Origin of the sequence: uncultured Maricaulis sp., assembly GCF_963975345.1 — a bacterium.
Classification (GTDB): Bacteria; Pseudomonadota; Alphaproteobacteria; order Caulobacterales; family Maricaulaceae; genus Maricaulis.
Genome location: NZ_CAXBGE010000005.1, coordinates 168,843 through 224,191, shown reverse-complemented (window position 1 = coordinate 224,191; position 55,349 = coordinate 168,843). Strand labels below are relative to the sequence as shown.

General features: G+C 61.9%; 58 protein-coding genes (2 of these 58 cut by a window edge). 21 read left to right on the top strand and 37 right to left on the bottom strand.

Features of this window, described 5'->3' with window-relative positions; translation table 11 throughout:
• The 4 genes in view from AAC029_RS07480 to AAC029_RS07465 are tightly spaced (at most 20 nt apart) and all read right to left on the bottom strand, a layout consistent with a single transcriptional unit that may run on beyond the window.
• On the bottom strand, positions 1–1,409 hold the 5' portion of the coding sequence (locus AAC029_RS07480; protein ID WP_339745837.1) for a Ppx/GppA family phosphatase. 115 nt of this gene lie to the left of the window's left edge; the window shows 1,409 of its 1,524 coding nt (coding positions 1–1,409); it begins with the start codon at positions 1,407–1,409; the stop codon falls past the left edge of the window.
• Between the two features lie 5 nt (positions 1,410–1,414).
• The gene (locus tag AAC029_RS07475) at positions 1,415–3,592 is read right to left on the bottom strand and encodes an RNA degradosome polyphosphate kinase (RefSeq protein ID WP_339745835.1); all 2,178 of its coding nucleotides are present in this window, start codon (positions 3,590–3,592) and stop codon (positions 1,415–1,417) included.
• A complete protein-coding gene (locus AAC029_RS07470) occupies positions 3,589–4,269 on the bottom strand; it encodes a hypothetical protein (RefSeq protein ID WP_339745833.1) in 681 nt (226 codons plus the stop codon). The genes AAC029_RS07475 and AAC029_RS07470 overlap by 4 nt, the downstream gene beginning before the upstream one ends.
• Positions 4,270–4,289: 20 nt before the next feature.
• On the bottom strand, positions 4,290–5,369 hold the full coding sequence (locus AAC029_RS07465; protein ID WP_339745831.1) for a DUF2066 domain-containing protein: 1,080 nt from the start codon (positions 5,367–5,369) through the stop codon (positions 4,290–4,292).
• A gap of 130 nt (positions 5,370–5,499) precedes the next feature.
• Between AAC029_RS07465 and purM the strand changes: the two genes are divergently transcribed.
• From purM to arfB, 3 genes are read left to right on the top strand one after another with little or no spacing between them, the layout of a single operon-like run.
• A complete protein-coding gene (purM, locus tag AAC029_RS07460) occupies positions 5,500–6,540 on the top strand; it encodes a phosphoribosylformylglycinamidine cyclo-ligase (protein WP_339745829.1) in 1,041 nt (346 codons plus the stop codon).
• Between the two features lie 28 nt (positions 6,541–6,568).
• Positions 6,569–7,219, top strand: a complete 651-nt coding sequence (gene purN / locus AAC029_RS07455) for a phosphoribosylglycinamide formyltransferase (RefSeq protein WP_339745827.1) — start codon at positions 6,569–6,571, stop codon at positions 7,217–7,219.
• A 20-nt stretch (positions 7,220–7,239) separates the two neighbouring features.
• Positions 7,240–7,659: an alternative ribosome rescue aminoacyl-tRNA hydrolase ArfB gene (arfB, locus tag AAC029_RS07450; RefSeq protein ID WP_339745825.1), complete on the top strand. Its 420-nt coding sequence runs from the start codon at positions 7,240–7,242 to the stop codon at positions 7,657–7,659.
• Here the strand turns inward: arfB and dmeF are convergent.
• The 5 genes from dmeF to AAC029_RS07425 all read right to left on the bottom strand — a co-directional run bounded on the left by dmeF (position 7,656) and on the right by AAC029_RS07425 (position 13,124).
• On the bottom strand, positions 7,656–8,645 hold the full coding sequence (gene dmeF, locus AAC029_RS07445; RefSeq protein ID WP_339745822.1) for a CDF family Co(II)/Ni(II) efflux transporter DmeF: 990 nt from the start codon (positions 8,643–8,645) through the stop codon (positions 7,656–7,658). The genes arfB and dmeF overlap by 4 nt on opposite strands.
• Before the next feature lie 11 nt (positions 8,646–8,656).
• Positions 8,657–8,923 carry a metal-sensing transcriptional repressor gene (locus AAC029_RS07440; protein WP_339745820.1) on the bottom strand — a complete coding sequence of 89 codons (267 nt, stop codon included), beginning with the start codon at positions 8,921–8,923 and terminating at the stop codon, positions 8,657–8,659.
• A 92-nt stretch (positions 8,924–9,015) separates the two neighbouring features.
• Positions 9,016–10,491 carry a pentapeptide repeat-containing protein gene (locus tag AAC029_RS07435; RefSeq protein ID WP_339745818.1) on the bottom strand — a complete coding sequence of 492 codons (1,476 nt, stop codon included), beginning with the start codon at positions 10,489–10,491 and terminating at the stop codon, positions 9,016–9,018.
• 253 nt (positions 10,492–10,744) lie between these two features.
• Positions 10,745–11,770, bottom strand: coding sequence for an adenosine deaminase (locus tag AAC029_RS07430; protein ID WP_339745816.1), 1,026 nt, complete (start codon positions 11,768–11,770; stop codon positions 10,745–10,747).
• Positions 11,771–11,879: 109 nt separating this feature from the next.
• A complete protein-coding gene (locus AAC029_RS07425) occupies positions 11,880–13,124 on the bottom strand; it encodes a tetratricopeptide repeat protein (protein WP_339745814.1) in 1,245 nt (414 codons plus the stop codon).
• A gap of 147 nt (positions 13,125–13,271) precedes the next feature.
• On the opposite strand from AAC029_RS07425, the gene AAC029_RS07420 reads away from it, so the two are divergent.
• Positions 13,272–14,744, top strand: coding sequence for a S41 family peptidase (locus AAC029_RS07420; RefSeq protein WP_339745812.1), 1,473 nt, complete (start codon positions 13,272–13,274; stop codon positions 14,742–14,744).
• Between the two features lie 54 nt (positions 14,745–14,798).
• On the opposite strand, the gene AAC029_RS07415 is transcribed toward AAC029_RS07420, so the two are convergent.
• The 4 genes from AAC029_RS07415 to ndk all read right to left on the bottom strand — a co-directional run bounded on the left by AAC029_RS07415 (position 14,799) and on the right by ndk (position 17,588).
• Positions 14,799–15,407: a LysE family translocator gene (locus tag AAC029_RS07415; protein WP_339745810.1), complete on the bottom strand. Its 609-nt coding sequence runs from the start codon at positions 15,405–15,407 to the stop codon at positions 14,799–14,801.
• 120 nt (positions 15,408–15,527) lie between these two features.
• Positions 15,528–16,124 carry a demethoxyubiquinone hydroxylase family protein gene (locus tag AAC029_RS07410; protein WP_339745807.1) on the bottom strand — a complete coding sequence of 199 codons (597 nt, stop codon included), beginning with the start codon at positions 16,122–16,124 and terminating at the stop codon, positions 15,528–15,530.
• 201 nt (positions 16,125–16,325) lie between these two features.
• Complete coding sequence (locus tag AAC029_RS07405; RefSeq protein WP_339745805.1) at positions 16,326–17,000, bottom strand: type 1 glutamine amidotransferase domain-containing protein; 675 nt, start codon at positions 16,998–17,000, stop codon at positions 16,326–16,328.
• A 165-nt stretch (positions 17,001–17,165) separates the two neighbouring features.
• Positions 17,166–17,588 (bottom strand): nucleoside-diphosphate kinase, encoded by a 423-nt coding sequence (ndk, locus tag AAC029_RS07400; protein WP_339745803.1) that lies wholly within the window; start codon positions 17,586–17,588, stop codon positions 17,166–17,168.
• A 116-nt stretch (positions 17,589–17,704) separates the two neighbouring features.
• Between ndk and AAC029_RS07395 the strand changes: the two genes are divergently transcribed.
• Together AAC029_RS07395 and AAC029_RS07390 are read left to right on the top strand one after the other, a co-directional pair.
• A complete protein-coding gene (locus AAC029_RS07395) occupies positions 17,705–19,588 on the top strand; it encodes an ABC-F family ATP-binding cassette domain-containing protein (RefSeq protein ID WP_339745801.1) in 1,884 nt (627 codons plus the stop codon).
• Positions 19,589–19,703: 115 nt separating this feature from the next.
• Positions 19,704–20,240, top strand: a complete 537-nt coding sequence (locus tag AAC029_RS07390) for a nuclear transport factor 2 family protein (RefSeq protein ID WP_339745799.1) — start codon at positions 19,704–19,706, stop codon at positions 20,238–20,240.
• A gap of 541 nt (positions 20,241–20,781) precedes the next feature.
• Here the strand turns inward: AAC029_RS07390 and AAC029_RS07385 are convergent.
• Genes AAC029_RS07385 through AAC029_RS07370 form a run of 4 tightly spaced genes read right to left on the bottom strand, consistent with a single transcriptional unit; the run spans position 20,782 to position 23,467 of the window.
• On the bottom strand, positions 20,782–21,171 hold the full coding sequence (locus AAC029_RS07385) for an I78 family peptidase inhibitor (RefSeq protein ID WP_339745797.1): 390 nt from the start codon (positions 21,169–21,171) through the stop codon (positions 20,782–20,784).
• Positions 21,172–21,189: 18 nt separating this feature from the next.
• Positions 21,190–21,492, bottom strand: a complete 303-nt coding sequence (locus AAC029_RS07380) for an I78 family peptidase inhibitor (RefSeq protein ID WP_339745795.1) — start codon at positions 21,490–21,492, stop codon at positions 21,190–21,192.
• Positions 21,489–21,941 carry a DNA polymerase III subunit chi gene (locus tag AAC029_RS07375; protein WP_339745793.1) on the bottom strand — a complete coding sequence of 151 codons (453 nt, stop codon included), beginning with the start codon at positions 21,939–21,941 and terminating at the stop codon, positions 21,489–21,491. Before AAC029_RS07375 ends, AAC029_RS07380 begins: the two co-directional genes overlap by 4 nt.
• A gap of 47 nt (positions 21,942–21,988) precedes the next feature.
• Complete coding sequence (locus AAC029_RS07370) at positions 21,989–23,467, bottom strand: leucyl aminopeptidase (protein ID WP_339745791.1); 1,479 nt, start codon at positions 23,465–23,467, stop codon at positions 21,989–21,991.
• Between the two features lie 123 nt (positions 23,468–23,590).
• Here AAC029_RS07370 and AAC029_RS07365 point away from each other — a divergent pair, with 123 nt between their 5' ends.
• From AAC029_RS07365 to rsmA, 6 genes are all read left to right on the top strand, one after another.
• Positions 23,591–24,706 carry an LptF/LptG family permease gene (locus AAC029_RS07365; RefSeq protein ID WP_339745788.1) on the top strand — a complete coding sequence of 372 codons (1,116 nt, stop codon included), beginning with the start codon at positions 23,591–23,593 and terminating at the stop codon, positions 24,704–24,706.
• Positions 24,707–24,710: 4 nt separating this feature from the next.
• A complete protein-coding gene (locus AAC029_RS07360; RefSeq protein ID WP_339745785.1) occupies positions 24,711–25,808 on the top strand; it encodes an LptF/LptG family permease in 1,098 nt (365 codons plus the stop codon).
• Positions 25,809–25,887: 79 nt separating this feature from the next.
• Entirely contained in the window at positions 25,888–28,071 is a 2,184-nt protein-coding gene (gene lptD / locus AAC029_RS07355; protein ID WP_339745783.1) for an LPS assembly protein LptD, read from the top strand.
• 73 nt (positions 28,072–28,144) lie between these two features.
• Entirely contained in the window at positions 28,145–29,413 is a 1,269-nt protein-coding gene (locus tag AAC029_RS07350; RefSeq protein ID WP_339745780.1) for a peptidylprolyl isomerase, read from the top strand.
• Positions 29,413–30,429, top strand: coding sequence for a 4-hydroxythreonine-4-phosphate dehydrogenase PdxA (pdxA, locus tag AAC029_RS07345; RefSeq protein ID WP_339745777.1), 1,017 nt, complete (start codon positions 29,413–29,415; stop codon positions 30,427–30,429). The genes AAC029_RS07350 and pdxA overlap by 1 nt, the downstream gene beginning before the upstream one ends.
• On the top strand, positions 30,426–31,286 hold the full coding sequence (gene rsmA / locus AAC029_RS07340; RefSeq protein WP_339745775.1) for a 16S rRNA (adenine(1518)-N(6)/adenine(1519)-N(6))-dimethyltransferase RsmA: 861 nt from the start codon (positions 30,426–30,428) through the stop codon (positions 31,284–31,286). The genes pdxA and rsmA overlap by 4 nt, the downstream gene beginning before the upstream one ends.
• Here rsmA and gmk read toward each other — a convergent pair.
• The 7 genes from gmk to fabD form a co-directional block, all read right to left on the bottom strand.
• Entirely contained in the window at positions 31,273–31,926 is a 654-nt protein-coding gene (gene gmk, locus AAC029_RS07335) for a guanylate kinase (protein WP_339745773.1), read from the bottom strand. The two genes, rsmA and gmk, sit on opposite strands and share 14 nt — an antisense overlap.
• Positions 31,916–32,797: a YicC/YloC family endoribonuclease gene (locus AAC029_RS07330; protein WP_339745771.1), complete on the bottom strand. Its 882-nt coding sequence runs from the start codon at positions 32,795–32,797 to the stop codon at positions 31,916–31,918. Before AAC029_RS07330 ends, gmk begins: the two co-directional genes overlap by 11 nt.
• A gap of 1 nt (position 32,798) precedes the next feature.
• Positions 32,799–33,863 carry an endolytic transglycosylase MltG gene (gene mltG / locus AAC029_RS07325; RefSeq protein WP_339745768.1) on the bottom strand — a complete coding sequence of 355 codons (1,065 nt, stop codon included), beginning with the start codon at positions 33,861–33,863 and terminating at the stop codon, positions 32,799–32,801.
• 25 nt (positions 33,864–33,888) lie between these two features.
• Positions 33,889–35,166 carry a beta-ketoacyl-ACP synthase II gene (gene fabF, locus AAC029_RS07320; RefSeq protein WP_339745765.1) on the bottom strand — a complete coding sequence of 426 codons (1,278 nt, stop codon included), beginning with the start codon at positions 35,164–35,166 and terminating at the stop codon, positions 33,889–33,891.
• Between the two features lie 10 nt (positions 35,167–35,176).
• Positions 35,177–35,413 (bottom strand): acyl carrier protein, encoded by a 237-nt coding sequence (locus AAC029_RS07315; protein WP_091770144.1) that lies wholly within the window; start codon positions 35,411–35,413, stop codon positions 35,177–35,179.
• Positions 35,414–35,575: 162 nt separating this feature from the next.
• Positions 35,576–36,313, bottom strand: a complete 738-nt coding sequence (fabG, locus tag AAC029_RS07310) for a 3-oxoacyl-[acyl-carrier-protein] reductase (protein ID WP_339745762.1) — start codon at positions 36,311–36,313, stop codon at positions 35,576–35,578.
• A gap of 2 nt (positions 36,314–36,315) precedes the next feature.
• Entirely contained in the window at positions 36,316–37,269 is a 954-nt protein-coding gene (gene fabD, locus AAC029_RS07305) for an ACP S-malonyltransferase (RefSeq protein WP_339745758.1), read from the bottom strand.
• Between the two features lie 236 nt (positions 37,270–37,505).
• Between fabD and rpsF the strand changes: the two genes are divergently transcribed.
• The 9 genes from rpsF to AAC029_RS07260 all read left to right on the top strand — a co-directional run bounded on the left by rpsF (position 37,506) and on the right by AAC029_RS07260 (position 45,826).
• Positions 37,506–37,862, top strand: a complete 357-nt coding sequence (gene rpsF / locus AAC029_RS07300; protein WP_091770150.1) for a 30S ribosomal protein S6 — start codon at positions 37,506–37,508, stop codon at positions 37,860–37,862.
• A gap of 12 nt (positions 37,863–37,874) precedes the next feature.
• Positions 37,875–38,129: a 30S ribosomal protein S18 gene (gene rpsR / locus AAC029_RS07295; protein WP_233342419.1), complete on the top strand. Its 255-nt coding sequence runs from the start codon at positions 37,875–37,877 to the stop codon at positions 38,127–38,129.
• Between the two features lie 12 nt (positions 38,130–38,141).
• Positions 38,142–38,768, top strand: coding sequence for a 50S ribosomal protein L9 (gene rplI, locus AAC029_RS07290; protein WP_339745755.1), 627 nt, complete (start codon positions 38,142–38,144; stop codon positions 38,766–38,768).
• A 175-nt stretch (positions 38,769–38,943) separates the two neighbouring features.
• Positions 38,944–40,419, top strand: a complete 1,476-nt coding sequence (locus AAC029_RS07285) for a replicative DNA helicase (RefSeq protein ID WP_339745752.1) — start codon at positions 38,944–38,946, stop codon at positions 40,417–40,419.
• Positions 40,397–41,515, top strand: a complete 1,119-nt coding sequence (gene alr, locus AAC029_RS07280) for an alanine racemase (protein ID WP_339745750.1) — start codon at positions 40,397–40,399, stop codon at positions 41,513–41,515. The genes AAC029_RS07285 and alr overlap by 23 nt, the downstream gene beginning before the upstream one ends.
• 60 nt (positions 41,516–41,575) lie before the next feature.
• A complete protein-coding gene (radA, locus tag AAC029_RS07275; protein WP_339745747.1) occupies positions 41,576–42,952 on the top strand; it encodes a DNA repair protein RadA in 1,377 nt (458 codons plus the stop codon).
• An 11-nt stretch (positions 42,953–42,963) separates the two neighbouring features.
• Entirely contained in the window at positions 42,964–43,620 is a 657-nt protein-coding gene (locus tag AAC029_RS07270; RefSeq protein WP_339745744.1) for a CvpA family protein, read from the top strand.
• Positions 43,617–45,098 carry an amidophosphoribosyltransferase gene (purF, locus tag AAC029_RS07265; RefSeq protein WP_339745742.1) on the top strand — a complete coding sequence of 494 codons (1,482 nt, stop codon included), beginning with the start codon at positions 43,617–43,619 and terminating at the stop codon, positions 45,096–45,098. Before AAC029_RS07270 ends, purF begins: the two co-directional genes overlap by 4 nt.
• Positions 45,095–45,826 (top strand): SDR family NAD(P)-dependent oxidoreductase, encoded by a 732-nt coding sequence (locus tag AAC029_RS07260; protein ID WP_339745739.1) that lies wholly within the window; start codon positions 45,095–45,097, stop codon positions 45,824–45,826. The genes purF and AAC029_RS07260 overlap by 4 nt, the downstream gene beginning before the upstream one ends.
• A gap of 30 nt (positions 45,827–45,856) precedes the next feature.
• On the opposite strand, the gene der is transcribed toward AAC029_RS07260, so the two are convergent.
• The 13 genes from der to AAC029_RS07195 form a co-directional block, all read right to left on the bottom strand.
• Positions 45,857–47,254 (bottom strand): ribosome biogenesis GTPase Der, encoded by a 1,398-nt coding sequence (der, locus tag AAC029_RS07255; protein ID WP_339745736.1) that lies wholly within the window; start codon positions 47,252–47,254, stop codon positions 45,857–45,859.
• A gap of 12 nt (positions 47,255–47,266) precedes the next feature.
• Complete coding sequence (locus AAC029_RS07250) at positions 47,267–48,625, bottom strand: PQQ-binding-like beta-propeller repeat protein (RefSeq protein WP_339745733.1); 1,359 nt, start codon at positions 48,623–48,625, stop codon at positions 47,267–47,269.
• The gene (locus tag AAC029_RS07245; protein WP_339745730.1) at positions 48,618–49,352 is read right to left on the bottom strand and encodes a tetratricopeptide repeat protein; all 735 of its coding nucleotides are present in this window, start codon (positions 49,350–49,352) and stop codon (positions 48,618–48,620) included. Before AAC029_RS07245 ends, AAC029_RS07250 begins: the two co-directional genes overlap by 8 nt.
• Before the next feature lie 73 nt (positions 49,353–49,425).
• Positions 49,426–50,253, bottom strand: a complete 828-nt coding sequence (gene panB, locus AAC029_RS07240) for a 3-methyl-2-oxobutanoate hydroxymethyltransferase (protein ID WP_339745727.1) — start codon at positions 50,251–50,253, stop codon at positions 49,426–49,428.
• A gap of 221 nt (positions 50,254–50,474) precedes the next feature.
• Positions 50,475–50,816, bottom strand: coding sequence for a hypothetical protein (locus AAC029_RS07235; RefSeq protein ID WP_339745724.1), 342 nt, complete (start codon positions 50,814–50,816; stop codon positions 50,475–50,477).
• On the bottom strand, positions 50,813–51,355 hold the full coding sequence (locus tag AAC029_RS07230) for a sigma-70 family RNA polymerase sigma factor (protein WP_339745721.1): 543 nt from the start codon (positions 51,353–51,355) through the stop codon (positions 50,813–50,815). The genes AAC029_RS07235 and AAC029_RS07230 overlap by 4 nt, the downstream gene beginning before the upstream one ends.
• An 11-nt stretch (positions 51,356–51,366) precedes the next feature.
• Positions 51,367–51,750, bottom strand: coding sequence for a DUF6249 domain-containing protein (locus tag AAC029_RS07225; protein WP_339745718.1), 384 nt, complete (start codon positions 51,748–51,750; stop codon positions 51,367–51,369).
• Positions 51,751–51,830: 80 nt separating this feature from the next.
• Entirely contained in the window at positions 51,831–52,388 is a 558-nt protein-coding gene (locus AAC029_RS07220) for an NnrU family protein (RefSeq protein WP_339745715.1), read from the bottom strand.
• 79 nt (positions 52,389–52,467) lie between these two features.
• Positions 52,468–52,791 carry a hypothetical protein gene (locus AAC029_RS07215; protein WP_339745712.1) on the bottom strand — a complete coding sequence of 108 codons (324 nt, stop codon included), beginning with the start codon at positions 52,789–52,791 and terminating at the stop codon, positions 52,468–52,470.
• On the bottom strand, positions 52,778–53,317 hold the full coding sequence (locus tag AAC029_RS07210; protein ID WP_339745710.1) for an RNA polymerase sigma factor: 540 nt from the start codon (positions 53,315–53,317) through the stop codon (positions 52,778–52,780). The genes AAC029_RS07215 and AAC029_RS07210 overlap by 14 nt, the downstream gene beginning before the upstream one ends.
• Entirely contained in the window at positions 53,317–53,733 is a 417-nt protein-coding gene (locus tag AAC029_RS07205; RefSeq protein ID WP_339745707.1) for a hypothetical protein, read from the bottom strand. Before AAC029_RS07205 ends, AAC029_RS07210 begins: the two co-directional genes overlap by 1 nt.
• 115 nt (positions 53,734–53,848) lie before the next feature.
• Positions 53,849–54,697, bottom strand: coding sequence for a redoxin domain-containing protein (locus AAC029_RS07200; protein WP_339745704.1), 849 nt, complete (start codon positions 54,695–54,697; stop codon positions 53,849–53,851).
• Between the two features lie 67 nt (positions 54,698–54,764).
• A protein-coding gene (locus AAC029_RS07195; protein WP_339745702.1) for an alpha/beta fold hydrolase crosses the window boundary here: on the bottom strand, positions 54,765–55,349 show its final stretch. 897 nt of this gene lie beyond the right edge of the window; the window shows 585 of its 1,482 coding nt (coding positions 898–1,482); the start codon falls outside the window, past its right edge — the gene reads right to left on this strand; its stop codon occupies positions 54,765–54,767.

Here is a 55,349-nt window from a genome sequence, read left to right as displayed (position 1 = left end):
AGTCCGGGCTCGACGCGCAGGGTGAAGCGGTCGAGCAGGCTGGCAGAGCGCCCCGACAGCTTGGCACCGAGGCGCAAGGTGCAGCCGAGCATCTGGGCGACATCATGTTGGGCTTCATCGATCAGATGGAAGACCGGCAGATCGTCGAGCGCGCCGCGCCGGCCACCATAGCGGTGATGCATCACAGCCGCGAGAAACACCCGCTCGGCGTGATTGATGCCGGCAAAGGGTGCGTAGAGCACGCTGTCGCGCGTCAGTTCAAGGCGGTGATCGGGATGGCGCCGCGCGCCCAGATCAGCCAACCGGGCGGCGGCCTCCTGCAGCACACGGTCGCGGCGCGGTGTGAAGACGGTGTCGACATTGGCCATCGCCGGCGCGATCCAATTGGCCAGCGAGCGGCCAAAATCCGGGGTCGGCGAGACCGGCCGTGCCAGCGCTTCGGCGCCGGCGATCAAAGGATCGATCGCTCGCACATCCGCCGGCAGATCCTGCATCAACACCCCTTCGCGCAGGCCGTAGGCGGAAAACACCACATGCGAAAACCGCCCCATCTCGACAATCCGGCTCAGCAGCAGCGCGGCATAGGGGATGGTCGGTGCACGGCGCGATGAAATGCCGGGAATGCCGGCCAGCGACGCGGTGCTGAGCCGGCTCGCCATCCGGGTCAACTCCGCGACCCGTTTGGCATCAATGCGGAATTGGTGCGCAACTCGCAAGGGATAGTCGGACCGCGCGAAAGCCAGTTGCGCCAGAGATCGCCAGGCTCCGCCAATGGTATAGAATTCGCCGCCCTGTCCGTGCAGGAGCCCCGCCTCGCGCAAACGCTCATCGATCACCGCGCGGACCGCATCGGCATCCCACGGCCCCGGCGGGATCGCTTCCTGGGGGCCGAGGCCGAAAGTCTGCCCCTCGCCGAGCGTGCCATGATCGAGTGGGGTCAACTCAAGGCTGGAACCGCCCAGATCACCCATCAGGCCGTGGGCGCCCGGAATGCCGGTAACCAGTCCCAGCGCTGACAGCCCGCCCTCCTCGGCGCCAGACAGGACACGCAACTGAAAGCCGGTCTCGGCCGCAACCCGGCGCACGAAGTCTGGCCCGTCGCTCGCATTGCGCACGGCAGCGGTGGCGACGGCATAGCGTTCAGTGACACCTTTGGCGTCGAGCAGCCGAGCGAAGCGCTTCAGGGCGCGCAGGGCGATGTCGATATTGTCAGGATGCAGCGTGCCGCGCTGGCGCAGGCCGCGGCCCAAGCCGGCCATCACCTTCTCGTTGAAGACCGGCCAGATCGCCCGGCCCTCGAGACGGAAATGCACCAGGCGAACCGTGTTCGAGCCGACATCGATGACCGCGATATCGCGCTCCACCGAGTTCTGGGCAAAGGCTGGATGGGTGAGGCTTGTCGGGTCCAACAGACCTAACCATCCCCCGTGAGGACGGGCGGCTGGTCATTCTTGAGCGCATGACCGCGGCCAGACAGGCTCGGATTGGTCATAAAATAGGCATGAGCGCTGAACACCTTCTTCATGCCGGAGGTATCGACGCGGCGATACTCGCCCTGCCCGTCCATATACCAGCTCTGGGCGGTGTCATTGAGATTGGCGACCATGATCTGGTCGAGCACCTGACGATGCACGGTCGGGTTCTGGATCGGGCAGAGCAGCTCGACCCGGCGGTCGAGATTGCGCGGCATCCAGTCAGCCGACGAGATGAAGACTTTCGCCGCCGGCGACGGCATCTCGCTGCCATTGGCAAAACAGACGATGCGGGAATGCTCGAGAAAACGCCCGACCAGGCTTTTGACCCGGATATTGTCCGACAGGCCGGCGATGCCCGGACGCAGACAGCAGACACCGCGCACGATCAGCTCGATGCGCACGCCGGCTTGGCTGGCGCGGTAGAGGCCGTCGATGATCTCCGGATGCACGAGTGCATTCAGCTTGGCCCAGATTGCTGCCGGCTTGCCCGCTTGGGCGTTGGCGATCTCAATCTCCATATGGGCCAACAAATCATCCTTCAGCCGCAGCGGAGAGACCGAGAGCCGTTCGAGGTTTTCCGGACGCGCATAGCCGGTGACGAAATTGAATATCCGCCCGGCATCGCGGCCATAGGCCGGGTCGGCGGTGAAGAGCGACAGATCGGTATAGATGCGCGCCGTGATCGGATGGTAATTGCCGGTGCCGAAATGGGCATAGGTGCGCAGAACCGCGCCCTCGCGCCGCACCACCAGCGATATCTTGGCGTGGGTCTTGTACTCGACAAAGCCATAGACGACCTGGACACCGGCGCGTTCCAGATCGCGGGCCCATTTCAGATTGGCTTCCTCGTCAAAGCGCGCCTTGAGCTCGACCAGGGCGGTGACATTCTTGCCCGCTTCGGCCGCTTCGATCAGGGCAGCGACAATCGGTGAGTTTTTCGAGGTGCGATAGAGGGTCTGCTTGATGGTGACGACATCGGGATCGGCGGCCGCCTGCCGCAGAAACTGAACCACGACATCAAAGCTCTCATAGGGATGGTGGACGATGATATCCTTCTCCCGGATCGCCTCGAAACAATCACCGCCATGATCGCGAATGCGTTCCGGATAGCGCGGCTCATAGGGCGGGAAGACCAGATCGGCGCGGTCGTCGGGGATTAATTGATCGATTTGGGCCAGACCCAGCAGGCCCGGCACCGGCACCACGTCCTGGGCCTCGGCATGCATGTGGGCGACGATGAAATCGCGCAGAGCCGGCGGCATGTCGGCATCTAGCGTCAGGCGCACAATCACGCCGCGACGGCGCTGCTTGACCAAGCGTTCGAATTCCAGGACGAGATCTTCGGATTCTTCCTCGATCTCGATATCGCTGTCACGGATGACCCGGAAGGCGCCGCGTCCGAGCATTTCATAGCCCGGGAAGAGCTCGTCGACATACATCGACAACACCGTTTCCAGCGTCACGAAACGGCGATCCGGGCGGCCGCGTTCGCCGTGTGAGCGCGCCGGCAGTTCGACGAAACGCTTGACGCCCGATGGCATCGGGATCAGCGCATTCATCATCTTGGCGGTGCGGTTATTGCGTAATTGCAGCGCCAGCGCAAAGCCGAGATTGGGAATAAACGGAAAGGGATGCGCCGGATCGATCGCCAGCGGCGTGATCACCGGCAGGGTATGGGACAGGAATTCGCCGCGCAGCCAAGCGATATCGGCGCGCGACAGATCAGCCTCGGCGAGAACCCGTATGCCGAGTGCCGCGATTTCCTCGTGCAAACTGCACCAAAGGGCCTGTTGCTTGCCCATTAGCTCGCTGGCCAGAACATGGATCTGCTCGACCTGTTCGGCCGGCGTTAGCCCGTCGAGGCTGGCAGCGGTGACGCCATTGCGGATTTGGGCCCGCAGGCCGGCGACGCGCACCATATAGAACTCATCGAGATTGCTCGCCGATATCGACAGGAAACGCAGCCGTTCCAAGGCCGGGTGATTGGGGTTTTCGGCCTCGCCGATCACGCGCCGGTTAAAGCGCAGCCACGACAATTCCCGGTTCAGGAAACGCTCCGACGATGCCATCAGCGCCGCAATATCCGGCGTAGCGGTCGTGACGACGGGCAAGGTCATTCGCTGTCTCCATCCTCAACCAGGTCTTCGAGCACGGCCCGAGCGACGTTCCGGGTCACAGGGGTCTGCCGGGCCAGAGCCAGTTTATCCATCTGATCAACCAGCTGACGGGCCGCCGCAACGGATCGGTCCATGCGCGGCAAGAGATAGTCTATCACGCCGGGCCGCAGCGGTGCGCCACGATCATGGAATTGTTTCAGCAGAACGCGGGTCAGCAGCTCGTCATCGGGCTCGTGCAGCTCGACATGCGGCAGGGCCCGCAAGCGCGACACCAAATCTGGCAGGTTGGCCGGCCACAATACGGTCGGTTTGCGCCCGGTCAGCAAGAGGCCGGGAATCTCGCCCTCTGCAGCCCGGTTTATGGCATGGAACAGCGCCGCTTCAGGCACACCGCGATCAACGTCTTCAACCAGCACACAATGGCCCGAGGGCAACGAGGCCAGACCGGTTTCCAGCTCTGCAGCGGCGATGGTCTTCGCTTTGACGTCGCGGGCCCAGATCGCGGCTAGATGCGATTTTCCCGCTCCGGCAGGGCCGACCAGGGCCAGCGCGGCGCGTGGCCAGTCACGCCAGCGCGCCAGCGCAGCGACAGCCTCCGCATTGGCGCGGCCCTCAACGAATGTGTCGACGCTGAAATCCACTCTCACCGGCAGATTGAGCGCCATTTGCCCGGTCATGCGTACGGTCCGTTTCTGGCTTAAAAGGCGCTGCGAACAACCCAGCCCAGGCCGGGATGTTCTTCCAGCACCGCGCCGCGCGCAGCCAGCTCGGTCGTCAGCTGTTCAAGCGCACCGCGATAACTCACCGTCATCAGCGCCCCGTCACGCGAAACCGCGTCAAGCCGCGCATTGGTCACCAGCGAAGTTCCCGTCAACGCGCCCTGCAGCGATTGCCATTCCGGCAGGCCGCCATAAATCACCGTGACACGCATTTCCTCGGTGGACGTGTTGCGCACGATGGCGACGCGCTTCCAAGCGTTCTCGCGCCCGATCACGAAGCTCAAGGCACCGTCGCGCCAAGTGCCGCTCACGGTTTCAGGCCCCCAGGTATCAACGACCATCTCGGCGCCATCATCGAAGCTCACCAGAAAGCCGCCAATCCGGCGCACCCCATCGCGCTCCTGGGCCCGCAGGATGGCTATCCGGCTGACGCCATAGCGCGAGGCAAGTTCGCGCAGCCCTGGCTCGTCGAGCGCCAGCGCATCGCGGGCCGACAGAACCGCACGGCCATTATCTGCAGTCGGCACCGTCATCGGTGCCAGCGCGTTGGCATAGGAACGGCTGGTCCATGCCGCCATCCAGGGATTATCGTCCCAGAGGTAGAACTGACCATTCGCATCATAGATTGGCAGAACCAGCGTTGGGCGCGCTTGGGATTCGACGAAGGGCACACCATAGCTGGTGAGCAGGCGCACCACCGCACGTCGATTGAAATTGACCGACAGCTCGCCGAGATATCGCGTCGCGCTGCGTTGTTCATTGTCGATCTGCAGACCAGAAATGAGTTCGGCGATCGCGGAAGTGTCGAAGATGGAATCAATCGCGCCGGCCGATCCGAAATCAAGCGGCGTACCGATGCGGTCCTCCGGCAGGGTCATCCGTTCGATCAGGCGTTGGGCTGCCATCGCTTGGCCGCGCCGCATGGCGATGGTCTGGGCATCGAGCGCATTGCTGCCGGTCGCGTCGATGGAGACGCTGAGAATCGTATAGGGATCATCCGCGCTCGCGAGGGCGGGAATGGCGAAGAACAGGCAGATCGCGGCAAATATCGGTCGCACGGGCACGACTCCTTGGTATCGATTGGTCTTTAGTATAGCCAGACACAGTCGCGCGTGAAGCCCGTGACTTGCTTCTCAGGCAGGTTTCGACTGTACTCCGCCGCGTTTCAGACAGGGCTTGGAAACCAGCATGACCGTCAGCGATGATAAAAAACGCCCCAACGGGCTGACCTATGCCGGCAGCGGCGTCGATATCGATGCCGGCGATGCGCTGGTCGACCGCATCAAACCACTGGCCAAATCGACCCGTCGCCCCGGCGCTGCCGCCGATCTGGGCGGGTTTGGCGGCGCCTTCGATCTGAAGGCGGCCGGCTATAGCGATCCGATCCTGATTTCCGGCACTGACGGGGTTGGCACCAAGCTGCGCCTCGCCATCGATACCGGTAAGCTGGACACCGTCGGCATCGATCTGGTCGCGATGTGCGTCAATGACGTGCTGGCCCAGGGCGCCGAGCCTTTATATTTCCTCGATTATCTCGCGACCTCCCGGCTCGACCCGGTGCGCGGCGAAGCGATTATTGCCGGCATTGCCGCCGGTTGCCGCGAGAGCGGCTGCGCCCTGATAGGCGGCGAAACCGCTGAAATGCCGGGCATGTATGAGGGCGAGGATTTCGATCTGGCCGGCTTCGTCGTCGGCGCGGCCGAACGCGGCGCCCTGCTGCCCGACCATGAGCACATGGCCGCCGGCGATGCGCTGATCGGCCTCGCCTCCTCGGGCGTGCATTCCAATGGTTTCTCGCTGGTTCGCAAAGTGGTCGAGCTTTCCGGCCTTGCCTGGTCGGACCCGGCGCCCTTCGCGCCCGGCCTGACGCTGGGCGAAGCGCTGCTGGTTCCAACCCGACTTTATGTCAAAACCTGCCTGCCGCTGATCAAGGCCGGGCTGGTCAATGGGCTCGCCCATATTACCGGCGGCGGTCTGGTCGAGAACCCACCGCGCATGACCCCGGAGCATCTGGTGCCCGTGATTGATTACGACGCGTTTGAACTGCCGCCCGTCTTTGCCTGGCTGGCGAAAACCGGTGGCATCTCGACGCATGAAATGCACCGCACCTTCAATTGCGGCATCGGCATGCTACTCTGTGTTGCGCCCAAGGATGTCGATGCGACGATCAGCGCGCTTGCACAAGCCGGCGAGACCGCCATGATTATCGGCGAACTCAAACCAGCCTGACCTCAAACCAAAGCCAAGGATGCACAAGATGGCGAAAACCAAGATCGCTGTGCTCATTTCCGGGCGCGGTTCCAATATGCAGGCCATCATCGAGGCCGCGAAGTCCGAGAGCTATCCCGCTGAAATCGTGGTGGTCGTCTCCAATAACCCCGATGCCGCCGGCCTGGAATATGCCCGCGCCGCCGGGATTGAGACTGAAATCGTCGACCATCGCGAGTTCGAAACCCGCGAAGAGTTCGAACAGGCGCTCGACGCTGTGCTGAAGCTGTATGAAACCCGCATCGTCTGCCTGGCCGGCTTCATGCGCCTTCTCACGCCCTGGTTTACCGAACGCTGGCGCGATCTTCTGCTCAACATCCACCCCTCACTCCTGCCAGCTTTCAAAGGCCTGCACACCCATGAGCGGGCGCTGGAAACCGGCGTGCGCATCCATGGCTGTACGGTGCATTATGTGCGCCCGGAAATGGATGACGGACCGATCATCGGCCAAGCCGCCGTCCCCGTCCTGCCCGAGGATACGCCTGAGACGCTGGCGGCCCGTGTGGTGACCGCCGAACACAAGCTCTACCGCCAGTGCATCGCTTTGGCCTGTTCCGGCAAGGCGCGGGTCGCCGGCGAGCGGGTGCGTCTGCAGGTGCGTGAATTCGGTGCCGAATTGCTGATGAACCCGCACGACTGAGGCGGTTGGGGGTTCTCGCGATGCAGATCAACGACAGCCTCGAGATCGACGAAGCCGAGCTGGAAGAGCGCTATACCCGCGCTTCCGGACCTGGCGGTCAGCACGTCAACAAGACCGAGAGCGCGGTCCAGCTGCGCTTCAATCTCGCTGCCTCGACCTCCCTGCCGCCGGCCGTCAAGGCGCGTCTGGTACGCCTCGCCGCCAGCCGTCTGACCAAGGATGGCGTGCTGGTGATCCGCGCCGAGGAAACCCGCTCCCAGGAACGCAATCGCGCCGCCGCCCGCGAACGGCTCAAGGCCCTGGTGATCGAAGCCCTCACCCCGCCAAAGCCACGCATCAAATCGCGGCCCTCGCTGTCCTCGATCAAGAAGGTCAAGGCGGCCAAGGCGATCCGTGGGACACAAAAATCGCTGCGACAGAAGCCGGCGGCTGAGGATTAAGCAGTAGCGTCCCGGCCATGCACTTCGATGGTGATGTGCGATAGCCGCGCGATCACCGAGAGCGATTGCTTGTAGTGCTCAACCGGTTGCGGTGCGTGAGAAACCAGTGAGACGACCAGCGCCATATGGCCGGGACCAACGCGCCAGAGGTGCAGATCGCTGACGGCATCGCCCTCGCGCTCCAGAATTTCCTTCACACGCGAGGACATCGCCTCATCCGGCGTTGCATCAAGCAGCACCGCGCCGGCGCCGCGCATCAGCCCGACCGACCAACGCATGATGACGATGGCCCCGACAATGCCCATCAGCGGATCCATCCAGACCCAGCCATAGAAACGCCCGGCGAGCAGGCCGGCGATGGCCAGGACAGAGGTCAGCGCGTCGGTGAGGACGTGGAGATAGGCAGCGCGCAGATTATGATCCTCATGGTGATCGCCATGATCATGATCATGATCATGATCGTGATGGTCGTGATCATGGTGGGCGTGATCGTGGGCGTGGCCGTGCTCATGACCCGGATGCGCGTGCTCGCCCTGGTGCAGAAGCCAGGCGCTGGCGAGATTGACGATCAGGCCGAGCACGGCGACGGCAATCGCCTCGTCGAAGCGGATCGTGATCGGCGAGGCCAGCCGCATCACCGACTCATATCCGATCAGCAGCGCGACAATCGCCAGGATGATGGCGCTGGAAAATCCGGCCAGTTCGCCCAGCTTGCCGGTGCCGAAGGTGTAGCGCGGATCATGAGCGTGGCGGCGGGCAAACCAATAGGCCAAAGCGGCAATCGCCAGCGCGCCGGCATGGGTGGCCATGTGGAAGCCATCGGCCAGCAGCGCCATTGAGCCATAGATCGTGCCGGCAATGATTTCGCCGACCATCATTGCCGCGGTCAGGGCGATCACGATCCACGTGCGGCGCGCATTGCGGTCATGGTTTTCACCAAGGAAAACATGATCGTGACTCAAGGTCTTGAGAGATTCGGTGTGCATTGGAAATCCGTTCAAAGATATTTACTGATCTCGCGAAACTCGGCCAGCCGGTCGCGAACATCGGGCGGCAGGTCCTCGCTGGCCTCGACAAGGTGGTGATCGATATGGTCGAGGATCAGCACCTGCTTGGTCTTCTCCAGCGCCTTGATCACCGCCTGCATCTGCTGGGCGATGGCCAGCGCATCACGCCCCTCCTCGACCATGGTGACGACGGAGGTCAGATGGCCGCGCGCCCGGGCGAGGCGTTTGAGTATGTCGGAGTTATTGGCGTGGGACATGAGCAAGCACTATCCCCCCCGGGGGGATAGTGCAAGCCCCGATCCATCAGACGTGGACGGTCACAGAAACGAGCGCGTAAAGCGGCCCGCCCTTACTTCCCCACCGGCTGAGTTCCCGGACAACTGGTACTGTTCTCTGAGCCGTCGAACATGCGTGTGCGGCAAATAACCGTAGTGGGCCCCATGACGGCAGCCAGCAGATTCTCGCCGCGAGAGAGGTTGGCTTCGGTCAGGTCTGCCCCGGTCAATACAGCTGTCCTGAGCTGGGCACCGATGAGCCAGGCCTGGTTCAGGCGCGCATTGGTCAGATTGGCCCGCGTAAGATCGGCGCCGATCATCCAGGCCCCGGTGAGGTTGGCGCGGGTCAGGATGGCGCCGGTGAAATTGACGCCGACCAGGACGGCGCCCGTCAGATTGGCGCCGGTCAGGTCTGCCCCGGACAGATCGGACCCGCTGAGGTCGGCATGGGACAAATTAGCCCCGACCAACGTGCTGCGCCGCAGATCCGAATGCCTTAACGCCATGCCATTCATCTGGACGGAGGTGAAATTGGCGCCGCTCAAATTCGCCTCATAGCCTTGCGCCTCTGAAAGCGTCACCGAACGGAAATCCAGATTGGCGAATTGGACTCGCGACCAACCGGCCTGGGTCAGATTGGCACGGGTCAACTTCGCCCCCAGGAGTACGGTGTTCGCGTTCATGTGGGCTCCGGTCAGATTGGCGTCTTCAAAGTCAGCTCCACCCAGATCCGCGTGGCCAAAATCGACGTAGGACAGATTGGCGCCAGAGAAATCCATGTCACGCAGATTGCGCCCGGATAGATCGACGGCGGTCAGGTTCGCTCCATGAAAGTCGGCGTTGGAAAAATTCGTCGTCGCCAACAAACGGTGGGACGACAGGTCGACACGCGACAAGTCCGCATTGGACAAATCGGTGCGCGTCAACTCCGCGCCGGTCAGATTGGCGCCGCTCAAATTCTGATATGAAAGACGCGAACCGGTCAGCAAGGCCCGCGACAAATTCTCCCCGATCAATGAGCTGGCGGTAGAACTGAGTCCGCGCAAGTCGCAATCCGAACAGTCCTCGCCCCGGCTCAGGCGCCCCAGCGCAGTCGCATCAGGCGCCACCACCCCCAAAGGAGCGACCGCCAGCTCACTGCAGTCCCGATGCAGCACCGTACGGGCGTTGAGGCGAGTATTGCACAGTCTCGCGTGGTGGAAGCCGGTGCCCAGTTCCCGCACATTGCTCAAATCCGCCCCTGTGAGAATCGTCCCGTGGAGAGCCGTTTCCAGCATCAAGGCACCGCGCAGATTGGCACCGGTCAGATTGGTTCGCGACAGGTCCGCTCCGGTCAAATTCGCGTTCGACAGATTGGCACCCGACAGGTCCACCGAGCTCAAGGACGCGCCGGTGAGTTCGGCGCCGTGAAGGTCAGCGCCGCGCATACTCTGCCCGACCGCGCGGCTATCAATTTGGACATAGTTGGCATCCTGTGCCGCCGATACCCCCGCGAGGGCGAGCACGCCCAAGCTTGCCGCCAAGCCTGCCACTGCGATAAAATTGCGCATGCTACGTTCCCCCGAAAACAAATTTTCCATCAATGCTTTATGCGATTGAATGACACATTAGGCGCTCAGGGAATGATCACCTAATTCGGGGCAGGCGCAGCCGATCAGGGATGGTCCTGGCGCAGGCGCGCCGGCCCGGATTGGCTGGAGACGCCAGCCTTTGGCCGAGGCTCGCATTGCTGGGCCGCCCGGAGCCCGCCAGCATGACGTTGAGGGATCACCCTGCCCGCCGGCAACCAGGCCTCGCCGAGCCTCAGCCCGCGACGACAGTCTCACCGATCACCGCATCGATAGCCGCCAGATGGGCCTCGATCTCATCCGGCTCAAGGAAACTGCCGCGGAAGGAGTTCCGCGCCAGCTCGATGATCTCCTCGACCGTCAGACCAATCGCATCAGCCGTGCGGCGGTAATTCTCGTTGATATAGCCGCCGAAATAGGCCGGATCGTCGGAATTGATCGTCGCGCGCAAGCCCAGTGACAGCATGGTCTTGAGCGGGTGATCCTCGAGCCGGTCGATGACGCACAGGCGCAGGTTGGAGAGCGGGCAGACCGTCATCGTCATCTGTTCGCGGCCGAGACGAGCGACCAGTGTGCCGTCTTCCAGGGCGCGATTGCCGTGGTCGAGCCGGTCGATCTCCAGCATGTCGAGGGCCTCGTGGATGTAGGCGGGCGGCCCCTCTTCGCCAGCATGGGCGACGCGCAGCAGGCCGAGCGTCCCAGCGGCGGCAAAGACTTGGCGGAATTTCGATGGTGGGTGGCCGAGTTCGGAGGAATCCAGCCCGACGCCGTCAATGCGGTCGAGATGTTCGGCGGCCATTTCCAGCGTCTCGAAAGCGGCTTCTTCGGAGAGATGTCGCAGAAAGCACAGGATGAGTTTCGAGGTTATGCCCCACTTGGCCTCGCCCGCATCAAGGGCGGAGGTGATGCCATTAACGACGGTGGCGAAGGCAATGCCGCGATCCGTATGGCCCTGAGGATCGAAGAAAACCTCGACATGACGGACATTGTCTTCATGGACGCGGGCGAGATAGGCCATCGTCAAATCGTGGAAATCAGCTTCCGTGATCAACACATTCATGCCGACATAATAGATGTCGAGAAAGTCCTGCAGATTGCTGAAATCATAGGCCTTGCGGATATCTTCAACCGAGGCGAAGGGAATTTCGATCCCGTTGCGCCTGGCCAGCTCAAACATCAATTCCGGCTCGAGCGAGCCTTCCAGGTGCAGGTGAAGTTCGGCCTTGGGCAGGCGCTCGATCAGGGCGTGAAGGGAAGACATGCCGGGCCTCGCAGGTGCTGGGAAATGAGTCGGCGACAAGGTGACCGCGCTCGCGCCAGTCGGCAAGGCCCACAACGACAATATTCCCGGCGCTGGCCAGGCTGGGCCGTCAGCCCTCGCAGCGGGCCTCGGTTCGGCTGGCGAGCTCGGCACACAAGGCATTGGCACCAATCGCGTCACCGCCGGCCAGCAACAGCCCGGCCAATTCACGCAATGCCGCTACATTATAGGGGTCCCAATAGAGGATGCGGCGATACCAGAGTTCCGCCGCTGCCGCATCGCCGCTTTCGCCATGGCGCCTAGCGATCAACAGGCCGGTCTCGCTATACCAGGGCCGGATCAGCACGGCTTGGACATCATAGACCCGGCTCATCGCCTCATAGGCCTGTTCCATATGCATCAGGGAGAGATCGGCCTCGCCGCGGATATCATACAGATCGCCGAGATTCATATGGGCCTCCCAGGCGTCCGGGTCGAGCACCAGCGCCCGGTCATAGGCGTCGATCGCGCTATCGAGATCCCCTTGGGCGGAGACCGCCAGGCCGAGCGCGCGCCAACCCAGCGCCCAAGATGGGTCGGCGGCAGTGGCGCGGCGGGCCAACGCCTCGGCCTGTGCCAGTTGATGCAGGTCCGTCGGGTCAACCACCCCGCCGGCGCGCAACACGGCCGCCAGACGCGATCCGGACGCCGCCGCCTCGGACATGCCCGGCGCAAAACGAACCACGCGCTGGGTCAGCGTATTGGCGAGGCCGGCCAATGCCGGGGCGTAATCAGAGTCGAGATTAAGCGCCTGCTGGTACAGCCGCCGCGCCGCCTCGTTATCGCTCTCCGCAAACTGGTAGTAAAAATCATCCCCGCGCCGGACCAGCTGGTCCAGTTGACTGTCCGACGCCACCGGCTTGGCGCCCATCACACTGGTCAGGGACAACGCCGCGAACAGGGTCACTGCCAGTGCCGCCAAAATGACAGTGCGGCGCCGGCGGAGCCAAGGCCGGTGTTCGGAAGCGCCGGCGGGCGCACCCGCGGCGCCGGGCAAGGCCACAGGTGTGAGCGTGAGCCGGTAGCCGCGCTTGGGTACTGTTTCGACATAGCGGCGGGTGCGGCCGGTGTCGCCGAGCGCCTGGCGCAGTTTCCAGACACAGCGTGCCATCGCATCGTCATTGACGATAACGCCCGGCCAGATCGCAGCGGCAATCTCCTCGCGCGCCAACACCTGATCCGGCTTGCCGGCCAGCAAGACCAGCAGGTCCATCACCTTCGGCTCGATATCACACACCGCATCCGGCCCGGTCAAACGGTTGGCGCGCGGCTCGACGCGCCAATCTCCGAGCTGGAAGGTTCCAGATAAATCCATTTCGAACGAACACCTCACCTCTGGTCAGAAAAAGGTCGGCCAAGCAGGAAGTCCCGGTCATGGCCTTCCTGTCCGGAGTCCCGCTTCGTCGCTGCGAGCAAATCGGGGCCCTGTCGGTGCCCAACGTGAAAGGCTAAGGAGTAACTCATGTTTCGCCAACTCATTCTGTCCATCGCCGTCAGCTGTCTGACATCCCCCCTCGCCTGCGCCCAGAACGAGGCCGTGCCCGAGCCTGATCGGGCAACACTCTACCCGGCGCAAGCCGTGCAAGCCGATTTTGACCAGCTCTATGCCGGGCTGCGCGAAGGCGATTACAATCTGTTCGCCGTGACACCGCAGGCGGTCTTCGACCAGCGCTTCGCGGAAATGCGGGCCGACTTTGACCATCCTATGGCCCGGTTTGAGGTCCAGCGCGACTTTCAGCTGTTTGCCGCCCTCGCCCGACACGGCCATACGCGGCTGGAATTTCCGATGGATGCGTTTGACGCCTATCGCGTCGCCGGCGGCGTCGCCTTTCCGGTTTCGATCCGGGTGCAACAGCACGGCGTTTTCGTGGAGTCGGATGCGACCGGATTGCCGGATATCAAGCCGGGCGATGAAATTCTCGGCTTTAACGGCCTGCCCAATTCGATCTGGATGCAGCGCCTCACCCGGCATATCTCGGCGGAAACCCCGATCCTCGCCCACACCTTGCTGGAATATTATCTGCCGGGCCTAATCTGGATCGAGTGGCCGGAGCTGACATCGGCAACACTTCAGGTGCGTCATGCCGATGGCAGCGAGAGCGATCTGGTCATCCCCTTCATTGATCGCGAAACCCGCGCAGCGCGTACCGAGCGCTCGGTTGAGAGTTTCAGCTTGGACGGTCATGACGCTCACATGATCACGCCGCAAATCGCCTATCTGCGCCCCGGCCCTTTCTACAACGACACTCCCGGCGGCCATGCGTGGGACACGTCGGATTTCACCAGCTTTGTCGACGCCGCCTTCGAACAGTTCCTCGCCGCCGGCGCCGAGCGCCTTATCCTTGACCTGCGCGATAATCCGGGCGGCGACAATTCCTTCTCCGACCCGATGATCGCCTGGTTCGCCGACCGCGATTTCGTGTTCGCCTCTGACTTCTCAATTCGTGTCAGCCCGGAAAGCGTCGCCTCCAACCAGGCGCGGATTGATGCCGCACCGGCGGGTCAGGCCGGGCCGTCAGAACAGCTTGCAGCGCTCTATGCCGGCACCCCGATTGGCGAGACCGTCTCGTTCGAGCTGCCAATGGCCAGCCCGCGCCAGGGCGCCCGTTTTGACGGCGAGGTCTGGGTCTTGGTCAACCGCTATTCCTTCTCCAACGCGGTCAATGTCGCAGCGCTGGTTCAGGATTACGGCTTCGGGCACGTCGCCGGCGAGACCACGGCCGACATGTCGACCACCTATGGCGCGATGGAGCATTTCACGCTGGACCAGACCGGCCTGCAGGTCGGCTATCCCAAGGCCCACATCATCCGCCCTAATGGCGAAACCCGCTCCCACCCGGTCACGCCGGACCTCATCCTGGACTTCCCGGCCATTCGCGGACCACGCGATGTTGTGTTGGAACAGCTGATGGCGCGGCTTAGCGAGGACGATTGACCGAGCACGATCATCGCCGTCGTCCCCACAAGGATGGCGGCGATGCCACACGGTTCAGCCCGCCGTCCAGATCATCGCGACCGTCGCGATGAAGACCGCACCGATAGAGAAGTTCAAAATGCGGGCATGATGATGATTGCCCATCACGCGCCGCAGCATGCCGCCAGCCAGCACATAGAGCAGGCCGCAAGGCGTGCCGAACAGGGCAAAGATGCCGACCATGATCAACGCGCGCTCGCCCGATGTTGCCGCCAGCGCCGAATAGCCGCCGACGATCGACATCGCCAGCAGCAGGCCCTTTGGATTGACCCATTGGAACAGCATTGCCTCATGCACCCGCATCGGACGGGCGCCAGGCTTTGCCGTCTCGGCCGGATCCGTGACGCCGCCGCGGATCCCGGCCCGGATATAGGTCCAACCCATCCATCCCAGCCAGATCGCACCACCGATCCGCACGGCAAACGCGGTCCAGGCGAAGCGTTCGAACAACTCGCCCAGCCCGAACACCATCGCCACCAGCAGCACCGCGAAACCGAGATTGGCGCCGATCCAGTGCGGCACGGCGGCGCGCGATCCATAAAGCGCGCTCGATGTCAGCAGGATCAGATTATTCGGCCCCGGCGTGCCCCACATGGCGAGGATCAAGCCGGCCAGACTGACCATCAATGCGATATCCAGAACTACTCTCCGCTGGTTGGCATCAGCCCCCTGAACAGGCCCGCCCTCAACCAGTTCAGCCCGGCCAAGGCAAGTGGCGAGTTCTTCAGCGACAAGCCAGCCAGGTCAACCATGTGCGGTCATGTCCGGGTATTCGGCGCGCAGTCGAGATGAATCGCCAAACGTCGCAATCCAGATCAGGGCCTCTGTCACGCTGGATACGACGCCGGTGAAGATGCGGGCAACGCGGCACGTGGGATCATATCCTTCCAAGCCATGCTCCAGGTGCTCTTCTTCCTCCACTCTGACGGACTCAATCACCGCAGCCAGCTTGGGGTCGCGTTCTTGTAGGAACCGAATCTGCTCATGCAGATGACCGTGAACGGTGGTTTCGATCGCTGCCGTGCACGCCATGATTCCGCGTTCACCGCCCAGCAAGCTGACAAGTCCGAGCAGCCACCCGCCCGAAACCCACAACACTGTTCCCGGGCACGGCGATAGCCCCCGCTCGTTCATTGCGAGCAAAAAGCGCTTGTGGTGATCCACTTCATGCACGCGTGCTGCTCGCAGGAATGTCCGTGTCTGCGAGCGCATAAGCGCAGCCGCCAAGAGTTGAGCGCTATAGATCGCGATCGCGCCCGCCTCTCCCGCTGCATTGACCCGCAATATCCGCCCGCGCGTCCGCTCAAGTGGAAATTGTGCATCAATGTCCGAGTTCGTCATAGCGAGCCTATCGATGCAATCTGCGAGAGATCAATCAGTAGATTGCTCGCGTCGCCAATCAAGCCATAATCACAAGAAGACTCGGCGCTTCCGTCGAGCCTTCTTGTATCCACCGACTTCAACCCTAGCCGACCCGTTCGGGACCGGAAAAGAAATAGGCGAATTATTCAGCGGCCGCTTCGGCGGCGTCCAGGTATCCTGTCAGATCAGCGCCAAAAGCTGGCGCGCAGCCTCTTCGGACGAGGCGGGATTCTGGCCGGTCACCAGCTTGCCATCGACGCGCACGAAACTGGCCCAGTCCTCGCCCTTCTCATACAGGCCGCCCTTGCTCGCCAGCATGTCCTCGACCAGGAAGGGCACAATATCGGTCAGGCCGGCAGCGGCCTCTTCGCTATTGGTGAAGCCGGTGACGTGCTTGCCGCTGACCAGGGGTTTACCATCGCTGCCCAGCGTATGGCGGAACACCGCCGGTGCGTGGCAGACCGCGCCGACCGGGCGGTCCTGGGCGGTAAAAGCCTCGATCAGGCGTCGACTGTCGGCGTCCTCGGCGAGATCCCAGAGCGGGCCATGGCCGCCGGGATAGAAGATGGCGTCAAAACCGTCCGCCTTGATGCCGGCGAGTTTGTGCGTGGCCGCGAGTGCTGCCTGGGCCGGTTTGTCGGACTTGAAACGACGGGTCGCCTCGGTCTGGGAGTCCTCGGCGTCGCTTTTGGGATCGAGCGGCGGCTGGCCGCCGGCCGGCGATGCCAGAACAATCTCGGCCCCGGCATCCTTGAAGACGTAGAAGGGCGCAGCGAACTCCTCCAGCCAGAAACCGGTCTTCTCGCCGGTTTCGCCGAGTTTGTCGTGCGAGGTCAGGACCATGAGTATCTTCATTTGATCGTCTCCAATGAGTGTGTCGGCGATAATTATTGCCCGGAGCGGTCATCAGCATGTGGGCCTGCGGTGGGGGGCATTCAAGGCGCCGCACCCTCGCAATCCCACAACGAAAAAGGCCCGACGTTTCCGCCGGGCCCCTGTCCGCAGATCGGATGATCAGCCTTAGCCGACCAGTTCGGTACCGGCGAAGAAATAGGCGATCTCTTCAGCGGCGGTCTCGGCGGCGTCGGAACCGTGCACCGAATTGGCTTCGATCGACTCGGCGAACTCCTTGCGGATTGTGCCAGCGTCGGCCTGTTCCGGATTGGTGGCGCCCATGACGTCGCGATACTTGGCAATGCCGTTCTCGCCTTCAAGCACCTGGACCACGACCGGGCCGGAAATCATGAAGGAGACAAGGTCGTTGAAGAATGGGCGGGCCTTGTGAACGCCGTAGAAAGTCTCGGCCTGGGCCTTGCTCAGCTGGATGCGCTTTTGCGCGATGATGCGCAGGCCAGCGGCTTCAATCTTGGCATTGATGGCGCCGGTCAGATTGCGGGCAGTGGCGTCAGGTTTGATGATCGAGAAGGTGCGTTGCAGCGCCATGTCAGAATTTCCTTGGATTGGGGAGATGGGATTGACCGGCTTGGCCGGGGTGGAGATGTTGCGCGGGCTTATAGCGGCGCTTGCGCAATCTGTGAAGCCGGGGTACGCGCCTGCCCATGCTACACATCAATGATCTGACATATCGTATCGAAGGCCGAATGCTGTTCGACCAAGCGACCTTTTCCCTGCCGCCAAAATGCAAGATGGGACTGGTTGGGCGCAATGGCACCGGCAAGTCGACCCTGTTCCGGCTGATCCGCGGCGAAGTCTCGCCGGAGAGCGGGGATACCACGCTGCGCAAGGGTGCCCGCGTCGGCTGGGTCGCCCAGGAAGCACCCGGCGGCGATGAAAGTCTGATCTCCGTCGTGCTCGATGCCGATCTGGAACGCGCCGCCCTCTTGACCGAGGCCGAGACCGCGACCGATCCGCACCGGATTGCCGAAATCCAGATTCGATTGGCTGATATCGATGCCCACACCGCCGAAGCGCGTGCCGGTTCCATTCTCTCCGGTCTGGGTTTCACAGCTGAAGAGCAGTTGCGGTCCTGCCGTGAATTCTCCGGTGGTTGGCGGATGCGTGTCGCCCTCGCCGCGACCCTGTTTGCCGAGCCCGATGTACTGCTGCTCGATGAGCCGACCAATTATCTCGACCTTGAAGGCGTGATGTGGCTGCAGACCTATCTCAAATCCTTCCCCGGCGCCGTGTTGGTGATCTCGCACGACCGGGATCTATTGAACGGTTCGATGCAACGCATCGCGCATTTGAAGGACGGCAAGGTCAATATTTTCGAAGGCGGCTATGACGACTTCGAAAAAGCCCTGGCCGAGCGTCAGCGGCTGCAGGTCAAGATGGCCGACAAACAGGATGCCGAGCGGCGCCACTTGCAGGCCTTCGTCGACCGCTTCAAGGCCAAGGCCTCGAAAGCCAAACAGGCCCAGTCGCGCGTCAAGCGGTTGGAGAAAATGCAGCCGGTTGCCACCATGGTCGCAGACCCCGTCGCACCCTTCCTGTTTCCGGCACCGAAAAAGGCGATGGCCCCGCCGATCGTACGGCTGGAAGAAGTCGATGCCGGCTATGCGCCCGGCAAGCCGGTGCTGCGCAATATCAATCTGCGCATTGATCCCGATGACCGTATCGGCATTCTCGGCCGCAACGGTGCCGGCAAATCGACCCTGGCGAAGTTACTGTGCGACAAACTGCTGCCGCTGTCGGGCCATATGCGCCATCACAAGAAGCTGCAGATCGCCTATTTCGCCCAGCACCAGATTGACGGTCTGCACGCCGACACGTCTGCCTATCAGCACGTGATCGATCTTATGCCCGACGGTACCGAAGCCCAGCGCCGCGGCCGTCTGGCCCGTTTCGGCCTGCCTCGCGACCGCCAGGAAACGCCGGCCGGTTCGCTGTCAGGCGGCGAGAAGGCGCGGTTGATGTTCAACCTGATCACCTTCCATGGCCCGCATTTGCTGATCCTCGATGAGCCGACCAATCACCTCGATATGGACAGCCGCTCGGCCCTGATCATGGCGCTCAATGAGTATGAAGGCGCCGTCATCCTGATCAGTCACGACCGCAATCTGATCGAAAGCTCGGTCGACCGCCTCTGGCTGGTCGCCGATGGCTCGGTCACCGCCTATGACGAGGATATCGAGACTTATCGTCAGAGCTTTTCCGGACGTCCTGCCCGTGCGGCAAAACGCGAAAAGAAAGACCTGCCGCAGGACGACAAGAGCGTCAAACGCCGCAATCTCGCCGCCCGCCGCGACGAGCTCAAGCCCCTGCGAACCGAATCGGCGCGTTGGTCGAAGGAAGCGGATCGTCTGCGCGGCATTATGGACGTGATTGATCGCGGCCTCGCTACGCCGGGTCTATACAAGAAAGACCCCAAGGCGGCCAAGGATCTGCAAATGAAGCGCGCCAAGGCGGTCGAACTGATCGATGCCGCCGAAGCCAAATGGCTGGCGGCTGAGGAAAAGCTGGAAGCGGCACGGGCCGGATAGGCATGCGAGCCCGGTTCCCACTATGACGCCAAGGTGAGTGTCAGGTAATCAGGCAGACATACAGGTGCCAGAATTCGTTCGTTAACTTGATCCTTCTCAAACCAAGGGGATTGTTATGTTTCGTTTTGCCATGCTGGCCGCCTTCGGCCTTGCCCTCACATCCGCCTGTGCCGCTGTCGCACAGACCAGCCCGGAATCGCAGACCGGTCCGGAATCTATGACTGAAGCCGAGATCAATACCGAATTGACTGCCCTCGATCATGCGATGTTCGAGGCCACATTTGACACCTGCGATCTGGACCGGATCCGCTCGCTGATCACCGATGATGTCGAATTCTACCATGACCGTAGCGGTCTGGAGATCACCGACGCTGATTCATTCATGGCCCAGGTCAATTGCCTGAACTGGACCCAGGGCGATGATCCGCAGATCCGGCGCGTACTGGAGCCCGGCAGTCTCACCAGCCGTCGGCTGGGCAATTACGGCGCAATGCAGACCGGCCGCCACAGCTTTTACATGGTCCATGATGATGGCAGCGAGCAATTGCTCGAAACCGCCAATTTCATCCATATCTGGCGTTATTCCCCTGATGGCTGGCGCATTGCCCGCATCATCAGCTATGACCACCAGGACGTCGACGCCGCCCAATAGCGGCCCGTAGTAAAAAGGGGACAGGTATATTTAACGCGCAATCGGTCCGGTTTGCCTGCGAAGGCACGGCGGCACGGGCGCGTTAAATATACCTGTCCCCTTTTCACGTTGCACCAAAATCTCCACGCCGTCTCCGGCTGGAGGGATGGGAGGGTGTGGGACGCCTTGCGGGCCCCGTCTCGAAATAATCAGGGATGTACCGTCGAGCCCTGATGCCGCTCTTCCCCAATCATGGCCTCACCGGAACTTGTGTTGTCAAACCTTCGTGCGGGTGAGCTCCACGCTCCCGATCGCCGCCAGTGACTGAGCTCACACCTCCCGTGCGACCGGAACGACGTGATTATGCGAGCGGCTGGAGGGGGTCGGGATAAGTTCAATATAAACCCGTCATCCTGGCGAACGCCGGGACCTCGATATCATAGGCTCCGACCCTGTCACGTCGAGGTCCTGACCTGCGTCAGGATGACGTGGGATAATTGTTTTGGTGAGGGATATGCGGGTCGAGCTGGTGATGGCTTCGCAATCCCGCATCCGGCTACCCCTACCCGCAGGTCAGGCTCTCGACCGTGTCGTCATCGGCGATCCGGATTGTCAGGCGTTCGGGAATGAAATCCATCGTGACACGGGAATAGCGGCCGACGACACGGTAGTTGTCCGGGAGCGTGCGGGAATCGACGGCGATGCGCGGTTGGCCGACATAGTGTTGTAGGGCTTCCATGCCGCACGAACCGGTGATCGGGCGCTGGACTTGGGCGGTGCCGATATCCTGGACCTCGCCCATGGCGGGCATGTCGGAGGCCGGCTGAGCAGTCGCAACTGGCTGCGTAGCCGCTGGCTCGGGCATCGGCACCGCGCGTTGGCGCCCCGGCGACAGATCGAAGGCACAGCCGGCAAGGATGAGGCCGGCCAGCAGAATTGAAACGCGTTGCATCAGATCAAATCCGCTCGATCAACCACACCAGATGCGTACGATAACGCCGTCGCCATCGAGATCAAGATTGAGACGGTCTGGTCTGTGATCCATCGTTACGGGCTGACCGGGCGAGATCGGGCGCACGGTGCGGGCCAGGCTTTCCAGATCAACCTCGCTGACCGGTTGGCCGAGCAGATATTCGCGCGCTTGGGCACCGCAACTATCCGCACCGGGCTCATAGCCGGGCAGACTGGTCACCGGCGGCGCGCCATCGGGGGTCACGGCGCAGGCCGAGACGGCCAACGCCGCCAATACAGGCATTAGAATACGCTTGCTCATGCTTTCTTCTCCCAGCGGCCTTCCGGCGATTGGCGCCAGTATGACAGGGTTCGCTCGGGCAGTGTGAGCTGTTTCCATAAACGTCGCGCCGCATTGACGGCACTCTCGTTCTGGCCGTCGAACATGACGATGACGCGCTCGAACGTGTCGGGGTTTTCCGGCACCGCGCCGTCGAGCAGGAAGAGGCATTGCGCCTGGTTGGGATTGGTCTCGTCGCTCGCCAGCAGGACGGGTTGGCGTTCCGGCTCCGGTTGATCGGCCAAGCCGTGCGGCAGGAAACTGGTTTCACGCCAGGTCCAGAGCGACTGGTCGAGTGAGGCCAGGCGCTCGCCGTCGTTCGAGCGCACCAGCGCCCGCCAACCCTTGGCCAGCGTCTTTTCGAGCAATTCAGGCAAAACCTCTTCAGGGCCGGAACGCTCAAGATGATAAAACCAGATATCAGCCGGCATAAGAAAAAAGGGCGGCCCGAAAGCCGCCCTCTCCTTGGGTTCGAAGGCTAGCCCTCGTAGTTATCGCGCACGAAGCGGTCGAGCATGCGCACGCCCCAGCCGGTGCCCCAGCTGGGCTGACGGGGATCGTCCTTCATGCCGCCCATCGCCGTGCCGGCAATGTCGATGTGGCACCAAGGTTTGTCGTTGACGAAACGGTGAAGGAATTCCGCCGCCGAGATCGAGCCGGCCAAACGGCCTTCGCCAACATTGCGCATGTCGGCATTCTTGGTCTCGATATGCTTTTCATAATCGGCACCAAGCGGCAGACGCCAGACCGGCTCGTCCGAGGCGTTACCGGCGGCAAACAGGCGTTCGGCAATCGTATCGTCATTGGAGAAGATGCCGGCGCGGGTATTGCCGAGCGCGATCAGGATGGCGCCGGTCAGCGTGGCCAGATCAATCATCAGGGCTGGATCGAAGCGCTGCTGCGAATACCACAACACGTCGGCGAGTACGAGACGGCCTTCCGCATCGGTGTTGAGAATTTCGATGGTCTGACCCGACATCGAGGTGACGATATCGCCGGGACGCTGGGCATTGCCGTCGGGCATGTTCTCGACCAGGCCGACAATGCCGATCGCATTGACCTTGGCCTTGCGGCCCGACAGGGCGTGCATCAGGCCGACCACAGCGGCCGAACCGCCCATATCGCCCTTCATCTCGTCCATGCCGGCGCCCGGCTTGAGTGAGATACCACCGGCATCAAAGGTCAGGCCCTTGCCGACGAAGACGAGTGGCTTGTCGCCCTTTTTGCCGCCATTCCATTTCATGATCGCGATATGGCTCTCGAATTCCGAGCCTTGGCCGACGCCGAGCAGGGAATGCATGCCCAGTTTGAGCATTTGCGCTTCATCGAGGATCTCGATTTCGAGGCCGAGCTTGGCCATGCCTTCGATCTGCTTGGCATAGGTTTCCGGGTTGAGAATGTTCGGTGGCTGGTTGAGCAGTTCGCGCGCCACATCGACACCGTCCGCAACCGAGGCCCAATTCTTCCAGGCCGCTTGCGCAGCCGCGACATCATCGACGGCAATCGCGACGGAGGTCAGCGAAGGGCGTTTGTCCTCGGACAGCTTGGTGCGGTATTGGTCGAAGCGATAGGCGGCCAGGCGGGCACCGAGCCCGGCGCGAGCTGCACCTTCGGCATCCGCTTCACCATCGAGGCGCAGCGTCACAGCCGTCTCGCCGCCGGTCAGCAGTTTGGCGACCACAGCAGCGGCGGCCTTCTCGAGCACGCTTTCACTCAGCTTGGCCTTGTCGCCAAGGCCGAAAACAACGATTCGCCCGGCATCGATTCCGGCCGGAGCGATAATTTCCAGCGCCTCACCAGCACCGCCCTTGAAGCGTGACGCCGCGATGGCGCGGCCGATGGCGCCGGAGGTGGCTGCATCGACGGATTTCGCCGCAGCCGATAGCGATAGCTTGTCATAAACTGGAACAGCGATGGCTCCATTGGCGGAACCAGCAGTAACGAATTCGATCTTCATGGCTTGACCCTTTTTGAAAAGCGGGGGCTCCAAAATGTGCATGGGGCCGAAAAGATGGATTGCGGAAGTGGTATCCGATCCAGACGTGAGATAGAAGGCGGATCACGCAGCGAAAACTCGGTCATGATTCTGGTTCAACGTTATTTCTTCCGACAAATGCTCTGGCCGTTCATTACGGCAGTCTCGGCGCTCGCTGGTCTGGCTCTGCTGACGCAGAGTCTTTCGAATGTCGATCTGGTTTCAGGTCATTCCCAAACGGCCCTCACCTTCTTGAAAGTAACCTTGCTGGCGCTGCCGCAATTGACCGCCCTGCTGGTGCCGATTGCCCTGTTCATCGCCCTATTGTCGGGCATGAACCGGCTTTCGGCCGACAGCGAATTCGTGATCGCCTCGGCTTCGGGTATGAGTCGGCTGGCGGTGTTATTGCCGCTGATCCGGCTCGCTGTTTATGTGATAATTTTCAATCTCGCGATCAATCTTTTCGTGCAGCCGCTCGCCTATCGCGAAATGCGGCGCAGTCTGCATGATCTTCGCTCCGACGCCGCCGCCAGCCTGATCACCCCGGGCGCCTTCACCGAGATCGGGGCCGGTGTAACCCTGTATGCGCGCGAGCGTGGCCGCGATGGCCGTATGCAGGACGTGCTGATCCACGACACCCGCGTCGCCAATGAACCGATCACCATCACGGCCCGCGAGGGGTTCATTGTCCGCTCCTCGACCCAATCTTCCATGGTGCTGGCCGATGGCAACCGGCAGCAAATCGATGCCGCTGGCGAGCTGGGCTATGTGACCTTTGACCGCACCGAATTCGATCTCGGCGAATTCGTCGGCCCGATCGACGCCATGTTTTTCAAGGAAAGCGACCGCTTTCTGCACGAGCTGATCTGGCCCGATGCCAGCACGATCGCCCGTAGCGGCGGACCGGAACGGGCCTGGGCCGAGGCGCATTACCGGCTCTCTTCACCGCTCTATAACCTCGCCTTCGTGCTGATCGCCGCCGCCGTCTTCCTGGCCGGTGATTATTCGCGCCTGGGTTATGGCCGCCGCGTAATGGTCGCAGTCGGGCTCGGGCTGGCGCTGCGGCTGACCGGTTTCGCGGCGCAATCCGCCAGCGCCGCCGATTCGTCTGCCAATATTGCGCAATACCTGATCCCATTGTTCGGTTCTCTGGTCGCTCTCGGCGTGATTTACTGGCCAACGCGGGTGCGCCCACGCCGCCTGTCCGCTGCGAGAGGCTGAGCCCATGCTGACCAGCCGCCTCAATCGCTATATGATGGTTCAGACGCTGCTCGGGCTATGCTTGGCGCTGCTGGTGATCAGCACCGTCATCATCCTGGTTGATTTCGTCGAACAATCGCGCGCCATCGGCACGCGGGTCGATATCAGCTCGCTCGACCTGCTCGGTCTGACCCTGCTCAAGACCCCATCGCTGATCGAAACCACCCTGCCCTTCGTCTTCCTGTTCGGCGTTCTGACTTCGCTCTTCCGCCTCAACCGTTCCAGCGAGCTGATCGTAATGCGCGCATCGGGCATGTCGGCCTGGCGCATCCTGTCGGCACCGATCGCGCTGGCGCTGATTGGCGGCGTTCTGGGAACACTGGCGCTCAACCCGCTCGGGTCGGCCGGCAATGCCGAGTTCGAACACCGGCGCGATGCGCTGATGGATGTGCGTCGCAGCCCCGATGTCGAACGCCCCGTCTGGCTGCGCGAAACCAATCTGGATGGCTTTACCGTTATCGCAGCACTGTCGCTCGACGAGGACAATCAGCGTCTGATGACGCCGGCCTTCATGTATTTCTCTGTCGATGAGCGCGGCGTGCCGAATCTGGAGCGGCGAATCGATGCGGCGAGCGCGAGCCTGCACGAAGGTTTTTGGGAAGTTTCCGAGGCTGTCGAGCGCACGCCCAATAGCACCGCGCTGGATTTGGGTCTTGTGACCGTTCCGACTCTGATTAACCGGCAGGCGCTGTTCGAGCGCTCTCGCTCTCCGGACGGCGTGTCGGTTTGGGAATTGCCAGGGCTGATCGCCTCGGCCCACGAGGCAGGCCTCGCGACCGAGCGCTATCAACTGCGCCTGCACCGCTTGCTCGCATTGCCCCTGACGCTGCTGGCGGCGACCCTGATTGCCGCCGCTGCGACCTTGCGCCTGCATCGGCTCGGCGGCGCCGCCGCCTTCGCACTGGCGGGCGGACTGGCCGGCTTTCTGATGTTTTTCCTTCAAGAAGTGCTCAGCTCACTCGGGGCCACGGGCGCCCTGCCCGCCGCAACGGCGGCTTGGGCAGCGCCAGCCCTGACCGCGCTGCTGGCGATGAGTTATATTGCCTCGACCGAAGACGGATGAGGCGATGGACGATCGCACACGGTTCCGTTAGTCATAAAGCCGGTGTTCGAACATGACCGGGTCAGACAAGGAGTGACGCATGGCGTCGCAGTTTAGCCGCCTCGCGGCTGCATTGATGGGCGCCAGCGCCCTCGTCCTGTCGCCTGCAGCCTTGGCTCAGACAGCACAAGACGAGGATGCGTCGGTCTATTTGGAGGCCGACCATCTCGTCGATCTCGGCGAGGGCGCCGGCTATCTGGCAACCGGTAACGTCCGCGCTCGGCAGAACGGTCGGACGCTCTATGCCGACGAGCTGGAATACCACCCCGATCTCAATCGAATCATCGCACGCGGTCATGTCGTGATTCACGGCCAAGGCCCCTTCCCACAATATGCCGACGAGGTCGAACTTGATTCGGCGATGTCGACTGGAGTCGCGCTCGGCTTTGCGACCCTGCTTGAAAACAATGGGCATATGGCCGCCGCGGCCGCCATCCGCCGCAGTAACGGCGCGATGCAACTCGAAGATGCCTATTACACCGCCTGCGAACTCTGCGAGGCTGGCGAGCATGAGCCGACCTGGCGGCTTCGCGCCCGTCAGGTGATCCAGGACCCCGACGAGCAGATGATCTATTACCGCGACGCCCAGCTCGAAGTCATGGGCGTGCCGGTGCTATATTCACCGGTCTTCGCCCACCCCGACCCCTCAGCCGAACGGCATAGTGGTTTCCTTTTCCCCGGTTTCAATGTTTCATCGCGACTGGGCTTCGGTTATCAGCAACCCTATTACTGGTCGATTTCGCCGTCCCAGGACATAACCCTGGCGCCGCGTTTCATGACCAATGTCAACCCTTTGCTCTACACCGAATACCGCAAGCGTTTCTGGTCGGGCGCGATGGCATTCGAAGGTAGCTTGACGCACGAAGCGGAAATCGACAGCGATGGCAAACGCTTTGGCGAGGAAGCCTGGCGCTGGCACGTCTTTGGCGGCGGCCAATGGGACATAAATCCCGATTGGCGTTGGGGGTTCGGGATTCAGCGCGCGTCAGATGATCTGCAATTGCGGCGCTATGACTTTTCGGAGATCGACCGTGATCGCGGCGCTCCGATCGAGGCCCAGAATCGGCGCTTGGTCAGCCAGTTCTATATCAAGGGACGCACTCAAAACAGTTATGCTTCGCTCATTGCGGCAGACTTCCAGAGCCTGCAAACGGGCGAAGACGACGAAACCATTCCGACCATTGCCCCAATGGCGAGTTATGAACGGGTTTTCACCGCCCCTGAAGGTTGGGGTCGCGTCAATCTCGCTGGCAATGCGGCCGTTCTCAATCGGCAATTGGGGGCCGATTATGCGCGAGCCAGCGTCACTGTGGATTGGCGCACGCGCTGGGTGAGCAGCGCCGGCGTCGTGATCGAACCCTTTGCTTACGGTCGTAGCGATGCCTATTCCTTCAGCGATCTGCCAGGATCATTCACAGCCTCTGCGGATGACGTGACACGCCAGCTCGGCCTTGTCGGGACAGAATTTTCCTGGCCGCTGTACAAGCCTGGCACAACCGTCGACTGGCTCGTAGAGCCGGTAATATCCGCTGTCGCTGCCTCCGACGATCAGCAGGCCGGTCGAATATTAAACCAGGACAGCATCTCACTCGACCTCGACGAAAGCATTCTTTTCTCCGCCGTCAGGGCGCCCGGCTTCGATGTATGGGAGCCGGGGCAGCGTGTGAGCTATGGCTTGCGCACAACGGCACAATGGGGGGCAAGCGGCCTGGCCAGCGTATTCGTCGGACAGAGTCATCGCTTTGACGGTAATCCCGTTTTCAGTCCCGCAAGCGGCTTGTTCGAACAAAACTCCGATTACGTAGTAGCCGGCGAACTGAGCATAGCCGGATTCACGGCAGCGCTGGACACGCGTCTCGATACTGTGGATGGCGATATCAATCGGCTCAATGTATCGTTCGGCTATACCAGCTCTTACGTGACAGGAATGATCGGCTATCTTGATGTCAGCGACGAAAATGGGACTCAATCAGCGCAGCGTGAGATCCGTACGGTCCTCACGGCGCGGTTGACCGACCGGTGGAGCTTGATTGCCGACAGCATTCACGATCTGGATGCGGACGTGACCCGAATTCAAACGGCAGGATTTCGTTTTGCCGACGAATGCACTCGACTGGACATTGTATATCAACGCGAGGACTCCGGCATCACACGCCTCGGTCCATCGGAATCGATACAGATCCGCATCACCCTGTTCACCTTGGGTGGCGTGGCCCCTGACTAATCTACAGTGCCGGGCGATTGCACCGAAGACGTCTTTGGGTAATGTTCCGCGCGGAACCGGATAGCGAATTTTGATGACACGCGTTAAAAACATTGTGCTGGCGCTTATTGCGTCCCTGCTTGCGATAGCCGCGCCTGGCGCCTTGGCCCAATCGACCGAGGGCGTTGCCGCGCTTGTGAATGATCAACCGATCACTACGGTGGATGTGCGTAACCGGATGCGGTTGATCATCGCCTCGACGGGGCTGACTCAGATCGATGCTGCAACACTGGCACAGATCCAGAGCCAGGCGATCCGGGGTCTGGTCGATGAAAGCCTGCAATTGCAGGCCGCCAGCGAGTACGACGTCGATGTCAGTGACGAGGAAATCAACCAGTCCATCCAGGATCTCGCAGACCGCAACAACACCACGATCGATTCCATTGTCAGCGACTTGGAACGCTCCGGCGTTGATATCGCTACCCTGCGGCACCAGCTCGAAGCAGAAATTGCCTGGCAGGTATTGGTCAATGGCCGCTATGGCTCGCGCATCCGCATCAGCGATCAACAGATCCAGATGGCGCTCGAACGGCTCGCGGCCAGCGCCTCGCAACCCCAATATCGAATCTTCGAATTATTCTTTGAAATTCCGAGCGTCAGTCGCGAACAGGAAACCGTTGACCGTGTCATCGCGGTGATGGATCAACTGCAACGCGGCGCGCCCTTCCCTGAACTGGCGCGGCAGTATTCTGACGCCCCTTCGGCTGCCAATGGCGGCGATATCGGCTGGATCGTGGCGTCGCAATTGCCGCCGGAAGTCGCTGCTATCGTCCCGCAACTGATGCAACAATACGCCCAGAGCCAGGGCGGGGCCGCCTTGTCCAACCCGGTCCGTGTTCCGGGCGGGTTTATGATCGTCGCTCTCGTTGCGGCGCGTGATGGCACCACAACGCTGCAATACGACCTCGATCAAATCACGGTCCCTGTCAGTGCCGTTCGTCCCAACACCCAGGCCGCGCTTTCGACGGCGATGAGCGCCAATCCGACCTGTGCGCAGGCCGCCGCTATCGCTGGCCGCATTCCCGGTGCGATCAATACGCCGCTCGGCGCGATCGGCGCCGATGCACTGCTGCCGCAGATCAGCGAAGCGCTCGCGCCCCTGCGTGACGGTGGAAATACTGGCGTGCTTCAGACGGCCGCTGGCCTCCAAACCCTGATCGTCTGCCAACGCACGATCGCCGGTCCGGGCGTTCCCAGCCGCGACGACCTCGAATCACAACTGCGCGGGCAGCAACTTTCACTGCTCTCACGCCGCTGGCTTCGAGATTTGCGCCGCGACGGCACGGTCGAGATCCGCGAGTAATGTCTGGCACCTCACCTGTCGTCATTTCGATGGGTGATCCGGCTGGTATCGGCCCCGAGATCATCCTCAAGGCATGGGCACAGCGCCGGCAGTCCGGTCCCCTCTTTGCCTGCATCGGCGATATCGGCACGATGGGCGAATACGCCCGACACCTCGGCCTACCTGCCCCGGTCGGGATCGAAACGCTGGCCGCAGCAGGCGCAACCTTTCCCCGCGCGCTTCCTGTGCTGGCATCGCCGGTCGCTATCTCCGCCCCACTCATTGCCGGCAAGCCGGATCCGCGTCACGCCGCCACCGTCAAAGCCTGCATCGAAGCCGGCGTCGAACACTGCCTCACCGGCGCGGCGCTCGCCCTGGTGACCGCGCCGATCGCCAAATCGGTAATGTACGAAGCTGGTTTCAGCTTTCCCGGTCATACCGAATTTCTGGCCGAGCTCACGCAGAACCGTCCAATCCCCGGAACACGCGGCCCGGCGATGATGTTGGCGGGCGGCGGTCTGCGCGTGGTGCTCACTTCAATCCACGAACCGTTGGCCAAAGCCGTCGCAAACCTGTCGGCGGCGCGGATCGAGCAAATCGCGCGATTGACGCACGAAGCGTTGAAACGCGATTTCGGCCTCGACCGTCCGCGTTTGGCCCTGGCCGGTCTCAATCCTCATGCGGGCGAAAACGGCAGCCTCGGGCGCGAGGAAATCGATATTATCAACCCGGTCGCCGCCCGGCTGCGCGCCGACGGCATCGCCATCACCGACGCCCTGCCCCCGGACACGATGTTCCATGCCGAGGCGCGCGCGGGCTATGACGCTGCGATCTGCCTCTATCACGATCAGGGCCTGATTCCGGTCAAGACGCTCGATTTTCATGGCGGCGTCAATATCACGCTCGGCCTGCCCATCGTGCGCACCTCGCCCGACCATGGCACCGCGTTTGATATTGCCGGAAAAGGCGTTGCCCGCGCCGACAGCCTGCTTGCCGCGCTCGACGCAGCAGCCGAAATCGCCGGGCATCGGGCATGACTGACAATCTGCCGCCGCTCCGCGATGTCATCGCGCGCCATGATCTGGCAGCGAAGAAATCCTTCGGTCAGCACTTCCTGCTCGATCTCAACCTGACCGCCAAGATCGCCAGTTTCGCTGGTGACATGTCGAACAGCCACGCCATCGAGATCGGGCCTGGCCCCGGTGGACTGACCCGCGCCATCCTCGGTGCCGGCGCCAAGCAGCTGACAGTCGTCGAAAAGGATGCGCGTTTCCTGCCGGCGCTGGAAGAAGTCAGCGCGGCCTTTCCCGGACGGGTGACCGTTTTGGAAGCCGATGGCCTGACAATCGACGAGGCGGCCATCCTGCCGGGCGAAGACCGGGTCGTCCTGTCCAACCTGCCCTATAATGTCGGCACCATATTGTTGATCAAATGGTTGCAGGCGCAGCCAATCTGGTGGCGCCGCGCCGTGTTGATGTTCCAGCGCGAAGTCGCTGACCGGATCGTCGCGGGCGTTGGCGACAAGGCCTATGGCCGCTTGGCCATCCTGACCCAATCGGTTTGTGCCGCCCAACTGGTCATGAAGATCCCGGCCCAAGCCTTCACACCGCCGCCCAAGGTCGAGTCGGCAGTGGTGATGCTCGACCCGCTGCCGGACGGAAAACGGTTCGATGATTTGCAGGCCTTGGGGATTGTTACCGCTTCCGCCTTTGGTCAGCGGCGCAAGACGCTGCGCCGCAGCTTGGGACAAGCTGCGAGCCAGACGACGGCGTCAACCGAAGAGCTGATCGCGGCGGCCGGGCTTGAGCCGGGTGCACGAGCCGAGACTATCGATATTGCCGGCTTCCAAGGGCTCGCCAGAGCTTGGCGAGCGGCGCGCGCTACTCAGCCATAAGCGCTTCGACAAAGCCGTCCAGCCAGGGATGACGCGAGCGCTTGAGGCGTTCGGCGTGCAGGATCTGGTTGAGCTTGTCGAGGGCACGCGCAAAGTCATCATTGACGATGACATAATCATATTCATGCCAATGGCTGATCTCGTCCTTGGCCCGCGCCATGCGGTCACTAATGATTTGTGGTGTGTCCTGGCCGCGCTTGCTCAGCCGGTCCTCAAGCAGATCCAGCGAGGGCGGCAGGATGAAGACGCGCACAGTGTCTTCCGGGGCCTGCGCCGCGAGCGCTTGGGCGCCTTGCCAATCGATATCGAAAATCACGTCGCGGCCATCTTCGATGGCTTCGAGTACGAGGGATTTCGGCGTGCCGTAAAAGCGGCCAAACACCTCGGCCCATTCGAAGAACTCCCCCGCCTCGGCCTGCGCCTTGAACTCGTCAACGGAGACGAAATTATAGTCCTGGCCGTTGACCTCGCCCGGCCGCGCCTGCCGTGTCGTCGTCGAGACCGACAGAACAACATCCGGATTTTGGCTCAGCAGGCGCTTGGAGAGTGTCGTTTTGCCGGCGCCAGACGGGCTCGACAGGGCGAGCAAAACCCCGCGGCGGCCGCCGCGAAAAATGGGGGGATGTCCGTCACTCGACATTCTGTACCTGCTCCCTGAATTGGTCGACCGCGTTTTTCATGGCGAGGCCAATCTGGGTCAGTGAAGAATCGGATGACTTGGAGCATAGAGTGTTTGCCTCGCGATTAAACTCCTGAGACAGGAAATCCAGCTTGCGACCGGTCGGTGAACCGGCCTCCAGCAATTCGCGGGCGGCGCGGATATGGGCGTGCAGCCGGTCGAGCTCCTCGCGGACGTCCATCTTGACCGCCATCGCGGCCGCCTCAGTGGCCAGACGCTCCGGATCGAGCCCTTGGGGCAGAAGTTCGGCATATTTCGCGGCGATGCGGCCGCGGATCGCGTCAACCCGCACAGCGGCACTGGTTTCAGCCTGTTGGGTCAGGCTTTCAATCGTATCGACATGTCCGCTCAGCAGAGCGAGCAATTCACCACCTTCAACCAGGCGCACATCACGCAGGCTGTCGAGCGCCAGGGCCAGGCTCTCCAACAGCGCGGCATCGAGTTCGTCCGCATCATCCGGCTCACTGCGATCCTCGACATCGAGCACACCGCGCACAGCCAAAAGCCCGTCGAAACTCACCGGCAGCACGCGGCCGCTGGCGACATAGGGTTCGGCGGCGGCGAGAATGGCGTCAATTCGCGCCGTATCCACGCGCAGGACGGCATCTGCTGCACCGCGGTTGAGGGTCAGACTGGCCTGGATGTTTCCGCGGGCAAAACGGGCCTTGGCCAGATCGCGGGCACCGGCCTCAAGCCGGTCATAACCGCCGGGAAAGCGAAAACGTGCCTCAAGCCCCTTGCCATTGACACTGCGTGCTTCCCAGACCCAGCTGAATTGCTCAAAACTGGCCTCAGTGCGCGCAAACCCCGTCATGCCGGAAAGTTCAGCCATATTAATTGCCCCCCCGTGGGCGAGCCCTTTCGATCTGACGCCAGCGCGCGACATTTCTCTGGTGCTCGGCATAGGTCGCCGCAAAGGCGTGTCCGCCGCTACCGTCAGCGACGAAGAACAGATCCCGGCTATCGGCGGGGTTGAGCACGGCGGCGATCGATTCTGCGCCCGGATTGGCGATTGGCGTCGGCGGCAGGCCATCATTCTGGTAGGAGTTCCAGGCGTTTGCCGCATTGTCGAGCTCTGAGCGGCGCAGGCCACGGCCAAGCGGTTCGCCGCGCGTGATGCCATAGATGATGGTTGGATCACTCTCCAGCCGCATGCCGCGGCGCAAGCGATTGACGAAGACGGCGGCAACCTCGGGCCGTTCCGATGCGATTCCGGTCTCCTTCTCCACCACCGAGGCGAGAATGATCGCCTGCTCGCGGGTCTCGAATGGCAAGTTCTCGGCGCGGTGCGGCCACAGCTCGTCGAGCAGGGCTTGCTGATCGGCGCGCATACGGTCGAGGACGACCTGGCGTTCTGTGCCCCGGTCAACCAGATAGGTTTCCGGCAGAAGTGTGCCCTCGGCCGGGATCTCGGCGATCTCGCCGGTCAGGACATCGCTCTGCTGCAGCAGCGCCACGATCATCGCGCTGGTCAGGCCTTCGGCAAAAGTGACAGGATGTTGCATCGTGCGGCCGGAGCGCAGCAATTCGTAGATTTGCGCCATGCTCGACTGTGCCGGGACAGAATATTCGCCGGCTCGCAGGGAGCGTTCACCGCCATCCAGCGTGACTGCGGCTCGAAACAGGCGCGCATCGTCGATCAGGCCGGCGGTTTCCAGCTGGCTGGAGATCCGCACCAGACCCGTACCGCGCGGCAGCAGGATAACGGTTTCTTCCATCGCTGGCCCGGGCGCGACAAATTCGGCCTGCAGCCAGCGATAACCGCCATAGGCCGTGCCGGCAGCCAGCAAAGCGAGCCCCAGCAAGCCGACGAACAGCCACAGCACCAGCTTGCCCAAGCCGCCTTTGGCCTTGGCATTGGCATCAACTTTCGCCTTGGGCGTCTTAACGTCACTCATGGAGCCATCCCGAAAAGCGGCGCACTCAATCGACCGCGACGAATACCACGGAGGCATTGGTGCCACCGAATCCGAAAGAATTCGATAGCGCCGCGCGAACCGGACGTTTGACGGGCTTGTGAGCGGCCAGATTGAGCGAGGTCGACACGGATGGATTGTCGAGATTGAGGGTCGGCGGACAGATGCCGTCACGAATCGCCAGGATCGAGAAAATGCCCTCGACCGCCCCGGCCGCACCGAGCAAATGACCGATCGCCGATTTGGTCGAGGACATCACCACATCACTGGTGCCGAACAGATGTTCGACCGCGCGCAATTCGATCTCGTCGCCCTTCGGCGTCGAAGTGCCATGCGCATTGATGTAATCAATCTCGGACGCATCGATCCCGGCATCCTTCAGCGCGGCCGACATGGCCCGGAAACCGCCATCGCCATCATCGGCCGGGGCTGTGATGTGGTAGGCGTCGCCGGACAGGCCATAGCCCTTGACCTCGGCATAGATGGTCGCGCCGCGGGCCTTGGCGTGCTCGTATTCCTCGAGCACGACAACACCGGCCCCCTCACCCATCACGAAACCGTCGCGATCGCGATCCCAGGGGCGTGAGCCGGCGGTTGGATTGTCATTGAAACCGGTCGAAAGCGCCTTGCAGGCGATAAATGAGGCAATGCCCAGCCGGCAGACCGCTGCTTCAGCGCCGCCGGCAACCATCAGATCAGCATCGCCGTGGGCGATCATCCGGGCCGCATCGCCGATCGCGTGCGCACCGGTCGAACAGGCCGTAACGACGGCGTGATTGGGGCCTTTCAGCCCGTGCCGGATCGAAACCTGGCCGGAGGCGAGATTGATCAACAGGCCGGGAATGACAAAGGGGGAAAGCCGCCTTGGACCTTTTTCATACAGGTCGATGGAGGCGTTATAGGTCGATTCCAGACCGCCAATGCCCGAACCGATCATGACACCGGCGCGGCAACGCTCTTCTTCGGAATTCGCGACCCAACCGCTATCGGCAATGGCATAATCTGCCGCCGCGACACCATAGAGAATGAAATCGTCAATGCGCTTTTGGTCGCGCGGGCTCATGACACTATCAGGTGCAAAGGCACCGGGATCGTCAGGCGAACCACCGCCGCGGCCATCGACACGCGGCACGAGACCGGCGATCTGACAGGCCAGATCGCCGGTTTCGAAATGCTCAATCAGGCCCAGACCGGATTGGCCGGCAAGAAGACGTCCCCAGACGATATCCTTGCCGCAGCCAAGCGGAGTGACCAGACCAATTCCAGTGACGACGACGCGCCGCATGGACCGGTCTTTAGCCGACTTTCTCGGAGATGAATTTCACCGCGTCGCCGACTTTTTGGATGTGCTCGGCAGCGTCGTCGGGGATTTCGATGTCGAATTCCTCTTCAAACGCCATCACGAGCTCAACATTATCCAGGCTGTCTGCGCCCAGATCGTCGATGAAACTCGCATTGTCCGTAACTTTTTCGATGTCGACATCGAGATGCTCAACAACAATTTTTTTAACGCGCTCGAGAACGTCAGACATTTCAGACCCTCATGGTAATTCGCCGCAGGAGATCGACGGCGCAGGAAAGGAGGCATAGCGCCCCAAAACCGGGCCGCCTTCACCAAGATGCGCGGGCAAGTAACATACTTCCCGAGCGCTGACCAGAATGGGCAACCGTGCTCATTCTGGCAAGATATTCCGTTAAATCATTGCCATACCGCCATTCACATGAAGTGTCTGGCCTGTGACGTAATTGGCTTCCTGACTGGCAAGATAAACAATCGCAGCAGCAATATCATCGCCCGTACCCAAATCGCCAGCAGGAATTTTCGTCAGGATGGCTTTGCGCTGATCTTCATTGAGCACATCTGTCATCGGTGAGGCAATAAATCCGGGTGCGACACAATTGACCGTCACGCCGCGCGAGGCGACTTCCTGGGCCAGGGATTTGGAAAAACCGATCATGCCGGCCTTGGAGGCGCAGTAATTGGTCTGGCCCGGATTGCCGGTGACACCGACGACCGAGGTGATACCGACGATCCGGCCCCAACGCGCTTTCATCATGCCGCGCAAGGCAGCGCGGCAAAGGCGGAAATAGCTTTCCAGATTGACGCGCAAGACCATGTCCCAATCGTCATCCTTCATGCGCATCAACAGCTGGTCGCGGGTGATGCCGGCATTGGCGATGAGAATATCCATCGAGCCCATCGCTGCAGCGGCCTGTTTCGGCAGCGCGTCGACGGCTTCGGCATCGGAGAGATTGCAGGGCAAAACATGAGTGCGGTCACCCAGCTCGGCGGCGAGCTCTTGCAACACGTTTTCGCGTGTGCCGGAGAGAGCGACGGTTGCGCCTTGCGCATGCAAAGCCTTGGCGATGGCTTGGCCGAGGCCGCCGGTGGCGCCGGTGACGAGCGCGTTCTTGCCGGTCAGATCAAACATTCTCAGGCATCCTCTTTGAGCGAAGCCGCGAAGGCTTCCAGATCGGCGGCCACATTGAGCGGCACGCCATTCGCGTCCTTGGTGGTCCGTTTCAGCATCGTGGTGAGCACCTTGCCCGCACCAGCTTCGGCGAGCGTCTTGATGCCGCCCTCTTCCACCATCCACAATACACTCTCGCGCCAGCGCACCCGGCCGGTGACCTGTTCGACCAATTGCCGCCTGATGGTTTCAACATCCGATGTCGGACGCGCGGTGACATTGGCGACAACCGGTACGGCTGGCGGCAGGATCGTCGTCGAGGCTAGCGCCGCCGCCATCGCATCGGCCGCTGGCTGCATCATGGCGCAATGGAAGGGTGCCGAGACTGGCAGCATCATGGCTTTCTTGACGCCGAGCGCCGTGGCGCGATCAATCGCGGCCTCAATCGCCTTGGTCGAGCCGGAAATCACGATCTGGCCCGGCGCATTGTCATTGGCAATCGCGCAAATCCCGACTAGCGAGCCGGCATCCACGGCCTGCTGCGCCATGTCTTCATCGGCACCGAGCAGCGCCGCCATCGTCCCCAGCCCAACCGGCACGGCCTGCTGCATGGCGCGGCCGCGCAGCTTGAGCAGTTTCGCGGCATCGCTGATCGTCAACGCGCCCGAAGCGGCCAAGGCGGAGTATTCACCCAGACTGTGACCGGCGACGAATTGTGCCGCCGCAACCGAAATGCCGAACTCGGCCTCGAGCACCCGCATCACCGCCAGGCTGGTCGCCATCAGGGCGGGCTGGGCGTTCTCGGTCAGGGTCAGATCCTCGATCGGCCCATTGGCCATAAGGCCCGACAGGTTTTGCCCGAGTGCGTCATCGACTTCGGCCAGCACGGCGCGCGCGGCGGAAAATTCGGCGGCGAGCTCCTGGCCCATGCCAACGGCCTGGCTGCCCTGACCGGGAAATACGAATGCGAGCGTCATCCGAACGCCTCCTGCGACTTGAGTTGATCGCTCGATACCCTTTGTCACGGCGCACGCGCAAGAGGTGATGCGTCTTGCGTGCCGGATCGCGATGAGCTAAACGCGCGCTTCGCTTGGTTGCGGTCCTGTTCCATTATTCCCGTCACATGGTGTGGCGGATCGGCCCAGGAGCCACCGCGAGCCTGCCCGCCCCTTCGGCGAGGCTTGCGCCGCAACCGCTGAAGAAGGGCGCCGTAATGGCACTTTACGAACACGTATTTATCGTACGTCCGGATGTTTCTCCGGCCCAGATGGAAACTCTTCTGGAAGAAACGAAGACCCTGATCGAGACCAATGGCGGCAAGACCGGCAAGATCGAATATTGGGGCCTGCGCAACCTGTCCTACCGTATCAACAAATCGCGCAAGGGTCATTATGGCCTGATCGATATCGACGCCAATGGCGCCGTGATCGACGAACTTGAGCGCCTGCAGCGCCTGTCCGAAGACGTCATGCGTTTCATGACCCTTCGTGTCGACGAGCACACCGATCAACCTTCGGCGATTCTGTCGAAGAAGGATGACCGTCGTCCGCGCCGCGATTTCCGGTCGTAAGGAGAGAAACAGATGTCATCCGATAATATTGCAAATCTGCCCGCTCGCCGCCCATTCATGCGCCGCCGCAAGGTGTGCCCATTCTCCGGCGAGAATGCACCCGCGATCGACTACAAGGACCCGAAGCTCCTGCTTCGTTACATGTCCGAACGTGGCAAGATCGTCCCGTCCCGTATCACGGCGGTTTCCGCCAAGAAGCAACGTGAACTGGCCCGCGCCATCAAACGCGCCCGCCAGATGGCTCTGCTTCCCTATGTGATGGATTAAGGAGAGCGCACGATGAAACTGGTTCTCCTGGAACGCGTCGAAAATCTCGGCGTCATGGGTGAAGTTGTCTCGGTCCGTCCGGGATTCGCCCGTAACTTCCTTCTGCCGCAAGGCAAGGCGCTGCGCGCCAATGAAGGCAATATGGCCCGCTTCGAAGCGGAAAAAGAAGCCCTGATGGCACGCAATGCCGAACGGGCTGCCGAAGCGGCTACCGCTGGTGAAGTGATCGATGGCGAAGTCTTCGTCATGGTTCGTTCCGCTGGTGAAAGCGGTCAGCTCTATGGTTCTGTCTCCTCGCGTGACATTGCCGAGATCGTTTCGGAATCCGGCACGTCAGTGATCCGCTCGCAGATTGATCTGCACGCACCGATCAAGAAGCTGGGCCTGCATGAGATTCGTATCCGTCTGCACGCCGATGTTTCGGTGACGGTCACGATCAATGTCGCCCGCTCGCTCGACGAAGCCGAACGCCAGGCCTCTGGTGAAGACGTGATCGCGGCGCAAGCCGACGAAGATCGCGCCATCGCCGAAGCCCAAGCTGCCGACCTGTTCGAAGCCAGCGAAGAAGGCGAAGAAGAAGCCGAACGCCGCGCCGATGGTGCCGACGATTCGGAAGCGCCTGAAGACGACGAAGCCTAGGCTATCAGCCTTACGCTGAAGCTTGAAAACGGGCGGGTCGCGAGACCCGCCCGTTTTTGTTTGCCACCAGACTTATCCACACCTCTCCACAGGCCGGGCAAAATGCTGTGGTAAAAATTCACTGTCTACGGCTTGAGGGGTCGTATCGCCGGGCTTGAGCCTGTATTCCATTCGCATGACAACCGAGCTGATGACCTTCGATACCGGCGCCCCGACGACGCTGGAGACCGCACCGCACAATTTGGAAGCCGAACAGGCCTTCCTCGGTGCGCTGCTGTACGACAATGAAATCTTCCACCGCATCGCCGACTGGCTGAAGCCGGAACATTTCTACGATCCCGTCCATGGCCGCATTTTCGAGACCGCTGCCGATCTGATCGGGCGCGGTTCGCTGGCCGATGCCGTGGTCCTCAAAACCCATTTTGATCGCGATGACGGTCTGCGCGAAATCGGCGGAACCACCTATCTGGCCGTGCTGATCGAGAGCGCCGCGAATAATTCGGCGGCGACCGAATACGCGCGCATGATCTATGAACTGGCCCTGCGCCGCGATCTGATCCGGATCGGTGACGAGCTCTCGGCCACCGCAGCGACCGATGCCGAAACCCAGCCGCGCAAGCTGATCGAGGCGGTCGAGCAACAGCTGTTCAACCTCGCCGAAGCCGGCTCGACCTCGCGCGGTTTTGTCAGCTTCAAACAGGCGCTGACCGAATCGGTCGAGACAGCCGCGGCGGCCTATGAGCGCGATGGCGGCCTGTCGGGGATTTCCTCGGGGCTGAAGGCGCTCGATGAAAAGCTCGGCGGCATGCACCCGTCCGACCTGATTATCCTCGCTGGCCGGCCCTCGATGGGGAAAACCGCGCTGGCGACCAATATCGCCTTCGATGTGGCGCGCAATTACGCCTTCGAGGAACAGCCTGACGGCACGACGAAGACTACCAAGGGCGGGGTTGTCGGCTTCTTCTCGCTGGAAATGTCCGCCGAGCAGCTCGCGATGCGCCTGATCGCCGATTACACGGGCATCCCCGGCTATATGATCCGCCAGGGCACGATTGACGCGACCCAGTATGAGGAAATCCGCGACGCGGTGCTCGAGATCCAGTCCTTGCCGCTTTATATTGACGATACGGGTGGCCTGCCGATTGGCGCCCTCGCCGCCCGCGCGCGCCGCCTCAAACGCACCCACGGCCTCGACCTGATCATCGTCGATTACCTTCAGCTGGTGACATCTTCACGCAACCGGCCGGGCGATAGCCGGGTGCAGGAAGTCTCGGAAGTGACGCAGAATCTCAAGGCCCTGGCCAAGGAATTGGAAGTTCCTGTCATCGCCCTGTCGCAGCTGTCGCGTAACGTCGAAAGCCGCGAAGACAAGAAGCCGCAGCTGTCCGATCTGCGCGAATCCGGTTCGATCGAGCAGGACGCCGACGTGGTGCTGTTTGTCTATCGCGAAGCCTATTACAAGGAACGCGAGAAGCCGCGCGAAGACACGCCGGAATATCTCGCCTGGCAGGAAGAATTCCGTATCATTGAAAAACTGGCCGAAGTGGTCATCGGCAAGCAACGCCATGGCGCCATCGGCACGGCCAAACTGTCCTTTGACGGGGCACGCACGAAGTTTAGCGATCTTGATGAACGATTCGAAGACGGTTGAGCCTGCGGCGCAGCCCGCGCCACGCTTGGTCATTGATCTGGCGGCGATCCAGCGCAATTTCGCGGCCCTGAAACGCTTGGCACCGAGCGCGCAGGCCGGCGCCGTGGTCAAGGCGAATGCCTATGGCTTGGGCGCCTCACGGGTTGTTCCCGCCCTCGCCGATGCCGGTTGCCGCACCTTTTATGTCGCCCACACCACCGAGGGCCGCGAAGCGCGCGAGGCGTTGGCCGGGCGCGAAGCCGATATTTTCGTGTTCAACGGCTTTTGGCCGTCCGAGCTGGAATCGCTCCGCGAGGCCCGGCTCTTCCCGGTCATCAATGATCTGCACCAATTGCATCAGCTGCGCGAACTCGCGCCCGATCTGCCCTGCGCCATCCATTTCGACACCGGCATGAATCGGCTCGGGCTGGGTCCCAATGCGACGCGCAGCCTGATGGACAATCCCGATTGGCTTGCCGGTCTCGATGTGCGCCAATTGATGAGCCATCTGGCCTGTTCGCATGAGCCCGCCCACCCGCTCAATGCCCGGCAATTGGAACGTTTTTCCGCCGTCCGTGACCACTACTCCGACATCCCGGCGAGCTTCGCCAATTCCGGCGGCATCATGCTCGACCCACGCTATCATTTCGACATTCTGCGGCCGGGTCTGGCGCTCTATGGCGGCCATCCGGCACCGGGTCAGGACGATCCCTTCGCCCCGGCGGTCCGCGTCGAAGCACCGGTTTTGCAGGTGCGCACCATCAGGGCCGGCGATTGCGCCGGCTATGGCGCGACATTCACCGCCGAGCGGGAAATGCAGATTGCCACCGTCGCGACCGGCTACGCCGACGGGCTGTTGCGGGCCTGCGGCAATGGCGGTTTTGGTCGCATTGGCGGTGTCAAAGTGCCGATCATTGGTCGCATCTCGATGGATTTGACGACGCTTGATCTGAGCGACGTGACCGAACCGGTTACGCCCGGCGACTGGGTCAGTTTTCTTGACGGTGATATCGAACCGATGGCCCAGGCCGCGCAGACGATCAGCTATGAATTCCTCGTCCGGCTCGGCTTGCGTTTCCAGCGCGTCTATTTGCCCGGAACCTCTGCAGCGCTGTGAGCTTGCCGCCGCGCGGAACAGAGTGTGAACTGGGCGTCCACTAAACGAAGACGATTCGCCATGGCCCGTGCTGAAAACCTCTATGTCTGCCAAAGCTGCGGCGCCGCTCAATCCAAATGGGCCGGACGCTGCGATGCCTGTGGCAGCTGGAATACGCTGGTGGAGGAAACGCCCGCCGCACCGCTGGGCACCCAGGCCACGACCGCCAAGCGCCGCGGCAAGGGCAATGTGCTCGATCTGGTCGATCTCGGTGCCGACACACCCGAAGCGCCGCGCCTGAAATCCGGCATTCCCGAGCTCGACCGCGTCTGCGGCGGCGGGCTGGTGCGCGGTTCGGCGATATTGGTCGGCGGCGATCCGGGGATCGGCAAATCGACCCTGCTCCTGCAGCTTGTCGCCCTGATGGCCCGCAATGATGCCCGCGCGATCTATGTCTCCGGCGAGGAAGCCGTCGCCCAAGTGCGGCTGCGCGCGCGGCGGCTCGGGCTGGCCGATGCACCGGTCTCGCTGGCGGCGGAAACCTCGCTCAACAATATTCTCGATGGGCTGAAGGCGGAAAAGCCCGATATCGTCGTGATTGATTCAATTCAGACCATGTGGAGCGACCAGCTCGCCGCCGCGCCCGGCACCGTCGCCCAAGTGCGCGCCTGTTCGCAGGAGCTGGTACGCTTTGCCAAGCAGCGCAATTGCATCGTCGTCCTGGTCGGCCATGTCACCAAGGACGGTCAGATCGCCGGCCCGCGCGTGATCGAGCACATGGTCGACGCAGTGTTGTATTTCGAGGGCGAGCGCTCCCATCAATTCCGCATCCTGCGCGCCGTGAAAAACCGCTTCGGTCCGACCGACGAGATCGGCGTGTTTGAAATGGGCGATGCCGGACTGGGCGAAGTCGCCAATCCCTCCGCCCTCTTCCTTGATGGCCGCGGCGATTCGACCTCCGGCGCCGCTGTGTTTGCCGGCATGGAGGGCACCCGGCCGGTCCTTAGTGAAATCCAGGCCCTGGTCGCCCCGGCCGCCTTTGGCACCCCACGCCGCGCAGTAGTCGGCTGGGATAGCGGACGGCTGGCGATGGTGCTGGCCGTACTCGAAGCGCGCTGCGGTGTTGATTTTTCCAATCGAGACATCTTCCTCAATGTCGCCGGCGGTCTGAAAATCACCGAGCCGGCAGCCGATCTTGCTGTGGCGGCGGCGATTGTGTCCTCGGCGCTGGATGTTGCTTTGCCGTCGGACGGTGTTGTTTACGGAGAAATCAGTCTTTCAGGCGATGTTCGACCGGTCGGTCGGAGTGATTCGCGCCTCAAGGAAGCTGCCAAGCTGGGCTTCACGCGGGCGATCGCCCCGAAAGCCTCGGCCGATGATGCAGCGCCGGTACGTGTGCTGGGCGTGGCCACAGCGCTCGAACTGGTGCAAACTCTGCAGGCGATGGCGGGCGAATAGGGAAGACGCCGATGGACGGTTCCTTGAGTGCATTTGACGGTATAGGTCTGACGATTCTGCTCGTATCCGGCCTGTTGGCGCTGGTACGTGGCTTTGTCCGCGAAGCCCTGTCGGTCACCGCCTTTGTCGCCGCGTCACTGGCGACGCTTTGGGCGCTGCCAGCTTTTCTCGGCCCGGCGCGCGAGCTGATCGATCCGGACTGGCTGGCACCGTTGGCGATCGGCGCGATCATTTTCCTGCTGGTCTATCTGGCGATCACCTTCGTCACCTCCTCGCTGTCACGGGGCTTGGCCAAGGGCGATGACGTCAATGTCGTCGACCGCACGCTGGGCTTTGCCTTCGGCGTGGTTCGCGGATTAATCATGCTCGCGCTCGGCGTAATTTTCATGACGGCGACCCTTGGCGTAAACGGCCAACCGCCGCGCGCCGTAACCGAATCCCGGATCTATCCGCTGGTCAAAGCCGCGGCCGACGCCCTGCAGACGCTGGCGCCACCAACGTCACGCATCGCGGGCACAGACCTCCTGCCAGAGGCGCGTCCGAACTCCACCTACGACCCGATTGCAGAAACAATAAGAAATGATGCGACCTCCTATGGCAGCCGCGACAGAAACCGACTAGATGAACTCATCGGTTCGAAGGCAGAAGATCAGGATGACGATGGATGAGCGATAAAGACGCACTCCCCGCCACGCTGACCTATGATCCCGTCACGGATCGCCCCCAGGAAGAATGCGGCGTCTTTGCTGTCTATGGTGCCGAAGATGCTGGTGTTTTAACCGCGCTCGGCCTGCATGCGCTGCAGCATCGCGGCCAGGAAGCCTGCGGTATCGCGACCCATGACGGCTCGCGTTTTCATGTCGAGCGCTATCTCGGTCTGGTCGGTGAAAACTTTGCCTCACCCGACATGCCTGAGCGCCTTCCAGGCAATGTCGCAATCGGCCATGTGCGCTATTCCACCCAAGGCGCCTCGGTGTTGCGCAATGTGCAACCGCTCTATTCCGACGTGCGCGGCGGCGGTATCGCCCTGGCGCATAACGGCAATATCACCAATGCCCGCGTTTTGCGCGAAGAGCTGGTCGCCAATGGCGCCATTTTCCAGTCGACCAGCGATTCGGAAGTCGTGCTTCATCTCGCAGCCCTGTCGCGCAAATCCAAGCTCACCAATCGCCTCTCGCATGCACTGAAACAGATCGAGGGCGCCTTTGCCTTCGTAGTTCTGGTCAATGACCGCCTGATCGCCGCACGTGACCCTTATGGCATTCGGCCGCTGGTGATGGGCGAGTTGGGCAAGGCCATCGTCTTTGCCTCGGAAACCACCGCGCTCGACATGGTCGGTGCGACCTATCTGCGCGATGTCGAGCCGGGCGAAGCTATAATCCTGTCAGACGGCGAGATGCGCAGCGAACGCTTCTCCCCGGCACGCACCGCGCGCCCCTGCGCCTTCGAATACATCTATTTCGCCCGCCCTGATTCTGTGATCAACGGCCGCAGCGTCTACGAAGCGCGCAAGGAAATGGGGCGTCAATTAGCGCTCGAAACCCCCGCCGATGTCGACGTCATCATTCCCGTCCCCGATAGCGGTGTGCCTGCGGCATTGGGCTATTCGGAAGCCAGCGGAATTCCGTTTGAGCTGGGAATTATCCGCAGCCACTTCGTTGGCCGCACCTTCATCCAGCCGACTCAAGACAGACGCGACATCTCCGTGCGCATGAAACACTCGGCCAATGCCGCCGCCGTGCGCGGCAAGCGCGTGCTGTTGATCGATGATTCGATCGTACGCGGCACAACCTCGTTGAAAATCGTGCGGCTGATGCGCGAAGCCGGGGCGACAGAAGTCCATTTCCGTTCCGCTTGTCCGCCAATCAAATACCCGGATTTCTACGGCATCGACATGGCTGGTCAGAAGGAATTGATTGCCGCGAATTTGGATGTCGACCAGATGGCAGCCAGGCTGGAGGCTGACAGCCTCGCCTTCCTGAGCGTCGACGGCATGTACAAAGCGATTACCGGTGCAGCGCGCAATGGGCGCGCACCGCTCTTGGCGGATCATTACTTCACCGGCGAATACCCGACGCGATTGATGGATCGCGACCGCTCGCTGTCGGCGAAGGAATTTCAACTCTCCCTCTTGGTGGACGCATGACTGCAATTGACCTGACTGGCCGCGTTGCTCTGGTAACCGGTGCATCGCGTGGCATTGGCCGCGCCATGGCTCTCGAACTCGGCAAGGCTGGCGCACACGTGATCGCCACGGCGCGCACGACCGGCGCGCTGGAAGAAATTGATGATCTGATCCGCGACGCAGGTGGATCCTCGACCTTGGTGCCGCTCGATCTGTTGTCAAATGACGGCATCGAACAGCTCGGTGCCATCGTCGCGGAACGTTGGGGCAAGCTCGACATATTATTGAGCAATGCCGGCCTGCTTGGCGTGCTGACGCCCGCAGCGCAGGTCAAGGCCAAGACTTGGAATGAAGTGATTGGCGTCAACCTGCTGGCACCCGCCCGCCTGATCCGCGCTTTCGAACCGCTTCTGCTGGAATCCGAGACCGGCGGCCGCGCCGTCTTCATCTCGTCCGGAGCCGCCACATCGCGGCGGCCCTTCTGGGGCCCTTATGCGGCCAGCAAGTCCGGGCTGGACGCGCTGGTTCAATCCTGGGCTGGCGAGCACAAGAACAACCCGCTGCGGATCAATCTCGTTTATCCCGGCGCGGTGCGCACTGTAATGCGGGCCAAGGCCTTCCCGGGCGAAGACGCCAAGCTGTTGCCGGAACCGGCCTCGCTATGGCCGATGATCAGCAAGCTGGTGGCCGATGATTGCCAGCGCCATGGCGAAATCGTTCAAGCAGACGTGAAAATGGCGACCGCCTAAAAGCAAACTGGACTGCCCCGAAGGCTCGCCTCAGCGCTTTTTCGGTCCCGGACCGCTGCCACCGCGTTCATTGCCCTGCTCATTATCGACATAGGGATTTTTGCCGGCCTTGACGATCAAACGGATCGGCACGCCAGGAAGATCAAATGCGGTTCGCAAGCCGTTAATCAGATAGCGCTTGTATGAATCCGGCAAATCAGCGGCGCGCGAGCACATCAAAACGAAGGTCGGCGGCCGTGACTTCGTCTGGGTCAGATAGCGCGGCTTGATCCGGCGGCCATTGACGGCCGGCGGCGGGTGACGCTCGATCATCTCGTGCAGCCAGTCATTGAGATCGCGTGTCTTGACCTTGGCGTCCCAATTGCGGTGCAAGATCGCCAGGGTCGGCATGATCTTGTCGAGACCCTTGTTTTTCAGGGCCGAGATCGGCAGCAGTGGCGCACCGGACATCTGCGGCAGCAGCCGGTCAAATTCCTCGCGAACCTCCTTGAGATAGGCTTCGCGGTCGGGCACGAGGTCGAATTTCGAAATCGCGACAGCCACAGCTCGGCCTTCAGAGAAGGCCATATCGGCGAGTTGAAGGTCCTGCTTCTCGAGCGGATGGCTGGCATCCATCAAAAGCAGAACGACTTCGGAGAACTTCACCGCGCGCAAGGTGTCGGCGACGCTCATCCGCTCGAGCCGATCAGAGACTTTGCCCTTCTTGCGCAGACCGGCCGTGTCGTGCAGGCGCACGCGGCGGCCATCCCAGAGCCAATCGACGGCGATAGCATCGCGGGTGATGCCAGCCTCGGGTCCGGTAATCAGGCGCTGTTCGCCGATCAGGCAATTGATCAGGGTCGATTTACCGGCATTCGGACGGCCGATGACGGCGATGCGCAGCGGTGGATCGCTCGGGCGCGGTTTTGACGATTCGCGCGGCTGTTCGCCCAGCGCATCAACAATCGCCTGATAAAGCTCGCTCATCCCCTCGCCATGGGCAGCGGAGATGGCGACAGGTTCGCCGAGGCCGAGGCTATAGGAATCGAGCAGGCCCGACTGGCCGGCGCGGCCTTCGGCCTTGTTGGCGAGCAGCACGACCGGCTTGCCGGCCTTGCGCATCACTTCGGCAAAGGTCTGGTCGAGCGGCATGACACCGGCCCGCGCATCGATCAGGAGCAGACAGATATCCGCATCCTTGATCGCGATCTCGGTCTGGGCGCGCATCTCCGCCTCCAGACCTTCCTTCTTCTCGTCGTCATAGCCGGCCGTGTCGATCAGACGCAGATCCATATCGCCCAAACGGCCCACGGCTTCGCGGCGGTCGCGGGTGACACCCGGCCGGTCGTCGACGATCGCCAGCGGCTTGCCCGCCAGACGATTGAACAGCGTTGATTTTCCCACATTGGGCCGTCCGACGACGGCGATGCGGGGTATAAAATCATTCATTTGTTTTTTGGCCTATCGAAGCGCGATCAAACGCGCGTCATCGGTAACCACATAAACGGTCTCATTGGCAATGACCGGTGCCACAAAGACCGGCGCGCCGAGCCCGTATTGACGGATAACTTCGCCGTCATAGGCATTGACCACGACCGCGTCACCGCGGCTGGACGCGAGGAAAACCCGGCCACCGGCCAGTACTGGGCCAGCCCAGGCAATGCGGTTCTTGCGTCGGTTCGGATTCTCGAACAAATCGAGCTGGGTCATCCAGTGCACGATACCGGTATTACGGTTGAGACAGACCAGTTCGGCCTCGCTGGTGACGAGGTAGAGGAAATCGCCAGCAACCCACGGCGTGTGCAGACCGCCGGCCGGTTGGGTCCAGACCCGCTCCCCGGTGCGCAACTCGATTGCCACCAGAGTGCCGGAATGGCTCATCGCATAGACAGTCCCGTCCATGATCACCGGGCTACCGGCGACATCATTGATTTCCGACATGGCGGTCAGGCCGCCCGCACGAGTGAGGCTGTCAGACCAGACGGGATTGCCATTCTGAACCCGTAGCGCCACCAGCTCGCCGGAGGCGAAGGGGGCGACAACGATGTCGCCGAGCACAGCCGGACTCGGCCCGGTCAGCAGTCGGGCGGTTTCGATAATACCCTGATAGGTCCACAGGACTGCACCGGTCGTGGCATCGAGCGCCAACAGCTCATTATCATCGCTGGTCACGAAGACGCGTCCATCGACGACAGTTGGGGCACCGTGGAAAGGCACCAGAGTCTCGGTACGCCAGATTTCAGCACCGGTCTCGGCATCGAGAGCGACGAAGAAATTGAAGCCGGAATGGGCATAGATGCGACCTGAATCATAGGCCAAGCCCGAACCGAAAGCCATGCGGTCATGCCGGTTGGGGACGCCCAGACGGATCGACCAGATTTGCGACCCGCTATCCGCATCCAGGGCGGTGACGCGGCCTGAGGCGTCGCCAGCAAAGATTTTGCCTTCAGCGATCACCGGCCGCGCATTCAGCCGGCGGTCATTATTGGACCCCTGGCCGATGGAGCGACGCCAGGCGACATCGAGATTGCCGCTGGCCTGGGTGTGTTGCAAGGCGTGGGTCGGATAGCCGCCCGGCTGGGGCCAGACTGAATTGACATAGGCTGTCGGCAGCGTGACCGTCGGCAGCACGTCATCGGTGCCGGTTCGCAATGTCTGTTCGAAGCTGAGGATCGAGATCCGGCCGTCGGTCGGTGCGGTGTCCGCATTGTGATTGCGACCCGGGAACATATCCATCGGATTGGGGATGGAGGAACAGGCCGCGAGCGGCGCCAAAACGAGGGCCAATACGGCGATACGCAAACGCTTTACATCAATCATCGCCCGAATCCCCGGCGCTAGCTTGTTCAGTCTCAACATCGTCCAAGGGGACTGGTATCGCTTGCGGTTCAACCGCTGGTGCTGGCCGGTCATCAATCAGGGCCAGCCCCTCCAGCGCGCGACGCGCCACGCCTTGAGGCACGTCGAAAGCGACCGACAGGAATTGATATTCACGCCGTGCCCGGGGCAGATCGCCTGCCCGCAACGCCGCAACCGCAATCGCTTCGCGCGCCAGATAGCGATAAGGCGCAGCGGGTCCGGTTAACGGTGTCAGCCGGATATCGACGTCACTGAAACTCAACGTATCCCACAGGGCCCAGACGGCTTTCAGGGTCGCCAGGTCGCGGAGCAGCGGCTCGCCGCTTTGCGCTGCAACCTGCTCATAAAGCTCGGCAGCCGCCACGTAATCACCCGCCTCAAGTTTGAGCGCGGCTCGTTGCAACAGCGCGAGTGTGGCGTAGGAGCCTGTCCCGGTATTGGCCAGCGCTTCAAAGCTCGTCAAGGCTTGCGCCACCTGACCGGCTCCCAGCGCGTTGACCGCTACCATATAGGCATCCGAGGACGTCTCGCGAGTCGAGGTTTGCCATGCCTGCCAGCCCTGGTAACCAGCGGTTCCCAAGATGATCGCGGCAGCAGCACCCAGCACCATCGGGCCGTATTGGCGCGCCAGGTCTTGGTATTTGTCTTTGCGAAGTTCCTCGTCAACTTCTTCGAAAATATCGACCACGTCGAAGCGGCTCCGTGTTTATGGGTAATATGCGCGCGACCCTAGCGCCCGCGCGGCTCAGCGGCAACAGACCTCAACTGTCGATCCGCGTCAGGCTGTAGGTCTCGTCGCTGGAGGGGAAACTGCGAGCACGCACCTCGCCTGCATAGCGTGCCACGGCAGCAGCGGTGCGCTCAGCCATATTATCATAGCGTTTGACGAATTTCGGTGTCCAATCGAATACGCCAAGCATGTCCTGGGTGACAAGAATCTGACCATCGCAATGGCCCGAGGCCCCGATACCGATCGTCGGCACCTTGACCGTCTGTGTGATCTCGCGCGCCAGATCCTCGTCGACACCTTCAATCACAATCGCAAAGGCGCCCGATTTCTCGGCGATCACGGCTTCCTCGATAACGCGGGCGCGCTCGGCACCGGTCTTGCCCTTGGCCTTAAACCCACCCTCGGCCAACGCCGCCTGCGGCCGCAGACCGACATGACCGATCACCGGAATCGAGCGCTGGGCCATGAATTCAATGGTCGCGCCGGCATAGGTACCACTTTCGATCTTGATGGCCTGGCAGCCGGTTTCGCACATGATGCGGGCCGCATTCTCGAACGCCTGTTGCGGTGATTTCTCATAGCTGCCGAACGGCATGTCGACCGCGACCAGGGCGCGGTTGGCACCCCGCATCACGGCTTGGCCGTGCAGGATCATCATCTCGAGCGTGACGCCAATTGTGCTGGCAAGCCCATGCACGACCATGCCGACGCTGTCGCCGACCAGCAGTAAATCGCAATGTGGGTCGAGCAGGCGTGCCATCGGCGCATCATAGGCGGTCAGGCAGACCAGGGGTTCAAGCCCCTTGCGCGCCCGGATATCGGCAGCGGTGATGCGGCGGGTCTGGATTTGGGCGGACATGGGAGCGCGGCCTTTCAAGGCTGGGAAGACCGCGAGTTTAGCGCACGATGCTGCAGTGCAAAAGCCCGGGGCAGCGGTTGTGGAGTCGATGCCAGTTCCGGACCTTTAGTGGTCGCATTTTCGAACCGCAAAACCGGTTCCCACTTTTGCTGGAAATGCAGGATCCTCAATGGTCGCATTTCCGAACCGCAAAGCCGGTTCCCACTTTTGCTGGAAATGCTCTAGGCGATGCGTCGCGGCAGGATCAGGGCCACCATCCCCAGCGCCACGGCCAGCGCGAGCGCAGCCATTGTCTCGGGCGACATCAGGAAAGCGAAATTCGCCAATAGCCCGTCGGTCGGAATCTGAACCTGGTCGAACACGCCCTCCAGCTGCGAGCCGGCAATCGCCGAACCGATCGAACCGGCACCGCCGAGCATCAGGGCGCGCTTGCGATCAGGATGCGACAGCTGGGCCACAATCTTGGCGGCGAAGGCGTCGGCCTCGGCCTTGTCATTCAAAGGCTCGGCAGCCTCCGTGAAGGCAGCTTTGAGCCGTTGGTCAAAGGCATCGTTCATAGTCATGACGCCATTACCTCCGCTTCCGCAAAATAGGCCTGCAATTTGGCACGGCCGCGATTAACATGCGACTTGATCGTTCCGAGCGGCATGCCGGTCGCCTCGGCGGCTTCCGAATGCGACATGCCGCATGAATAGCACATCACCACGGCCACACGCTCTTCATCCTTCAATGTGGTCAAGGCGCGGTCGAGATCAACCACATTGCCCATATCGCGCGGCGCTTCGCTGTCTTCCATCCCGCTGCCAAAACGTTCCATGGCCCGGTCGGTCGATTTGCGCTTGCGCGCCGATTTGAGAAATTCCGTATAAGCGATCGAGCATAACCAGGATTTGAATGTGCCGGTTCCGAGGAAACTTCCGATCTTCTCGAAGGCCCTGATGAATGTGTCTTGGGCGAGATCATCGGCGAGGGCGTGATTGCGACACATACGATGCAACATGCCTCGCACCACGCCCTGGTGGCGCCGGACCAGCTCTCCGAAGGCGGCGGCGTTCTTCGTCGCCATCACCAGAGCTGTGAGTTCTTCGTCCGACGCCTGCATCGCCCGAGCCCCTAATCAGCGTCTTTTTTCGAACCCATCAGGCCGAACCCGATCAGGACCAGGCCGATAAAGCCTGGGAAGGCGGCAATGCCACCCATGATGCGGACGGCTTCCGCAGCGTCTTCTTCAACGCCTGAAATCGTCCAGCCCAGAACCACAAAGGCAATGGCAACTGCCAGTAGGATGGCGCCGGATTTGAGGTCGCCGCCGCGGTCCTTGTGCGGCATGCCCAGCGAACGCACCAGTTCAGGCGTGAGTTGCTGGCCGGCCCGAATGGCCTCTTCGACTGTGGTCAATGCGGCTTTGCGCTTTTGCGTTCCGCCATTGATCGAGATGAACACAATGGCAACTACCATCGCGAACAAACCCAACGGGACCATGATTTCTACACCCATATCAACCTCCGTAATCGGGCGACACAACGCCGCCACTTATCCATAAGATGCACCCCGGACCGCAATTGGATGCAGACCCGTCAGCCGATAATGGCAACACCGAACAAGTACATGTGAACATTGATGATTATCAGGGCGAGCAAGGCACCCAGCACGATCGCTGTCAAATCGCCGCCCCAGCCCTTGACCACCGGCGGCGGCGTTTCGCGAAAGCAGGCGGAAACGAAAGTGATGCTCGACCAGATGAAGAAGCCGCCAAACAACAGCATCGCCGACAATTCGCCATTGGCAAGAAAATGCGCTCCCGACCAAAGGGCGACCCCGGCCAGCATCGGATGGCGCACGATGCGACGGATATGCCCCGGCGCATAGGCCGAGACCAGCAGGATGAGCGAGAGCGGTACGACCAAAAAGGCCACATGCCGGCTCCACTCCGGTGGCGACCAGATCGTGACCGGTGGATGGGTGATGATCTTGCCATAGATCAACAAGGCCAGACCGAGCAGCGAAAGTGTTGTGTAAATCAGCTTGTAGGGCCGCTCGCCCAGCCCGGCTTTCAGCCGTGTCCGCAATCCGGGAACCAGCTGCATTGAATGCACGCCCAGAAACAATATCAGTCCGGCCACCAGTATCAGCATGATTTTCCCCGCCTGCTTCGCGGCGAGTATAGGTGATTCATTCAGCGGCGACCGGAAAACCTGTGGTCGCGGAAGTGCGCTAAAGCAGTCGCTCAACCCAGCCCGGCATTGGCAGGGTACGGGTGACGAGGAAATGGCCCGCGAAGGCCGCCAAGCCGATAGCGGCCAAGACCAGCACCGCCTCGCCAAGCGCCGCCGAAAGGCCAACCACCAGCGTGAGGATCAATGAGCGCAACAGGAGCAGTATGGCAAACACGACCAGACCGGCCAGTGCAGCCCGCGCCAAAGCGAATTGCAGCCGCCGGCGTGCGACGCGTTCCATGACGGCGGTGCGAAATCCCGGATCGGCAGCGGGCACATCGTCCGCTTCGAAGAAGGTTTTGAGTGGATCAGTGTTCGTCATCACGCACTCCCAATATCTCCACCAGCCGGGCCCGGCCGCGCAAGACATGTGATTTTACCGTACCCAGTGGCATTTCCAAAATCTTCGCCGCATCTCCATGCGACCAGTCGCCGGCCAGGCACAGCGCGATGGCGGCACGCTGGTCGGCCGGCAATTGTGCCAAGGCCTGCTGCATCGCGATATTCAATTCGGTGCCGGGCTGATCATGCTCGGGCCTTTCCGCCTGCCAGTCGGTTTCGCGCCGCCGGGTGCGCGACATCGAGCGCGCCATGCCCTTGGCCTGCCGCCAGGCGATCCCGAACAACCAGGACCGGATCCGATCCGGCTCGTCCAGGGTGCGCAATGCCGTCCAGGCCGCCAAGAAGGTTTCCTGCGCCAGATCGTCGGCATCGGCCTCATGGCCACACACACGCCGCAAAAAACTGCGGACCGCCTGTTGATGGCGGTCCACAATTTTCGCGAAGGCCGTGTCCGAACCTGACCGGGCGGCGCCGACCAGCGCCGCGTCGGTCATTTGGGTCGACATCAATCGTCCTTGCTGCCGCTCTTGAACAAGGCGGAGACCAGGAAGGCGAAGGACAACACGCCCATGATCAAAGCGACAAAGTAGAACTCAGTTCCCGTCTCGCCCAGCAGCCCGGCATAACCGGTATAGGCGAACACACCGCCCAGGCCAGCGAACAATACTACGAGGAAAGCGCGGCCACGTCCGCGATAGCGCCGGTAACCCTCATCGCCAGACCAGTCATGACGTGACGACGCCGGCTCATCGATGCTGGCCAGCAATTCGGCCGGCGGTTCCTTGCCCGCGGCGGCATAAGTCTTGAGCAGGTCGATCTTGGACTGGGTGCGCTTGTAACGCATCATGCTGCCCCAGCCCGCCGAAACGAACCAGAAGAAGGGGAAGAGAAGCCACCAGTAACTCTGAAACAGGTCAGCCATGTTTGATCCTTTCGTACAGAAGCGATCTTGCTTTCATAAACAGGTCGCCGCTGCGGCGCGAGTTGGATGCAGACCGTCTGCAGATTTTTGGGGCGGTTGGACGGCCCTCCCGGACTCAACCTGCGTCGTTGAACACGGCCAGCAGGGCATCCGGTGTCGGGCGGACACGGTAATTATCGGTTTCGTGGGTCCACAGGATCTCACCGCCCGCTGCGACAGCGATCACGGTTGGCAGCACGGTCTCAGAGCGATAGCCCAGCAATTCCATCCCCAGCGGCAGGCTGGCCGGATTATCGATCCCGAGCCGGCGCCCGGCGGCATTTTCAGTGTCGGAGTAGAAGTCCAACCCGTCCGGTTTGCCCTTCGCCAGCGTCGCGGTCTTGCCCACCGATTGCGGCGCGATAAACGCCACGCGGATGCCGCGCTCGACGAAGGGCGCAATCCCCGCCGCCATTTCATTGACCTGCCCCATGCAAAGCGGACACCAATTGCCGCGGATGAAGATCAAAACGGCAGGCGTTTGCGTCAGCTGCGACGAAGGCACGGCGTTGCCGGCGCTGTCGAGCACTTCAAAGGCCGGCAAGACAGTGCCCACCGCAATCGCCGGGCTGGGTTTGCGGCCAAAGCGCGAATACCAGAACACATACAGCAGGAAGCCGACCAACCCCGCCAGTGCCATCCATACCGGGGCCCGCTCGCCGCCCGCGAAATGAAAGTCCCAACCGGCCCACAACAGACCAACCACGCCCAGAGCAATAAACACGGGAAAATTGGCGCTCGTCCGCGCCATACGTCGCGTCAGCATCGCAAATGACAACATCAGCACGATGGGCAGCACGGTGAACAATACGCCAAGATAGGCGGCCCAGTGATCGCCAGCCAGCAGGCCCCGAGCGGCCACGACTGTCAGCACGACGGCGCCGGTCAGATAGAGCATGACATAGATGCGTTTGAGCGTGTTCATGGCGGTCCCTTGTTTGCCTGACCGCATCTCTAACAGGTGCGGTCAGGCAAGGGCACTCACAAGCGGGTTATCCGCCGAACGGGTTGGCCGTCAGATCTGGCAGGTCGACGACAATCTCTCCGCTTGCGACCGGCTCACCGCGCATGAAGCGATGCATGGCGTCGGCGACATCCGGTGAGGTCATGAAAAGATTATGCCCGGCATTGCGCACGAAAATGCGCTGGACGTGGGTGAGGCCAGCAACGGCTGCCGTCTGGCTGTCCGGATAGGTGCGGCCATCGAGCGTGCCGGTAAGCAGGAGAACCGGCGTGTCACCATGCGGCGGCTCGCGGAACTCATCGCCGAGATCAAACCCGTCCCAGGCGCCGCGGATTTGCGGCATCGGGGTATTGAGATAAGCCCCCACCAGGGATGTCGGCACCTCGCGCTCGAATTCGGCGAGCCGGTCATCACCAATCCCCGAGGCGAGATCCATCGCTGTCGGCATCGCACTCAGCGTGATCGGTTCGCCAATCACCCAAAAGCGCTGCAACAGAATGACCGCCAAGTCGGTCCGACCGGCATCGAGCTGGGTGTAGAGCATCAGCAACAAGGCCGCATATTGCGGATCCGAGATCAAGCCGGAGGAAAAGCTCTGCAACTGATAGCGTTG

What these genes read in the sequence shown, in the direction of transcription:
- AAC029_RS07475 (WP_339745835.1), bottom strand. Translation starts at nt 3,592, where the DNA reads ATGACCTTGCCCGTCGTCACGACCGCTACGCCGGATATTGCGGCGCTG.
- AAC029_RS07470 (WP_339745833.1), bottom strand. Translation starts at nt 4,269, where the DNA reads ATGACCGGGCAAATGGCGCTCAATCTGCCGGTGAGAGTGGATTTCAGC.
- purM (WP_339745829.1), top strand. Translation starts at nt 5,500, where the DNA reads ATGACCGTCAGCGATGATAAAAAACGCCCCAACGGGCTGACCTATGCC.
- purN (WP_339745827.1), top strand. Translation starts at nt 6,569, where the DNA reads ATGGCGAAAACCAAGATCGCTGTGCTCATTTCCGGGCGCGGTTCCAAT.
- arfB (WP_339745825.1), top strand. Translation starts at nt 7,240, where the DNA reads ATGCAGATCAACGACAGCCTCGAGATCGACGAAGCCGAGCTGGAAGAG.
- dmeF (WP_339745822.1), bottom strand. Translation starts at nt 8,645, where the DNA reads ATGCACACCGAATCTCTCAAGACCTTGAGTCACGATCATGTTTTCCTT.
- AAC029_RS07440 (WP_339745820.1), bottom strand. Translation starts at nt 8,923, where the DNA reads ATGTCCCACGCCAATAACTCCGACATACTCAAACGCCTCGCCCGGGCG.
- AAC029_RS07435 (WP_339745818.1), bottom strand. Translation starts at nt 10,491, where the DNA reads ATGCGCAATTTTATCGCAGTGGCAGGCTTGGCGGCAAGCTTGGGCGTG.
- AAC029_RS07430 (WP_339745816.1), bottom strand. Translation starts at nt 11,770, where the DNA reads ATGTCTTCCCTTCACGCCCTGATCGAGCGCCTGCCCAAGGCCGAACTT.
- AAC029_RS07425 (WP_339745814.1), bottom strand. Translation starts at nt 13,124, where the DNA reads ATGGATTTATCTGGAACCTTCCAGCTCGGAGATTGGCGCGTCGAGCCG.
- AAC029_RS07420 (WP_339745812.1), top strand. Translation starts at nt 13,272, where the DNA reads ATGTTTCGCCAACTCATTCTGTCCATCGCCGTCAGCTGTCTGACATCC.
- AAC029_RS07415 (WP_339745810.1), bottom strand. Translation starts at nt 15,407, where the DNA reads ATGGTCAGTCTGGCCGGCTTGATCCTCGCCATGTGGGGCACGCCGGGG.
- AAC029_RS07410 (WP_339745807.1), bottom strand. Translation starts at nt 16,124, where the DNA reads ATGACGAACTCGGACATTGATGCACAATTTCCACTTGAGCGGACGCGC.
- AAC029_RS07405 (WP_339745805.1), bottom strand. Translation starts at nt 17,000, where the DNA reads ATGAAGATACTCATGGTCCTGACCTCGCACGACAAACTCGGCGAAACC.
- ndk (WP_339745803.1), bottom strand. Translation starts at nt 17,588, where the DNA reads ATGGCGCTGCAACGCACCTTCTCGATCATCAAACCTGACGCCACTGCC.
- AAC029_RS07395 (WP_339745801.1), top strand. Translation starts at nt 17,705, where the DNA reads ATGCTACACATCAATGATCTGACATATCGTATCGAAGGCCGAATGCTG.
- AAC029_RS07390 (WP_339745799.1), top strand. Translation starts at nt 19,704, where the DNA reads ATGTTTCGTTTTGCCATGCTGGCCGCCTTCGGCCTTGCCCTCACATCC.
- AAC029_RS07385 (WP_339745797.1), bottom strand. Translation starts at nt 21,171, where the DNA reads ATGCAACGCGTTTCAATTCTGCTGGCCGGCCTCATCCTTGCCGGCTGT.
- AAC029_RS07380 (WP_339745795.1), bottom strand. Translation starts at nt 21,492, where the DNA reads ATGAGCAAGCGTATTCTAATGCCTGTATTGGCGGCGTTGGCCGTCTCG.
- AAC029_RS07375 (WP_339745793.1), bottom strand. Translation starts at nt 21,941, where the DNA reads ATGCCGGCTGATATCTGGTTTTATCATCTTGAGCGTTCCGGCCCTGAA.
- AAC029_RS07370 (WP_339745791.1), bottom strand. Translation starts at nt 23,467, where the DNA reads ATGAAGATCGAATTCGTTACTGCTGGTTCCGCCAATGGAGCCATCGCT.
- AAC029_RS07365 (WP_339745788.1), top strand. Translation starts at nt 23,591, where the DNA reads ATGATTCTGGTTCAACGTTATTTCTTCCGACAAATGCTCTGGCCGTTC.
- AAC029_RS07360 (WP_339745785.1), top strand. Translation starts at nt 24,711, where the DNA reads ATGCTGACCAGCCGCCTCAATCGCTATATGATGGTTCAGACGCTGCTC.
- lptD (WP_339745783.1), top strand. Translation starts at nt 25,888, where the DNA reads ATGGCGTCGCAGTTTAGCCGCCTCGCGGCTGCATTGATGGGCGCCAGC.
- AAC029_RS07350 (WP_339745780.1), top strand. Translation starts at nt 28,145, where the DNA reads ATGACACGCGTTAAAAACATTGTGCTGGCGCTTATTGCGTCCCTGCTT.
- pdxA (WP_339745777.1), top strand. Translation starts at nt 29,413, where the DNA reads ATGTCTGGCACCTCACCTGTCGTCATTTCGATGGGTGATCCGGCTGGT.
- rsmA (WP_339745775.1), top strand. Translation starts at nt 30,426, where the DNA reads ATGACTGACAATCTGCCGCCGCTCCGCGATGTCATCGCGCGCCATGAT.
- gmk (WP_339745773.1), bottom strand. Translation starts at nt 31,926, where the DNA reads ATGTCGAGTGACGGACATCCCCCCATTTTTCGCGGCGGCCGCCGCGGG.
- AAC029_RS07330 (WP_339745771.1), bottom strand. Translation starts at nt 32,797, where the DNA reads ATGGCTGAACTTTCCGGCATGACGGGGTTTGCGCGCACTGAGGCCAGT.
- mltG (WP_339745768.1), bottom strand. Translation starts at nt 33,863, where the DNA reads ATGAGTGACGTTAAGACGCCCAAGGCGAAAGTTGATGCCAATGCCAAG.
- fabF (WP_339745765.1), bottom strand. Translation starts at nt 35,166, where the DNA reads ATGCGGCGCGTCGTCGTCACTGGAATTGGTCTGGTCACTCCGCTTGGC.
- AAC029_RS07315 (WP_091770144.1), bottom strand. Translation starts at nt 35,413, where the DNA reads ATGTCTGACGTTCTCGAGCGCGTTAAAAAAATTGTTGTTGAGCATCTC.
- fabG (WP_339745762.1), bottom strand. Translation starts at nt 36,313, where the DNA reads ATGTTTGATCTGACCGGCAAGAACGCGCTCGTCACCGGCGCCACCGGC.
- fabD (WP_339745758.1), bottom strand. Translation starts at nt 37,269, where the DNA reads ATGACGCTCGCATTCGTATTTCCCGGTCAGGGCAGCCAGGCCGTTGGC.
- rpsF (WP_091770150.1), top strand. Translation starts at nt 37,506, where the DNA reads ATGGCACTTTACGAACACGTATTTATCGTACGTCCGGATGTTTCTCCG.
- rpsR (WP_233342419.1), top strand. Translation starts at nt 37,875, where the DNA reads ATGTCATCCGATAATATTGCAAATCTGCCCGCTCGCCGCCCATTCATG.
- rplI (WP_339745755.1), top strand. Translation starts at nt 38,142, where the DNA reads ATGAAACTGGTTCTCCTGGAACGCGTCGAAAATCTCGGCGTCATGGGT.
- AAC029_RS07285 (WP_339745752.1), top strand. Translation starts at nt 38,944, where the DNA reads ATGACAACCGAGCTGATGACCTTCGATACCGGCGCCCCGACGACGCTG.
- alr (WP_339745750.1), top strand. Translation starts at nt 40,397, where the DNA reads ATGAACGATTCGAAGACGGTTGAGCCTGCGGCGCAGCCCGCGCCACGC.
- radA (WP_339745747.1), top strand. Translation starts at nt 41,576, where the DNA reads ATGGCCCGTGCTGAAAACCTCTATGTCTGCCAAAGCTGCGGCGCCGCT.
- AAC029_RS07270 (WP_339745744.1), top strand. Translation starts at nt 42,964, where the DNA reads ATGGACGGTTCCTTGAGTGCATTTGACGGTATAGGTCTGACGATTCTG.
- purF (WP_339745742.1), top strand. Translation starts at nt 43,617, where the DNA reads ATGAGCGATAAAGACGCACTCCCCGCCACGCTGACCTATGATCCCGTC.
- AAC029_RS07260 (WP_339745739.1), top strand. Translation starts at nt 45,095, where the DNA reads ATGACTGCAATTGACCTGACTGGCCGCGTTGCTCTGGTAACCGGTGCA.
- der (WP_339745736.1), bottom strand. Translation starts at nt 47,254, where the DNA reads ATGAATGATTTTATACCCCGCATCGCCGTCGTCGGACGGCCCAATGTG.
- AAC029_RS07250 (WP_339745733.1), bottom strand. Translation starts at nt 48,625, where the DNA reads ATGATTGATGTAAAGCGTTTGCGTATCGCCGTATTGGCCCTCGTTTTG.
- panB (WP_339745727.1), bottom strand. Translation starts at nt 50,253, where the DNA reads ATGTCCGCCCAAATCCAGACCCGCCGCATCACCGCTGCCGATATCCGG.
- AAC029_RS07235 (WP_339745724.1), bottom strand. Translation starts at nt 50,816, where the DNA reads ATGACTATGAACGATGCCTTTGACCAACGGCTCAAAGCTGCCTTCACG.
- AAC029_RS07230 (WP_339745721.1), bottom strand. Translation starts at nt 51,355, where the DNA reads ATGCAGGCGTCGGACGAAGAACTCACAGCTCTGGTGATGGCGACGAAG.
- AAC029_RS07225 (WP_339745718.1), bottom strand. Translation starts at nt 51,750, where the DNA reads ATGGGTGTAGAAATCATGGTCCCGTTGGGTTTGTTCGCGATGGTAGTT.
- AAC029_RS07220 (WP_339745715.1), bottom strand. Translation starts at nt 52,388, where the DNA reads ATGCTGATACTGGTGGCCGGACTGATATTGTTTCTGGGCGTGCATTCA.
- AAC029_RS07215 (WP_339745712.1), bottom strand. Translation starts at nt 52,791, where the DNA reads ATGACGAACACTGATCCACTCAAAACCTTCTTCGAAGCGGACGATGTG.
- AAC029_RS07210 (WP_339745710.1), bottom strand. Translation starts at nt 53,317, where the DNA reads ATGTCGACCCAAATGACCGACGCGGCGCTGGTCGGCGCCGCCCGGTCA.
- AAC029_RS07205 (WP_339745707.1), bottom strand. Translation starts at nt 53,733, where the DNA reads ATGGCTGACCTGTTTCAGAGTTACTGGTGGCTTCTCTTCCCCTTCTTC.
- AAC029_RS07200 (WP_339745704.1), bottom strand. Translation starts at nt 54,697, where the DNA reads ATGAACACGCTCAAACGCATCTATGTCATGCTCTATCTGACCGGCGCC.